The organism is Rhizobium leguminosarum (assembly GCF_002953715.1).
GTDB classification, from domain to species: domain Bacteria; phylum Pseudomonadota; class Alphaproteobacteria; order Rhizobiales; family Rhizobiaceae; genus Rhizobium; species Rhizobium leguminosarum_V.
On record NZ_CP025012.1, the window covers coordinates 4632672 to 4690143 of the forward strand.

Consider the following 57472-nt stretch of genomic DNA (forward strand, 5'->3'; position numbering starts at 1 on the left):
TCCGGAATTGCGTAAGAACAAGAGGTTAGAGCGCCGCGCGTCCAACAGGACGCGCCAAGGACGCTCTATCACTTTGAATTTGCGCATGACTCGAAAATCGATTCTGATTTCGGGTCATGCGCTGAGAGCTATTTCTTCGAGATGGTGACGAATTTCGTGCCGCGGACGCGTGCCGTCACGATGCAGGGATCACCTTCAGTGCGGTCGCAGAAGCGCGGATGCATCTTCATCGCCAGCACCATGTTGCCGAAGCGCTGGACGAAATCGTAGCCATAGATCTGCGCCGTCGCGATCATGAAATAACCGCCCTCGGCAACCTGCAGATAGAAATTATAGGTGCAGCCGTCGTCATTGCATTGCGGCCCCTTCTGCCCGTCACAGGTCAGCTGGCCCTCGTTGACCACGGCGTCGATCAGGCCGTCATTGTTGATGTCCTGCCGGATGATGAAGCCGTCGGCAAATTCGGCCGTCTTGCACTGCTCCTGGAAATGTTTCTTCTCGTAGATCTCGGGATCGGAAATCAGCGATTGCTGGCCGAAGGCGACAGCCGGCATGACAAGCAGCAGGACGATATTCAGAACGGCGAGCACCAGCGTTTTCACGGCTTTCCTCTTTTGGATAAAGGCTCTGTGGCCCAATGCATGTCGCCAAAAGTGTGCAGTGGTTCTAGGACAACGACGTGCATCACGTAAAGACCTTCGCTTTATGGCGCCGCCGCCTTGCGCCGCCCTTGCCGCCGTGGTTCTTTCCCGAGAACAGGATGATTTTCGGCCTAATTGGCCTAAAATCTGAATCCTGTTCTCAATTCAAGAGTTAGAGCATGATGTTATCCGAAAACCGCTCACACTTTTCGGCATCATGCTCGGAACGTCTGCCGGTTCCGGGGTTCGCATGTCCTTGCTCGTCTATCTCGATTATGCCGGCATTGCGCTGTTTGCCGCGACAGGCGCGCTCGCCGCCTCGCGCAAGCAGCTGGACCTGATCGGTTTTTTGTTTTTCGCCATGGTGACCGGAACCGGCGGCGGCACCGTGCGCGATATCGTGCTCGGCCGCGTGCCGGTCTTCTGGGTGCTGAACCCCGCCTATATCCTCGTCTGCTGCATCGTGGGCGTCATCGTCTTCTTCACCGCCCATCTGCTCGAATCGCGCTATCGCCTGCTGATCTGGCTGGATGCGATCGGCCTTGCCGCCTATTGCGTGCTCGGCGCCGCCAAGGGCCTCGCCGCCACCGGCTCGCCGACCATCGCGATCGTCACCGGCACGCTGACGGCGACCTTCGGCGGCATCCTGCGCGATCTGATGGCAAACGAGCCTTCGGTATTGTTGAGGCCGGAAATCTACGTGACGGCAGCCCTCATCGGCGCCGGCGTGTTCACGCTCGCCAATGCGCTCGGAATGCAGCTCTATCTGGCGTCTGCCTGCGGCGTCGTGGCGGCCTTTACGGTGCGCGGTGGAGCCCTGTGGTTCGGCTGGACCTTCCCGACCTACAGGCACAAGCCTGGCCGGCATCCTGACGATGTCATGTAGCGCTGCGGCGTCGTCAGCCCTGCTTCGCCCGCAGGCGGATCACCACGTCGACATGGGCGATCTCCATGCCTTCAGGCGGTTCCGGCAGATTGGCGATCGTCAGGTTGCTGACGGGAATGTCGAGAACCTCGTTTTCGCCTTCGACGAAGAAATGGTGATGGTCGGAAACATTGGTGTCAAAATAGGTCTTGGCACTCTCGACGGCGAGAACCCGGATGAGACCGGCTTCCGTGAACTGGTGAAGCGTGTTGTAAACGGTTGCCAACGACACCGGCACGCCAGCGGCAACCGCCTCCTCATGCAGTTCCTCGACGGTCAAATGCCGGTCGCCCTTGGCAAACAGGAGGTCGCCAAGCGCGACACGCTGGCGAGTAGGGCGCAGGCCCGCACCGCGCAGCCTTACCTCTATTGCGATCGGGAGTGCACCCGTCATCAAAACCAACTCCGGTTATTCTGGCATAAAGCAATCATGTTTCTTTAAGGGGTATAACTTTTGCATCGGAGCCTTTCAATAGTTCAATGGGGACAGGAGCCTGATAAACGCGGCAAAAACGGGCTTTTGACGCAAATAGGTCTGGTCCCGGCCCTAGCCTTCCTGTATGCGACCACCAAATAATGGCGCAAGCCTGGTCCGGGGAGATGAATGAAGCTGCCTTGCTTGTGCTTCATTTTCTGAAGAACTTGGACTACACGTTCACATCCATCGGCTTGATGCGGGGGGAAAAGAAACTTTATGACGACCAGACAGTCCAGCTTCTCGTATGAAGAACTCATCGCTTGCGCACATGGCGAGCTGTTCGGCCCCGGCAATGCGCAGCTGCCCCTGCCGCCTATGCTGATGGTTCACCGCATCACGGATATTTCCGAAACAGGCGGCACCTTCGATAAGGGCTACCTCCGGGCCGAATATGACGTTCGCCCCGACGACTGGTATTTTCCCTGCCATTTCGAAGGCAATCCGATCATGCCGGGCTGCCTCGGTCTCGACGGCATGTGGCAGCTGACCGGTTTCTTTCTGGGCTGGCTCGGCGAGGCAGGCCGCGGCATGGCGCTTTCAACAGGCGAAGTGAAATTCAAGGGCATGGTCCGGCCACAGACGAAGCTGATCGAATATGGCATCGACTTCAAGCGTGTCATGCGCGGCCGTCTGGTCCTCGGCACGGCCGACGGCTGGCTAAAGGCGGACGGCGAGACCATATATCAGGCGGCCGACCTTCGCGTCGGTCTATCGAAAGACAAGACGGCCTGAAACCGCATTTCGAGCGGCTGACGAAAACAACAAAGGTTTGATCAGATGAGACGGGTAGTTGTCACGGGTCTGGGTGTCGTGTCCTCGATCGGAAACGACGCGGCCGAAGTCACCGAATCCTTGCGGCAGGCAAAGTCGGGTATCTCCTTTTCGAGCGATTTCGCCGAACATGGGTTCAAGTGCCAGGTCTGGGGCAGTCCGAAGCTCGGTTCGGCGGAACTTGCCGAACTGGTCGACCGCCGCGCCATGCGATTCCTGTCGCAGGGCGGCGCCTGGAATCATGTGGCCATGAAACAGGCACTTGCCGATTCCGGCCTCGAAGAGAAAGACTACGCTCAGAACGAGCGCACCGGCATCATCATGGGCTCCGGCGGTCCGTCCACCCGCACCCTGATCGAAGCTGCCGAAATCACCGTGAAGAACAACAGCCCGAAGCGCATCGGCCCCTTCGCCGTGCCGAAGGCGATGTCCTCGACCGCATCGGCCACGCTCGCCACCTGGTTCAAGATCCACGGCGTCAATTATTCGATCTCGTCGGCTTGCTCGACGTCGGCGCATTGCATCGGTAACGCCGCCGAGATGATCCAGTGGGGCAAGCAGGACGTGATGTTCGCCGGCGGCCACGAGGATCTCGACTGGACGATGTCCAACCTCTTCGACGCCATGGGCGCCATGTCCTCCAAGTACAACGACACGCCGGACAGCGCCTCGCGCGCCTATGACGTCAACCGCGACGGTTTCGTCATCGCCGGCGGCGCCGGCGTGCTGGTGCTCGAGGAGCTGGAGCGCGCCAAGGCCCGCGGTGCTAAGATCTACGCCGAAATCGTCGGCTATGGCGCAACCTCGGACGGCTACGACATGGTCGCCCCCTCGGGCGAGGGCGCCATCCGCTGCATGCGCCAGGCGCTCGCCACCGTCAAAGGTGACGTCGACTACGTCAACACCCACGGCACCTCGACGCCAGTCGGCGACAGCAAGGAAATCGGCGCCATCCGCGAGGTATTCGGCTCGAAGATTCCGCATATCCAGTCGACCAAATCGCTGACCGGCCATTCGCTTGGCGCTGCCGGCGTGCAGGAATCGATCTATTCCCTGCTGATGATGCAGCAGGGCTTCATCGGCGAAAGCGCTCATATCACCGAGCTCGATCCCGAATTCGAAGGTGTCCCGATCGTCCGCAAGCGTATCGACGACGCCAAGATCGACATTGCCCTCTCCAATTCCTTCGGCTTCGGCGGCACCAACGCCACGCTCGTCTTCCAGCGCTATAACGGATAATAATATGACGGGAATTATGCAGGGTAAGCGCGGGCTCATCATGGGCGTCGCCAACAACCACTCGATCGCCTGGGGGATTTCAAAAGCTCTCGCCGCACAGGGTGCGGAACTCGCCTTCACCTATCAGGGCGATGCGCTCGGCAAGCGTGTCAAGCCGCTTGCTGCCGAGGTCAGCTCGGATTTCGTGCTGCCCTGCGACGTCGAGGACACCGCCTCGGTCGATGCCGTGGTCGACGCGATCAAGGAGCGCTGGGGCAAGCTCGATTTTATCGTCCATGCCATTGGCTTTTCCGACAAGAATGAGCTCAAGGGTCTCTACGCCGATACGACGCGTGAGAATTTCAGCCGCACAATGGTCATTTCCTGTTTCTCCTTCACCGAGATCGCCAAGCGCTGCGCTCCGTTGATGGAAGATGGCGGTGCGATGCTGACGCTGACCTATAATGGCTCGACGCGCGTCATCCCGAATTACAACGTCATGGGGGTTGCCAAGGCCGCGCTCGAGGCTTCGGTGCGTTATCTCGCCGCCGACTACGGCCCGCGCGGCATCCGCGTCAATGCCATTTCCGCCGGCCCGATCCGCACGCTTGCCGGCGCCGGCATCTCCGATGCGCGCGCGATCCTCTCCTGGAACCAGCGCAATGCGCCGCTGCGCAAGACCGTAAGCATCGATCAGGTCGGCAACTCGGCTCTCTACTTGCTCTCCGACCTTTCCTCCGGCGTCACCGGCGAAATCCATTTCGTCGACGCCGGCTTCAACGTCACCTCCATGCCGACGCTGGAAACGCTGCGCAAAGCGGACGTCGAATAAACACTATTCGATCGAAACTCAAAGGCCGTGCGCAGATGATGCGCACGGCCTTTTCTATCGATAAGAATAATCGTATCGGGCCGCTTGAGCCCTATTTCTTCGCCCAGAGAACCTTGAAGCGGGCGTTGCGGCAGGTTTCGCCGCTTTCCCTGAAATTCGCCGCCAGAACCGGCTCGTAAGGCAGCCCGCGATTGGCCACGAGCATCAGGCGGCCGCCGCCGCGAAGGGCGGATGCGGCAGTCTTGATCATTGCCTGGCCGAGCGCCGGCTCGGCTGCGTGCCCCTCATGGAAGGGCGGGTTCATGATGACGAGATCGTATTTGTCCTTGACCGGTTCACCCGCCAGATCGTGCCAGAAGAAGCGCGCAGGCGCGTTCGGGCAATTCTCCGCCAGATTATCCCTGGCAGCCTCCAGAGCCGCGTGATCGGCCTCGTAGAGGTCGAGGCGCGTCAGTCCACGCGACTTCTGGGCCAGCTCGACGGAGAGATAGCCCCATCCGGCGCCAAAATCCGCAACATCGCCGGTGAAATCCTGCGGCAGGCGTGAGGCCAGCAGTTCCGATCCGGCATCGATCCGGTCATGCGAGAACATGCCGGCGGTTGCATTGAAACGGCCGTCGACACGCACCGGCGCCTTTGCCAGCTTGGAGATGATCTCGTCGGCATCCGCCGGCCGGCCGAACCAGAAGGCGACGCCGTGATATTTCGGCATATAGTCGACTGCGAGATTGAAACCTTCCATCCGCTTGCGCAGCGGCTGGATGCCGTCTTCCTTCGCACCGGCAACGACGATCAGGCCGCCGAGCCGCGTGCGGGCAATCGCCGCAGCGAGATTGGCCTCGTTCTCGCCCTTGTGCTTGGTGCAGAGCACCAGAGCCGCATCGTAGTCCTCGCCGTCGATCTCCGGCTTCGCTTCGATCCGCTGCGCCAGCAGCTGCCGATAGAGCGGCCGGAAGCTCTGGACGGCGCTGAGCGAGGCGGCAAAGCCTTCCGGCAGCGCAAAGCCTGCCTCGGCGCCGAGGAAGAGCACGCGCTCGTCGTCGCCGGGCGCCTCGACTGTGCCGCTGGCAAAGGGATGGAACAGGGTCTTCAGCGTCTCGCTGCTCATGGTCTCGTCTCGTCTTAAAGCATGTCGCGCAAAAGTGTTCAGCGGTTTTGCGAGCACGACATGCACAAAACCAAAGACCTGAAGTGCGGCAAGCGATCTGAAAGATCGCGCCGCGCTTTAGGATACAAAAAAGGGCGCGGAAGCATTCCCGCGCCCGATATCAAATTTGGAAGGCGGCTTATTCGGCCGCTTCTTCCTTCTTCTTCTCGTTCGGGATTTCCTGGCCGGTGGCCTGGTCAACGACCTTCATTGACAGGCGAACCTTGCCGCGTTCGTCGAAGCCGAGCAGCTTGACCCAGACCTTGTCGCCTTCCTTGACGACGTCCTGCGTCTTGGCAACACGCTCGGAAGCAAGCTGCGAGATGTGGACGAGACCGTCGCGGGCGCCGAAGAAGTTGACGAAGGCGCCGAAGTCGGCGGTCTTGACGACCGTGCCTTCGTAGACCTGGCCGATCTCAGGCTCGGCGACGATCGAGTGGATCCACTTGCGGGCCGCTTCGATCTCCTTGCCGGAGGACGAAGCGATCTTGACGGTGCCGTCGTCCTCGATGTTGATCTTCGCGCCGGTCTTTTCGACGATTTCGCGAATGACCTTGCCGCCGGAGCCGATGACTTCGCGGATCTTGTCGACCGGGATGTTCATGACTTCGATGCGCGGAGCGAATTCACCGAGCTGGCCGCGGCTTTCGGTAATGGCCTTGGACATTTCGCCGAGGATGTGAGCACGACCGCCTTGGGCCTGGCCAAGGGCGACCTTCATGATCTCTTCGGTGATACCGGCGATCTTGATGTCCATCTGCAGCGAGGTGATGCCGTCGGCGGTACCGGCGACCTTGAAGTCCATGTCGCCGAGGTGGTCTTCGTCACCGAGAATGTCGGAGAGGACAGCGAAGCGATCGCCTTCCAGGATCAGACCCATGGCGATACCGGCCACCGGCTTTGCCAGCGGAACGCCGGCGTCCATCAGAGCGAGCGAGGTACCGCAGACAGTCGCCATCGAGGACGAGCCATTCGACTCGGTGATCTCGGAGACGACGCGCAGCGTGTAGGGGAACTGCTCGACGGTCGGCAGCATCGGACGGATCGCGCGCCATGCGAGCTTGCCGTGGCCGATTTCGCGGCGACCCGGGGAGCCCATGCGGCCGGTCTCGCCAACCGAGTAGGGAGGGAAGTTGTAATGGAGCAGGAAGCGCTCCTTGTACATGCCCGTCAGGCTGTCGACATATTGCTCATCTTCGCCGGTGCCGAGGGTGGCAACGACGATCGCCTGCGTTTCACCGCGGGTGAACAGCGCCGAACCGTGCGTGCGCGGCAGAAGACCGACTTCCGAAACGATCGGACGAACGGTTGCGAGGTCGCGGCCGTCGATACGGCTCTTGGTGTCGAGGATGTTCCAGCGGACGATCTTTGCCTGCAGGTGCTTGAAGATCGCGCCGACTTCTTCGGCCGTGTACTTGGCTTCGCCTTCCTCGGGGAGGAAGTGGGCCTTCACCTTCGCCTTGACGGCGTCGACGGCGGCGTAGCGATCGGCCTTCTGGGTGATCTTGTAGGCTTCGCGAAGTTCCCCTTCGGCAAGGCCGAGCATCTCGGTTTCGAGAGCGGAGTAGTCTGCCGGCTGGAAGTCGCGCGGCTCCTTGGCGGCCACTTCGGCGAGCTTGATGATCGCGTCGAGAACCGGCTGGAAGCCCTTGTGGCCGAACATGACGGCACCGAGCATGACGTCTTCGTTGAGTTCCTTGGCTTCGGATTCCACCATCAGCACGGCGTCATAGGTGCCGGCGACGACGAGATCGAGGCTCGATTCGTCCATCTCGTCGAGATGCGGGTTGAGAACGTATTCGCCGTTGATGTAGCCGACGCGCGCACCGCCGACCGGGCCCATGAAGGGAACGCCGGACAGCGTCAGCGCTGCGGAGGTAGCGACCATCGACAAGATGTCCGGATCGTTTTCGAGGTCATGCTGGATAACGGTAACGACAACCTGCGTGTCGTTCTTGTAGCCCTCAGGGAAGAGCGGGCGGATCGGGCGGTCGATCAGGCGGGAAACCAGGGTTTCCTTTTCGCTCGGACGGCCTTCGCGCTTGAAATAGCCGCCGGGGATCTTGCCGGCCGCGTAGGTCTTTTCCTGGTAGTTGACGGTGAGCGGAAAGAAGTCCTGGCCGGGCTTCGGCGACTTGGCCGAGACGACGGTGGCGAGAACGACGGTTTCGCCGTAGGTGGCGAGAACCGCGCCGTCGGCCTGACGGGCGATCTTGCCGGTTTCGAGCTTCAGCGGGCGGCCGGCCCACTCGATTTCCACTGTGTGTGTATCAAACATCTCTTGTCCTTCAATGCGGGAGCACGCGCCATCGCCGATATCAAGGCGCAGCGCACAGTCAACCGCAATCAATGTGACGTATCACGGGCAAGACAACGGGAGGCTTTTCATCCTCGGTTTCCTCGGGCGTTCCTGAGAAACCGGGCCAAAGCTCATTGACAAGCCTTGGCCGAAAGCATCCGGCAATCCTGCCCCATGACAGGTCAACGGTTGGTTTGGCAGATCCGGCCCATCCGGGTCTGCCGGTCGTTCCACCGCTAAAAGATAGGGCGCGGCTGGAACATTTCATCGGGAGCCTTGTCCCGAAACAGATCCGGCGGGCGCTCGGAAAGCGCCCGCCGGACAATCTTAGCGGCGGATACCCAGGCTGGTGATCAGCTTGGAATAGCGGCCTTCATCCTTCTTCTTGAGATAATCAAGAAGCGAGCGGCGGCTCGAAACCATCGTCAGCAGGCCACGGCGGGAATGGTTATCCTTCTTGTGGTCCTTGAAGTGTTCGGTCAGGTTGTTGATGCGTTCGGTCAGGATCGCGACCTGGACTTCCGGAGAACCGGTATCGCCTTCAACGGTCGCATATTCCTTGATCAGCGCAGACTTGCGCTCAGCAGTGATCGACATCGGGGGATCCTTTCTAAGAGGAGGAGATAGAGTCGCCAAAAGCCGGGATGTCGTCCAGCTTTGGCCGTGAATGCGAGCAGGCGAACCTGACGCTGGCGCTGCCTATAAACCAAATATGGATCGATGGAAAGAGGGGTCGTCCTTGGCGGCTTCAACGGCCCGCCATGGCGCCCCGGATCATCCCGTCATAGGCTGCAGGATCCTGCAGCATGGCGAAATGGCTCACATCTTTCAGGATGACGAGTTTGGCGCCCGGAATCTGTTTTGCCATCATTTCCGTATGGTCGAGCTTTACGGCTTCATCATGATCGCCGATGGCAAGTGTGACCGGCACCGAGATCTTGCCAAGATCGGCGGCCGTCCAGGCCGGCTGGGTTGCCCACATTTCGGAGATCTGCTTGACGAAGGCGTCGTATTCGTTCGGCGTCGGCGAAAGCTTCCGGTACTGCTCGCCGGCGACGTTGATGTAGTCGTTGAAGGTCTTATTGTCCATGACGTCAGCCTTGACGCCGTCTGTTGTGACGTTGGCTGCCTGGGCAATGACGCGGGTCAATTTTTCCGGGTGTTTCATCGCCATGTCGATGCCGATGATGCCGCCGTCCGACCATCCCACCAGCGTCACCTTGTCGATCTTCAGATAGTCGAGAAGCGCGGCGTAGTCAGATGTCATCAGGTCGTAACCGAAGGGCTGCTGGCTGCGCGTCGAGCGTCCATGTCCGCGGCTGTCGGCAACGATGACCAGATGGTCCTTGGCAAAATCGGCGACCTGATGACCCCAGACCTCGGCATTTCCCAGTCCGCCATGGATGAAGAGGATCGGGTCGCCTTCGCCGTATTCGGCGTAATACATCTTGATGTCGTTCACATCGGCCATGCCGCTCTTCTTCGCCACCGGCATCGAAGGAAAGGCTGGAAGCTCGGCCCAGCGCTCGGCAGATTGAGCGTTGGCCACGGTCAGGAACATCGAAAAGAACGTCAGTATTCCGATAGCAGTTACGCGCATATTCTTTCCCCTGTCGGGCCACCATGGCCCCTCGGGCCGCTATGGCGGCCCGACAGGGAAGATATCGCATCGTTACCGGCTGACAATCGCCGTCGTTGTGGGCTCAGGCGAAAACACGCTTCGGGCGAAACTCGCCCTGGCCGATCTCGCCGATCGCGATCAGCCTGCCACGGGCGGTCGCATAGGCTTCGCTTTCGGCAACCGGCGCATCGCGGCCTCGCACCAGGATCGGGTTGCCCATCTTCAGCCGGTGCGCCTGGTCGTCATTGATGACGAGATGGGGCAGGGCCGATAGCGCTTCGCAGGTGTTGATCAGGAGCGCGTCGAGCGCCGCCAGCCGCTCGTCCATATCCTCGATCGCCTCCAGTGCGACGAGATTTGCGAGCGGCACCATGGCCTCTTCCGCGAACGGCGCAACGAAGGTGCGCCGCAGCCCGGACACATGGCCGTAGCAGCCGAGCTCGCGCCCGAAATCGCGCGCCAGCGCCCTGACATAGGTGCCCTTGCCGCATTCCACTTCGAAATGCGCGCTATTGGCGTCCGGGCAGGCGAGTAGGGTCAGCCGGAAGATATCGACCTCACGCGAGGGGATTTCGACGGTTTCGCCTTCGCGCGCCAGATCATAGGCGCGTTCACCGGATATCTTGATAGCGGAAAACTGCGGCGGCACCTGGCTGATGGTGCCGATATATCCGGGCAGGATATCACGGATCTGCTGCTCACTCGGGCGTTTATCCGAACTCTCAGTCACCTCGCCCTCGAGATCGTCGGTCGCCCGCTCCTCGCCCCAGCTCACCGTGAATTCATAGATCTTGCGGCCGTCCATCACGTAGGGAACGGTCTTCGTCGCATCGCCGAGCGCGATCGGCAGCATGCCGGAGGCGAGCGGATCGAGCGTGCCGGCATGCCCGGCCTTCTGCGCCTTGTAGAGCCACTTGATCTTGGAAACGGCTTCCGTCGAGCCGAAATCCACCGGCTTGTCGAGGATCAGCCAGCCGGAAATCGGCCGGCCCTTGGGTTTGCGTGGTTTGGACATGCGTCTCTTCTGTTTATCGTTCGTCATTATCACCGTCGAGGTCGCGGCTCACCTCGGGCGAACGCAGCAGCTCGTCGATCTTCTTGTAGTTGTCGAAGCTGGTATCGTCGCGGAAGCGCACCTCCGGCATGTATTTCATCTGCCGAAGCTGCGGCCCGAGCCGGCCGCGGATGAACCTTGCATGACGATTCAACGCCTCGATGACGATGCTGTGGTCGGAAACGCCGAGCGGTGTCACATAGGCGGTGGCGATCTTGAGATCCGGCGACATGCGCACTTCCGAGATCGAGATCACGGTCGCCTCGATGACGTCGTCACGCACTTCGCCGCGCTGCAGCACCTGAGTGATAGCGGCGCGAACCTGTTCGCCAATGCGCAGCATGCGCTGCGAAGGCGCGGAAGAAGTTGGTCTGGTCATTGTTATCTCTATTTGCCGATGCGGCTGGGAATCGAACCCGTCAAAGGAGAGCGTCCATGACTCTTTTGGTCGAAAAGGTCAAGTCGGCAGATGCCCGAAAGCCATCCGCCGGCTGGCGGATGGCTTTCGGAAAAGTTCAGGCGCAGTTGTTTAGAGCGTGCGCGTGATATGCTCGACGCGGAAGCACTCGATGACGTCGCCGGCGCGCATGTCTTCGTAGTTTTCGAAGGCCATGCCGCATTCCTGACCCATCGGCACTTCGGACACTTCGTCCTTGAAGCGCTTGAGCGTCTTGAGCTTGCCTTCGTGAACGACGACGTCGTTGCGGATGAGGCGGACGCCCGCACCACGTTCGACCTTGCCTTCGACGACACGGCAGCCTGCGACCTTGCCGACCTTGGTGATGTTGAACACCTCGAGAATCTCGGCATTGCCGATGAAGGTTTCGCGCCGCTCCGGAGACAGGAGGCCCGACATCGCTGCCTTCACGTCATCCACGAGGTCGTAGATGATGTTGTAGTAGCGGATTTCGATGCCTTCGCGCTCGGCGAACTGGCGTGCCTGCGTATTCGCACGAACATTGAAGCCGATAATGGCCGCGTTCGAGGCTTCGGCGAGCGAGATATCCGACTCGGTGATGCCGCCGGCGCCCGAATGGACGATGCGGGCGCGGACTTCGTCGGTGCCGAGCTTCTCCAGCGCGCCGGCAATCGCTTCGATCGAGCCCTGCACGTCACCCTTGATGACCAGCGGGAACTCCTTGATGCCGACGCTCTGGCGCTGCATCATCATCTGTTCCAGCGAACCGCGCTGTCCCGACTGGCGGGCAGCCGCCTTGTCGCGGGCCAGACGCTGACGATATTCCGAGATTTCGCGGGCGCGGCTTTCGCTTTCGACGACGGCGAACTTGTCGCCGGCCTGCGGCGTGCCGGAAAGACCGAGAACCTCGACCGGCGTAGCCGGACCGGCTTCCTTCACATGGTCGCCCTTGTCGGTGACGAGAGCACGCACGCGGCCCCAGACGTCGCCGGCGACGATGATCTGGCCCGGACGCAGCGTGCCCTTCTGGACGAGCACGGTCGCGACCGAACCACGGCCACGATCGAGCTGGGCTTCGATAACCGTTCCTTCCGCGGTCCGGTTCGCATTGGCCTTCAGATCGAGAATTTCCGCCTGCAGCAGGATCGCCTCGAGCAGCTTGTCGAGGTTCTTGCCGGTCTTGGCCGAAACCTCGACGTCAAGCACTTCACCGCCCATGGATTCCACGAAGACTTCGTGCTGCAGCAGCTGGTTACGGACCTTCTGCGGATCAGCCTCGTGCTTGTCGACCTTGTTGATCGCCACGATGATCGGAACACCGGCCGCCTTGGCGTGGTTGATCGATTCGATCGTCTGCGGCATCACGCTGTCGTCGGCTGCGACGACCAGGATCGCGATATCGGTCGCCTGCGCACCGCGGGCACGCATTGCCGTGAAGGCAGCGTGGCCGGGCGTATCGATGAAGGTGATCTTCTGACCGTTCTGCTCCACCTGATAGGCGCCGATATGCTGCGTGATGCCACCGGCTTCGCCGGAGACCACGTTGGCATGGCGGATGGCGTCGAGCAGCGAGGTCTTGCCGTGGTCGACATGGCCCATGATGGTAACGACCGGCGGACGCGAAACCAGTTCGCCATCATCGTCGGAGACGTTGAAGATGCCGAGTTCGACGTCGGATTCAGACACGCGCCTGACCGTATGGCCGAATTCGCCAGCGATGAGTTCGGCAAGGTCGGCGTCGATGACGTCGCCCGGCTTCATCATCTGGCCTTCCTTCATCAGGTACTTGATGACGTCGACGGCACGTTCGGACATGCGCTGCGACAGTTCCTGAATGGTGATGGTCTCGGGCAGAACCACCTCGCGGGAGATCTTCTCGCGGGTTTCCTGCATCTGACCGCGGCGGAACTTCTCCTGCCGGCGACGCATCGCCGAAAGCGAACGACCGCGGGCATTGTCCTCGCCGTCTACGTTGGCAGTGGTGATCGTCAACTTGCCGCGACGACGCTCTTCATCGGTCTTCGGACGCGTGGTGACCGGCTTTGCGGGTTCCGGGCGAACGACGCGGCCACGGACCGGACCGCCGCGCGCTGCGCCACGATCGTCGTCTTCCTTTTCCTCGCGACGGCCGCGAACGGCGCCGGGGACGGCAGCGCCGGGTGCCGGACGGGCAGCAGGTGCTCCAGCCGCATCGGCCCGGCGCGCGGCCGGTGCCGGCGATGCAGGCTGCGGCGGCCGTGGCGCGTCGGAGCGTGCTTCGGTCGGAGCCGGTTCTGCGACTGCGGGTTCTGCGACAGCGGGTGCCTCAGCCTGCCGGATAGCCTCTTCAGCGGCCCTGCGGGCAGCTTCTTCAGCTTCGGCGGCCTTGCGGATCACCTCTTCGGCGGCACGGCGCTTTTCTTCCTCGGCGCGGCGGATCGCATCCTGGGCGTCACGCGCCTGGGAGTCGGCAAGCGCGCGGCGGCGGGCGTCCATCTCTTCCGGCGACAGATGGTTCAGCACCACCGGGCGCGGACGATCATTCTGGCGCGGCGGCTGGTGAGACTGCTGCGGCGGACGCTGGTTCGTCTGGTTGTTGTTGCCCTGCTGAACCCGCGGAGCCGGCGTCGGCTGCTGCGGACGCGCCTGCACGGGTGCGGGCGCCGGTTCGGCTGCGCGGACGGGGGCCGCCGGAGCGACGGGCGTGATCGGCTTTTCATCTTCCGGGCGCATCGGGCGCCGCTTACGGGTCTCGACGACGACCGCCTTGGTGCGACCTCGACCCATATCCTGGCGAACGGTGCCCTGGCTCATCCCCGATGGTTTCAGGGTGAGTGTCTTTTTGCCCGCTACGCTGATTGTCTTGTCGTCGTTACTATCGGTCATTCGTTCCCGTTCCTTCGGACAGGGAGCGATGACTAGATCAGACCCTGTCGTTCAATACTGTCGATCAATGAGTATGGACCGGCCGATGCCGGTGACCGCCTCATTGTTTTTGCCGGCCAGCGCCGCCCGCTGCCCGGGACTGACCGCCAATACGGTACTGTTCGAGCATCTTTGCGCGCTTCACTACACCTTCACCCGCCTGCCCTGCAAGCACTGCGGCATGGATAAAAGCATTCTGGCCCATCAGGCCTTCCATTTCGCTCTCCGAGAAGAGACGGAAGGAAGGTATCTCCTCCTCGGTCTCCATTCCGAGGTGCCAGGCCTTGCGGGCCTGGTCGATTTTCCGGACGCCGTCGTCCGCTGCACCAGTCGCGTGGAACACCGCAAGGGCTGCTCCGCTTCTGACCGCCGCATCCACTTTCGAGGAGCCGCTGACGAACTGGCCGGCTTTCCGCGCCATGTTCATCATCTGCATCAGTTGCGCCGCGAGCAGCCGATCGACACTCGCGCCGAGATCGTCCGCCGCCTTTACATCTGTCTTCAGCGCGCGGGCGAAGAGCTTCTTCGCCACCGCCCTGTCGACCAGCGACCGGTCGATTTTCACCCAGCATCCGCGTCCCGGAAGCTCGCGCTTCAGATCGGCGACAACTGTTCCATCGGGAGCGGCGACGAAGCGGATCAGCTCTTCCGGCGATCCGCTTTCGCGCGTCACGATGCACATGCGTTCGTTCACGTCATAACCTGCAAGATCGTCGTCCTCGAGAGGAGCGTCCGGTTCATGCGCGGTCATCATGCTTCTTGTTCGGCTTCGGTGACCTCTTCTTCGGTCCCCTTATCCAGGTCCTCTTGCGTGATCCAGCCGGCCGAAAGGCGGGCCTGGACGATCATCTGTTCTGCTTCGACGCGCGAGACGTCGAACTTCGAGAACAGACCCTCGAACTTCTTCGTTTCGCCGTTCTTGCGCTCCGACCAGCCGACGAGATCGTCGGCAGCGCAGCCGGCAAAGTCCTCGATCGTCTTGATGCCGTCTTCGCCGAGCGCCACCATCATCTGGGCGGTCATGCCGTTGATTTCACGCAGTTCGTCCTGGACACCGAGCGCCTTGCGCTTCTCGTCCATCTCGGCTTCGAGACGCTCGAGGAATTCGCGGGCGCGCTGCTGGATTTCCTGCGCTGTCTCCTCGTCGAAACCGTCGATCGAAGAGATTTCGTCGAGATCGACATAAGCCAGTTCTTCAACCGCGGCAAAACCTTCCGAAGCCAGAACCTGGCCGACCATCTCGTCGACATCGAGCGAATCCATGAACAGGTTGGTGCGCTCGTTGAATTCCTTCTGGCGGCGTTCCGATTCCTCGGCCTCCGTCATGATGTCGATATCCCAGCCGGTCAGCTGCGAGGCGAGGCGCACGTTCTGGCCGCGGCGGCCGATCGCAAGCGACAGCTGCTCGTCGGGAACGACGACTTCGATACGCTCGGCATCCTCATCGAGAACGACCTTGGCGACTTCGGCCGGCTGCAGGGCGTTGACGACGAACGTCGCCGGGTCCTGCGACCACGGAATGATGTCGATCTTCTCGCCCTGGAGCTCGCCGACGACGGCCTGAACGCGCGAGCCGCGCATACCGACGCAGGCGCCGACCGGATCGATCGAGCTGTCGTTCGAGATCACCGCAATCTTGGCGCGCGAACCCGGATCGCGGGCGACAGACTTTACCTGGATGATGCCGTCGTAAATCTCCGGCACTTCCATGGTGAAGAGCTTCACCATGAACTGCGGATGCGTGCGCGACAGGAAGATCTGCGGACCGCGCTGCTCGCGACGGACATCATAGACATAGGCACGGACGCGGTCGCCATAGCGGACGTTTTCGCGCGGGATCATTTCGTCGCGGCGGATGATGCCTTCGCCACGGCCGAGATCGACGATGACGTTGCCGTATTCGACGCGCTTGACGGTACCGTTGACGATTTCGCCGACGCGATCCTTGAATTCGTCGAACTGGCGGTCGCGCTCGGCTTCGCGCACCTTCTGCACGATCACCTGCTTGGCCGACTGTGCGGCGATGCGGCCGAAATCCATCGGCGGCAGCGGATCGGCGATGAAGTCGCCGAGTGCGGCATCCGGGTTGCGGTCGCGGGCAAGCTCCAGCGGGATCTGCGTCGAATAATCCTCGGCCTTCTCGACGACTTCAAGCAGGCGCTGCAGACGGATTTCGCCGGTCTTCGGATTGATGTCGGCCCGGATGTTGGACTCGGTGCCGTAACGGGAGCGTGCCGCCTTCTGGATGGCATCGGCCATTGCGGCCAGCACGATCTCGCGGTCGATGACTTTTTCGCGCGCCACTGCATCTGCGATCTGCAGAAGTTCGAGCCGGTTCGCACTGACTGCCATTGTCTTGTTTCTCCGTCTTTACTCGCCGGGTTCCCGTCCCTAGAGCGGTCTGTTGATCGGTTATTCTTCGTCTTCTGCTTCGTTCTGGTTGGCGGCCTGGGCTTTCGCCAGCTTGTCGGCGCGCAACGCATCGCGGATCAGGTCGTCGGTCAGAATGAGCTTCGCATCGCTAAGCGCCGTGAAGGGAATGGTGACCTTCTGCTCTTCCCCATAGGCAACCTGGTCACGCTCGAGCGTGAAACCATCTGCGCCTGCTTCGACGATCTTGCCGCGGAAGCGCTTGCGATTGTCGATCAAGATCGACGTCTCGCATTTCACAAGGTGGCCCTGCCAGCGGACGAAATCGGATTTCCGCACCATCGGACGGTCGATGCCGGGCGAAGACACTTCCAGATGATACTCTTTATCGATCGGATCTTCCACATCGAGGACGGGAGAAATCGCCATCGAGACTTCTTCGCAATCCTGAACCGACATCGTGCCGTTGTTGCGTTCGGCCATAACCTGCATCGTCGCGCCGTTCTGGTTCAGCATACGGACGCGGATAAGCCTAAAGCCGATGCCGACGAGAACGGGTTCGATGATATCGGCAAGACGCTGGTCGAGCCCGGTTTCAGTAATCAGCCGCGGCTCAAGTTCGTTGTCTGCGTTTGTCATGTCCGACAAGCGGTGCGCTCCTCGCAATTTCATGCTGTTTAAGCGATCGCGGTAATAAAAAAGAGCGGGTCCTTGCGGCCCACTCTTCATCAAGCGATCAAGAATTTGAGAGGCATATAGTCGGGTTTTTCCGAAATTGCAAGGTCTGCGACCGATTCGGCCAATTCGCTTCCGGCGACGTGAACAGGCCTATGGCCGGCGCCGGTCTTGCGCATATATTGCCATTGGCGCGCAATAACAAAAGCGGGAGAAATCGTGGCCTACACTTCGTCGACATTGGCGCCTTTGCGGCACGATACCTACCGCACCATCTGGTTTGCGAGCCTTTCTTCGAATTTCGGCGGCCTGATTCAGGCGGTCGGCGCCGCCTGGATGATGACGACGATCACCGCCTCGGAGGACATGGTCGCGCTGGTGCAGACCTCGACGGCGCTGCCGATCATGCTGTTTTCGCTGATATCGGGCGCTCTGGCCGACAATTATGACCGCCGCCGGGTCATGCTGACGGCGCAGTGCATGATGCTCACCGTCTCGGCGCTGCTGACGGCCTCCGCCCTTCTCGGCTGGATCACGCCCTGGCTGCTGCTCTTCTTCACCTTCCTGATCGGTTGCGGCACCGCGCTCAACAATCCCTCCTGGCAGGCCTCGGTCGGCGACATGGTGCCGCGCGCCGATCTGCCGGCCGCGGTCACGCTGAACAGCATGGGTTTCAACATCACCCGCAGCGTCGGCCCGGCAATCGGTGGCGTCATCGTCGCCGCTGCCGGCGCGGCCGCGGCCTTCGCAGTGAACACGCTGAGTTACCTCGCCTTGATCTATGCCCTGCTGCGCTGGCGGCCAGCCGCGCCCGTCTCGACCCTGCCGCGCGAGGCGCTCGGCAGCGCCATCTTCGCCGGCCTGCGTTATGTCTCGATGTCGCCCAATCTCGAAAAGGTCCTCGTCAGAGGGCTGCTCTTCGGCATCGGCGCCAGCTCGATCCTGGCGCTGCTGCCGATCGTTGCCCTCGATCTCGTTGCCGGCGGGCCGCTGACCTATGGTTTCATGCTCGGCGCCTTCGGCATCGGCGCGATCGGCGGCGCGGTGCTGAATGCGAGGCTTCGCCAGGTGCTTTCCAGCGAGATGATCATCCGCCTCTCCTTTGCCGGCTTTGCACTGAGTGCTGTTATCGCCGCCTTCAGCCCGAGTGCCGTCCTCACCTCTGCCGGGCTGCTCGTCTCCGGCGCCTGCTGGGTCTCTGCACTTTCGCTCTTCAACACCATCGTCCAGCTTTCGACACCGCGCTGGGTGGTCGGCCGTGCGCTGTCGCTTTATCAGACCGTCACCTTCGGCGGCATCGCCGGCGGCAGCTGGCTGTGGGGCGTCGCCGCCGATCGCTATGGCGTTGCCGATGCGCTGCTGATGTCATCTGTCGTCATGCTGCTCGGCATCGCCATCGGCCTGCGTTTTTCGATGCCGGCCTTCGCCTCGCTCAATCTCGACCCGCTGAACCGCTTCACCGAGCCGGCCCTCAGTCTCGACATCACGCCGCGCAGCGGGCCGATCGTCATCCAGGTCGACTACGAGATTGCCGATGAGGACCTTGCCGAGTTCATGGAATTGATGGGCGAGCGCCGCCGTATCCGCATCCGCGACGGCGCCCGCAACTGGGCGCTGATGCGTGATCTCGAAAATCCCAGCCTCTGGACGGAAACCTACCATACGCCGACCTGGGTCGAATATATAAGACACAACCAGCGGCGCACGCAGGCCGATGCCGAAAACACCGACAGGCTTCGTGCGCTTCACCGCGGCGAAGGTCCGCTGCACGTCCACCGCATGATCGAACGCCAGGCCATTCCGCCGGGTGACGACGTCTTCCACAAGGCGCCGATCGACCTGCATCATTGAGACCAGCTATGCAGAGGTCAGGCATGTATAGATTCAGGCTCGCCCGTCCGTCCGATCTTGCCGCCATCGTCCGGCTTCTGGCCGATGACGATCTCGGCGGCACCAGGGAGATCGTTTCGGATCCCGTCGACGCGCGTTATCTCTCGGCCTTCGCGGCGATCGAGGCGGACGCCAATCAGCTTCTGGCCGTCGCAACCGATGCGGCCGATCGGGTCGTCGGCTGTCTGCAGCTGAGTTTTGTTCCCGGTCTTTCGAGGACGGGCATGTGGCGCGGCCAGATCGAAAGCGTGCGTGTCGCAACCGATCTTCGCGGCTCGGGCCTCGGCTCGCACTTCATCGAATGGGCGATCGCCCAATGCGCCGAGCGTGGCTGCGGCCTCGTGCAGCTGACATCGGACAAGACGCGGGGGGATGCGATCCGCTTCTACGAGAAGCTCGGTTTCGTCGCCAGCCATGAAGGTTTGAAACGCAATCTCTGAAGCCGCCTACTTCAGCTTGCCCTTCATCGTCGCCTCGGGAAAGCATGTCGGCTTCATGCCGTTCTTTGCCTGCCACTGGCCGATCGAACGCCGCGTCTTGTAGCCCGGCAGACCGTCGGAACCGCCGACATCGTAGCCCTGCCGTTCCAACGCCTTCTGCATGGCGGCGACATCCGAGCGCAGCATCTTGCCGACATCGCCCCATCTGCCCTGGAAGGCGCCGCCGTTATAGGCGATCCGGTCGGCAAGATTGCCGATATAGAGCGCGTAGAGATCGGAATTATTGTATTCCTTGATGATGTAGAAATTCGGGGTGACGATGAATTCCGGTCCGTCGCGGCCGGCCGGCACCAGCATCATGCCCTCAGCCTTCATCTCGCCGGAGGGAAAGCCCTTGCCGGAGATGCGGTCGATGCCGAGCGAGGCCCAGTGCGACAGCGGCTTTGCCAGATCGGGTCCCTCCTGTGCGCAGGAGACCGCCGCCGGTATCGACACCTCGAAGCCCCAGTCGCGGTCGCGCTGCCAGCCTTTCTTGACCAGGTAATTGGCGATCGAGGCGAGCGTATCGGGCACCGAGGTCCAGATATTGCGGTGACCGTCGCCATCGAAATCCACGGCATATTTTAGATAGCTGGTCGGCATGAATTGCGGCTGGCCGAGTGCGCCCGCCCACGAACCCTTGAAGTTGGCAGGTGTGACGTCGCCGCCGTCGAGAATATGGAGTGCGGCCACCAGCTCGGTGCGGAACATCTCCTTGCGCGTCGACATGAAGGCCTTGGTCGCCAGCACCTCGATCGCCGAATTCGGGATCTTCGCGGCGCCGAAGCCCGTCTCCCGGCCCCAGATGGCAAGCACGATCGAGCCCGGTACGCCATAGGTCTTTTCGATCCGCTTCAGCGTCGAGCCATATTGGGCGGCAAAGCCGCGTCCCGTCGCGGCAAGCTTTTTCAGCTGATCCTCGTTGAAATAGGGAGCGGGCGAGGAAAATTCGGCCTGCGTCTGCTTCTGCTCCTTCGGCGGCGGGAAACCGGGCGGGGCAAGATCGGGCAAGTTCCAGTTCAGCGTGATGCCGGAGAAAGCGGCTTGAAAGACCTTCTCCGAAATGCCGTTCGCCTTCGCCTCCGGCCAGAGGTCGCTCTGCACCCATTTTTCGAACTGCGCCTCGACATCGGCTTTCGAAGGGGCCGCGTAACAGGAGAGGGGCAGGAGAGCTGCCGCCAATGCGAGTGCGAATATCCCCGTGCTCTTCGGCATAGACAAACCCCTCATATCACCGTCCGCGCCCGAAGTGCTGCCGCAAGCGTGCCCTCGTCGAGATAGTCGAGCTCGCCGCCAACAGGCACGCCGTGCGCCAGGCGCGTGATCTTCACGTCGAGCCCCTGCAGCTGGTCGGTGATATAATGCGCCGTCGTCTGTCCTTCGACGGTGGCGTTGACCGCGATGATCAGTTCCCGGATGCCGCCTTCGCCGACCCGGTCGATCAACCCGCGAATATTGAGATCGTCGGGACCGACCCCGTCGAGCGGCGACAGCGTGCCGCCGAGCACGTGATAGGCGGCGTTCATCGCGCCCGCCCGCTCCAGCGCCCAGAGATCCGAGACGTCCTCGACGACGATGATGACGGATTGATCGCGTTGCGTGTCGGTGCAGACAATGCAGGGATCGACCGTATCGACATTGCCGCAGCGCGAGCAGATCTTCACCTTGTCATAGGCCTCGCCCATCGCATTCGACAGCGGGCCGAGCAGCTGGTCCTTCTTCTTGATCAGATGCAGTGCCGCCCGGCGCGCCGAGCGCGGCCCAAGACCCGGCACCTTTGCCAGAAGCTGGATGAGTTTTTCGATTTCGGGGCCGGTGACTCGTTTTGCCATGCGCCGTTCTTAACTGATATGGAACGGAAACGGAATCGCGGAAGGATTGGCCATCCCATGAAAATCCTGGCCTTGTGCACCGGCAATCCCGAAAGACTGCCGGGCAAGAGCTACAAGACCGGCATCTTCAAACATGCCGTCAACGGCGCGGTGATGATCGATGCCGAAGGTCTGGTCGGCGATGGGATCTGCAACCGCAAACACCATGGTGGCGTCGACCAGGCTGTTTATGTCGAGGGATCGCTGACGCTTGATTGGTGGGCCACGGAACTCGGCCGGCCGCACGAGCCTGGCACCTTCGGCGAAAACATGGTGATATCGGATCTCGACAATCGCGACGTCGCCGTCGGCGACCGCTTCGTCGTCGAAAATCTCATCCTCGAAGTCACCGCATGCCGTATCCCTTGCGCGACCTTCGCCGCTAGGATGGCCGATCCGAAATTCGTCAAGCGCTATACCGTCGCCGCCCGTCCCGGCATCTATTGTCGCGTTATCCGGGGCGGTGTGGTCAAGACGGGAATGCCGGTGAGCCATCAACCCTTTGCGGGAGAGAAGGTGACGATGCCGGAGCTGATGGAAACTTTCGGCCGGCGGCTTTCGGAGACGGATCGGGCGCGATATCTTGCCGCTCCAATTCACTACAAGCTGCGGGCCTTGCTGGAAGCGTAACGCTAAGAGCGGTTTCTACCGCAGCGCCATCATGTCGGCGTGGGCGCGCCAGTTATTTCAAGCACGGAACCCGCCGTACGAAAGGCGGCAACACGAACATGCCGTTACGTTCGTCTTCGACCAGCAATGCCTTCCGCTCGACGTGGATATCCAAGTGCTTTCTGCACGCTAAGGAAAGAGCAGTCAATAAGCCGAATGCGATATGCGACGTTTCATGCTTTGTGGAAATCTCGGTGACGGGGATCACAAAGGCTATCTTTGTTGTCGGCGTATCCTGCTGCTGCTCCAACTCCTTGAGGCAGTCGTTAATCGCGGAACCAGGGGCACTTTTATTGGAGGAGGCCAAGGTCAAATCGCACATCGGAATGACATCGCTGCATATTACGGAGCCATCGATAGACCAGACCAACTTAGATTTTCGCCAGGTTTCAAATCTTATCAGCTGGGCATAGAAGGGGTGTTCACCATCACGCACCTTGTAGAAAACCTTGGTGTCGTCGCCTGAATCAAACTGGTCAAAGATATAAACAGGCTTGCTGGGATCGCACTGGCCTGCATTGACAGCCGTCGGCGCGGCCAGAGCAGCGGCGAGGCAAAGGCGAAAAACGCCGGCGATCTTCATGAAAAACCTTATGAGATCTATGAAATTAGTTGCCGAAAAATATGAGAGCAATTCCAGCAAAAGTATAGCGCGGTTTTGCGCCGGGAATTGCTTGAAAACAAAGAGATAGAGCATTTCTGTCCGAAGAAAACGGAAATGCTCGAAGGATCGAGCTATTCGCCCCTCAGAATGGCAGCTTGAAGCCGGGTGGGATCGGCAGGCCGGCCGTCAGCGCCTTGGTCTTTTCGGCGGCCAGCGCCTCGGCCTTGTCCTTGGCGTCCTTGTGGGCGGCGACGATCAGGTCTTCGAGGATCTCGACATCGTCTTCCTTGAACAGTGACGGATCGATCTTCAGGCTCTTCAGCTCGCCCTTGCCCGATATGACGACGGCGACGAGGCCGCCACCTGCCTTACCTTCAGCCGTGAGCTCGGCGATCTCCGCCTGCATCTGCTCCATCTTGGCCTGCATTTCCTTGACTTTGCCCATCATACCCATGATGTCGCGCATCGTCTCGCTCCTTGTTGAAACCTAGAATTCTATATCGTCGCCGGGCAGGATGTCACCTTCCTCGGATTCAGCGGCGGCCGGCGGCGTCGCCTCGCCTTCCTCCTCCGGTTCGGGCGCCCGTACGCGCACGTCGATGATCTTGGCACCCGGAAAATGCGCAAGGATTGCCGCCACGTCAGGGTCCTGGCGCGCGTCGATCACATGCTGTTCCCGGGTCCTGGCCTCCGCTTCGACAAGCGTCGGCTGGCCCTCGTCGCGGCTGAGGCTGACGATCCAGTGGATGCCGGTCCATTCCTTCAGCTTGACGGCAAGCTCGTTGAGCAGCGTCGTCGGCGCACCGGGAGCCAGGCTGACGTCGAGCCGGCCGGCTTCAATCCGGACGGGGCGCAGGAAGGTGCGCACCATCGCCTTCAGCTTCGGATCGCGTTTCTCGGTGGCGAGGTTGACGATATCATTGACCGAATTGACCGGGACGAGCGGCTTCAGGGCTTCCGCCGGCTTTGGCTCGATCCGCCCGACAGACATGGTCTCGGGCTGGCTGCTCGGCACGGCACGCAGCATCGCCACCGGCGCGGAAGGCTGTGGCGGGCTCGGTGCGGTTTCCGCGGCACGCGCCACGACACTGTTCTGATAGGAAACCCGTGTCCCGTTGCCGCCGCCATTGCCGGACGGCGGAGCCGCGGGCCGGGGGCCGGCATTGTCGCCGGTAAATTCGGCAAGCCGCCGCGCTGCGTCTTCGGGCGCCGGCAGATGCGCGGCATGTGCAAGCCGGATCAGCACCATCTCGGCTGCCCCTGCCGTCCGCGACGAGCCTTCCGTTTCCGGAATGCCCTTGAGCAGCATCTGCCAGATGCGCGACAGCGTCGTCACCGCAACGCCCTTGGCGAATTCCGCCGCCTTGGTGCGCTCGACCTCGCTGAGCGAAGGGTCGTTGGCCGCATCAGGCACATATTTCAGCCGCGTCACCAGATGGGTGAAATCGGCAAGATCGGTCAGCACCACCACCGGATTGGCGCCGGCTTCGTATTGGTTCTGGAATTCGCCGAGTGCGGCGGCCACATCGCCTTTGACGATATGCTGGAAGAGATCGACGATCCGGGCGCGGTCGGCAAGGCCGAGCATGCCGCGCACGGCTTCCGCCTGCACGACGCCCGCGCCATGGGCGATCGCCTGGTCGAGCAGCGACAGGCCGTCGCGCGCCGAGCCTTCGGCAGCACGCGCGATCATCGCCAGCGCGTCGGCTTCCGCCTCGATGCCTTCCTTTGCCGCGATCGTCGTGAACAGCCCGACGAGATCGGAGGCGCTGATGCGGCGCAGGTCGAAACGCTGGCAGCGCGACAGCACGGTGATCGGCACCTTGCGGATCTCGGTGGTGGCGAAGATGAACTTCACATGCTCCGGCGGCTCTTCCAGCGTCTTCAACAGGCCGTTGAAGGCCTGCGTCGACAGCATATGCACTTCGTCGATGATATAGACCTTGTAGCGCGCCGAAACCGGCCGGTAGCGCACCTGCTCGATGATCTCGCGGATATCGTCGATACCGGTGTGGGAGGCGGCATCCATCTCGATCACGTCGACATGGCGGCCTTCCATGATCGCCTGGCAATGCTCGCCTGGCGTGCGAAGGTCGATCGTCGGCTTGTCGATTTCCGATGTCTTGTAGTTCAACGCCCGCGCCAGGATGCGCGCCGTCGTCGTCTTGCCGACACCGCGCACACCGGTCAGCATATAGGCCTGCGCGATGCGGCCGGTTTCGAAGGCGTTGGTGAGGGTGCGGACCATCGGCTCCTGGCCGACCATCAAGTCCGTGAAATCCTTGGGGCGGTATTTGCGAGCCAGCACCCGGTATCCGGTGCCCGTCGAGGCGGCATCTTTTGATTGTCGCTCGGTGTCGCTCATCGCCCTGCTTGTCGCCCGGATCGTCGGGCACTTCGTGGAGAGAAGGTGGGAGGCTGGCACGATGACCCGTGCCGGGCTCGTTAGGGCTGCTTCCTTCCGGACCTGACCCGGTTGGCGAGTGGCTCGTCCACCACCAACCTCCCGGATGCACATATCGGCAATATCGTCATCAAAAGCAAGCCAACATGCAAAAAAACTGCTAGTCGTTGGAAAACATGAGGAGAATGCCCTTTGAAAGGTTTCGCGCTCGACCCTCGGCTGGAAAACGACAGCGTCAGCATCATGGTCACCGGTCTCTGCGATCTGAGATTGTCGAGGGATGGCCGCTGGCCCTGGCTCATTCTCGTGCCGCGCCGGGCTGGGATCACGGAAATCTTCGAGCTGACGCCGCTCGACCAGGTGCTGCTTGCCTTCGAGACGGAGCTGGTCGCTAAGGCGCTGAAGGAGATCACCGGCGCGACAAAAATCAATGTCGGGGCTCTTGGCAATATCGTCCGCCAGCTTCATGTTCATGTCATTGCCCGCTTCGAAGGCGATGCGAACTGGCCGGGTCCCGTCTGGGGCTTTGGGCGCGCGGAGCCCTACGAGGACGGAAAGAGAGACGAACTTATAGCGAAGCTGCGGGAAGCCCTTTCATCATGAGTCATTCGCTTTTCGATTCGGATGTGCCGCATCCGGAACCCAGCAATCTCACGGCCTTTGCCGCCAACGACCTCAATCGCGATTCCGAACATCGCGATGAACAATCCGTCGAAAAGGCGCTGGCTAAGGAAGGCACCCATATCTTCGCCTTCGCGGGGGATAAGCTGGTGCTGAAGCATGACGGCCAGGTGCTCGACCCGCTCTTTGCCCGCTATGAGCTGCAGGGATTGCAGCCGGATTGGGATGAAACGGTGCTTCTCGGCTACCGCAAGACCGGCGAGCCGCGCCTTGCCGTTCCCGTCGGCATCGATGTCGACGACCTTACCAGCCAGTACAAGCCTGCCGACGGCCGCACGCTGTTTCGCGAAATGCTGATCGACGAAGTGTTGCTCGGCGAATTCGCCCAGGCCGCAAGCCTCATCCGCTGGAACGGCGACAACCGCTTCTGCGGCCGCTGCGGCTCGGCAATGGAGATCCATATCGGCGGCTACAAGCGTGTCTGCGCCGCCTGCGAGCACATGATCTTCCCCCGCACCGATCCCGTCGTCATCATGCTGACGGTCGATGAGCAGCGCGACCTCTGCCTGCTCGGCCGCAGCCCGCATTTCGCGCCGGGCATGTATTCCTGTCTTGCCGGCTTCCTCGAACCCGGCGAGACCATCGAGAACGCCGTGCGTCGCGAAACGCTGGAGGAATCGGGCATCCGCACCGGCCGCATCCGCTACCACGCCTCGCAGCCCTGGCCGATGCCGCATTCCCTGATGATCGGTTGTTACGCCGAGGCGAAATCCACCGAAATCAGCCGCGACGAGACGGAACTGGAGGATTGTCGCTGGTTCACCCGCGAGGAAACGATCGAGATGCTGGAACGCCCGAGCGCGACAGGCAAGGCCTCGCCGCCGAAAGGGGCGATCGCCCATCGCCTGATGCGCGACTGGGTGGAGTGGAAGCGGTAGCGTCATGCCGGTCGCCCGCTCAGAACGGCTGCTGACGCTGCTCCAGACGCTCCGGCGTTACCGGCGGCCGGTGACTGGCACGGTGCTGGCACAAGAGACCGGGGTGAGCCTGCGCACGCTCTATCGCGATATTGCCAGCCTGCAGGCCCAGGGCGCGATGATCGAAGGCGAAGCCGGCATCGGTTATGTGCTGAAGCCCGGCTTCATGCTGCCGCCGATGATGTTTTCCGAAGAAGAGCTGGAGGCATTGGTGCTCGGCTCGCGCTGGGTGGCCCGCGCCGCCGAGCCGCGCCTTGCCGGCGCCGGCGCCGACGCGCTGGCCAAGATTGCCGCCGTGCTGCCGGCCGATATGCGAGAGATGATCGATTCGGCAGCACTTTTCGTCGGTCCCAAACGCAGGGACGAGGACAAGGCTGACGTCTCGGCCATCCGCAGGGCGATCCGCCTGGAGCGTATCCTCGAACTGCATTATGGCGACGAGCAGGGCCGTATCTCGCGCCGCCGCGTCTGGCCTTTCGGGCTCGGCTATTACGAGCATGTGCGGGTCCTCATGGCCTGGTGCGAACTGCGCCAGGATTTTCGCCATTTCCGCACCGATCGCATCATCGACATGGCCTTGCACGAGGTGCGTTATCCGCGCCGCCGCACGGTGCTCCTCAAGGAATGGCGCGAGACGCAGGACGTGCCGATGGAGAACTGAACGCTGCTGCCATAAACTGTCAGCAGGAGGGGTTATTATCAGTACCAATCCAACAGGAAAGGAGAACTGATCATGGTAATGCCTCCAGCCATTCATTTCGCGAACGACCGTTTTGCTGCCGAGTCCTTTGCCGATGTCATTTCGGCCGAGACTTTTGCCGATGTCCGCCAGTCAGCGCGCTCCGGCCTGCTGGACTTGTTGATGAACTTTTTCCGATTTCGCAGGGGAGACCGCACCAGCCTCGACCTTGAAACAACCCCGGACTACCTGAAGCGCGACCTTGGCTTCATGGATGGACGCGACCCGCATTGCGAGGACCGTTTCCCGCGCTAAAGCATGTCGCGCAAAAGTGTGCCGCGTTTTTGCGACAACGACATGCGTAAAAACAAAGACCTAAAGCGCCAGGAGCGAATCTGAAGATCGCGACCGCTTTAGGCCACCCTGGCCTTATCAACATTCCACCCGACGAGAACGGGGCGTTGCGATCGCTGCGCCCTCTGCACTCTGCTGCCATTTATTGTCAGCAGGTGATTCTGGCGGCCCCATTCTACAACAACGGGAGAACCGAAATGACCAGCCCTAATCTCATTATTCTTTACGTCAAGGACCCAGGTGAAAGCGCGAGCTTCTACCGGAACCTGCTCAATCGCGAACCGGCCGTGGAAGCGCCGAATTTCGTCGCTTTTCCGCTTGAGGGCGGCTTCACACTCGGCCTTTGGCGGCGCAGCAAGGTCGAGCCGCAGCCCTCCGCCATCGGCAATCGAGGCGAAGTGGCCTTCATGGTCGAAGGAGAAAATGCCGTCGCCAGGCATTATGAAGACTGGCGCCAGCGCGGTCTGCCGATCGCCCAGGAACTGACCGAACTGGATTTCGGCCCGACCTTCGTCGTGCTCGATCCGGATGGGCATCGGCTGCGTGTCTGTGAGCCGGATAAATAATTCAGGCGACTTGCGGGGCTTGCCTTACAGCAGGCCTCGCATCGCATGCCCCTTGTAGACGCCGAGGATGCGGACTTTCTCGGAAAAGAACCGCAGTTCCTCCAACGCCCGGCGCACGTTCGGATCGTTCGGATGGCCTTCGATATCGGCGTAAAACTGCGTCGCCACGAATTTTCCGCCGAGCTGATAGCTTTCGAGCTTCGTCATGTTGATGTTGTTGGTGGCAAAGCCGCCGAGCGCCTTGTAGAGCGCGGCCGGAATGTTGCGGACGTTGAAGACGAAGGTAGTGACGACCTTTTCTTCCGCCGAATTCCGCTGCGCCCATTCCTCGTCGCGGGACAGGACGACGAAACGGGTCACATTGTTTTCGGTATCCTCGACATTTTCGGCAATGATCTCGAGCCCATAGAGATCGGCGGCAAGGCGTGGTGCCAAGGCGGCCATCGAGCGGTCGCCGGTTTCCTTGACGAGCTTTGCCGCCCCTGCCGTATCGCCGGCGATCACCGGCTTCCAGCCATTGGCGCGAACGATCTTCCGGCACTGGCCGAGCGCGTGGATATGGCTGTGCACCGTGCGGATTTCGTCCTTGGTGACACCGGGCAGCACCATCAGCTGGAAGCGGATCGGCATGAAATATTCGCCGATAATGTGCAGCCGCGACTCCGGCAGCAGATGGTGGATATCGGCGACGCGCCCGGCGATCGTGTTCTCGATCGGGATCATCGCGATATCGGCGTCGCCGTTGTCGACCGCCGTGAACGCATCCTCGAAGGTCTGGCAGGGCAGCGGCTCCATGGTCGGAAACATGTCGCGGCTGGCCATATCGGAATTGGCGCCGAATTCGCCCTGGAAGGCGATCCTGTTGGTCTTGATGTTCATGATGGTTCCGTCAGTTCGACTTTGCGGAGAGGATGCGCCGCGCTTTTTCGAGGTCGGCGGGAGTATCGACACCGAGCGGAACCGTGTCAACGATCTCGGCGTCGATGCGCATCCCGGCTTCCAGCGCCCGTAGCTGCTCCAGCGATTCGCGCTTTTCGAGCGTCGAAGGACCGAGCGAGACGAACCGTTCGAGCGCCGTGCGCCGATAAGCATAAAGGCCGATATGGTGGTAGAGCGGCCCTTGGCCGTAAGGGGCGGTTGCCCGCGTGAAGTAGAGCGCGTGCAGCCGGGCGTCGGAAATCGGCGAGCCGACGATCTTGACGATGTGCGGCGCGGTCTTATCCTCCTCATTGTCGATTTCGGTCGTCAGCGTCCCGATATCGACCGCCTCGTTCTCGAGAGGGCGCAACGCCGCGCGCACCGTTTCCGGATCGATCGTCGGCAGATCGCCCTGGACGTTGACGATGATCTTCGCCTTTCCGTCCGGATCGACTTTCGTCAGCGCCTCAAAGATCCGATCAGAACCCGATTGGTGATCCGTGCGGGTCATGACGACTTCGAAGCCGGCGGCGGCCACCGCATCGAATACCTGGCTGTCGTCGACGGCGACGACGACGCGGCCGATGGCCGCCTCCCTGGCCCGCAGCGCCACCTGGACGATCATCGGCAGGCCGCAAATATCGGCCAGCGGCTTGCCCGGAAGCCTAGTGGAGGCCATGCGCGCCGGGATCAATACGAGCACGCCGTCTAAATTTGAATCACTCATTGTTCGGGCCTTCTATTCCGGGCTGAAAAGTGTCAAAAAGTCTCACGCACAAGACCATTTAGACAGTTGCAACGATCAACCAAAAGACATAGGTTCCGCGCGATTTCAAGATGGTCCGGTTTATGGTCTGCCGGCTGCAAGGGGAGCATTGCAGATGAATTCATACGTCAATACGGCCGTGGGGGCGCTGCTCGGAACGATTTTCGTTCTGATGTCGGTCTCCATCGCGTCCGAAGGGATCTTCCATTCCGAAGCACCGGAAAAGGAAGGTTTCGCGATCGTTGCCGAAGAGGCGCCCGCCGCTGGCGGTGAGGCTGCGCCTGCCGTTGCTGTTCCGATCGCGCAATTGCTCGCTTCTGCAGATGCCAAGGCCGGTGAAACGGTCTTCAAGAAGTGTCAGGCCTGTCATGACGGCACCAAAGGGGGGCCGAACAAGGTCGGTCCCAACCTCTTTGGTGTCGTAGATCGCCCGATCGCCTCGCATGCAGGCTTCGCCTATTCCGCTGCCATGAAGGACTTCTCCAAGGGCAGCAGCGAGAAGTGGACTTTCGAATTTCTCAACAAGTTCCTGCTGGCGCCGAAAAAGGACGTTCCGGGCACCGCCATGGGCTTCGCCGGTCTGGCGAAGGATCAGGACCGCGCTAACGTAATCCTCTACCTGCACACGCTCGCCGATTCGCCGGTGCCGCTGCCAGATCCGAACGCCGCGACGCAGTGACGCGGCAGACAATCGCGTGACATCGAAGCCCGGCCCGCAAGCCGGGCTTTTCGTTATGCGCGGAGCCGCTTAAAGCACGCCGCGCAAAACTGTGCAGCGGTTTTGCGCTAACGACATGCGTAAAACAAAGACCTCAAGCGCGAGGAGCGAATCTGAAAGATTACGACGCGCTTTAGAGCAATTCCAGGAAAAGTGCGAAGCGGTTTTCCGTCCGGAATTGCGTAGAAACAAAAGGCTAGAGCGGTTCTGCGTTTCCATGAAAAGCGGAAGCGTTCTAGGCGCCGAGGAAATAGGCCCAGAGCGAGACCGTGATGGCGCCGAGCGCCGTCGTCACCGTGATCGTCGAGGCGGCGAGGCTGTGACCGACGCCGAAGCGATTGGCGATCAGCCAGGCGTTGACGCCTGTCGGGACGGAGGAAGTCAGCACGATCGCTGCCGTCCATTCGGGACTGAGACCGAGGAGATGGCTCGCCGCCCACACGCAGCCGGGCAGCAGCAGCAGCTTCAAGGTCGAGGTGACGCTGGCGATGCCGAGATTGCCGGAGATGCCGTATCTCTCCAGAGCCATGCCGAGCGATATCAGCGCCGCCGGACCGGCAATGCCGGCGATCTGCCCGACGACCGTGGCCACCGTCGTCGGCATGGTGAGACCGGAAAGGTGCATGGCCATACCGGCCGCAAGCCCGATCACCAGCGGGTTGCGCACGAGATTGACCGCGATCTGGCGAAGCACGAGCACCATGCTGCGATCGCTTTTGCCGGCGATCTTGCGCTCGGCATGCTCCATCAGGACGGTTCCGGCGACCATCATCACGGGTAGATGTACGGCAAGCAGGATCGACAGCGCCACCAACCCTTCGTCGCCGACGGTCCGCTCGACCAGCGGCAGACCGATGAAGATATTGTTGGCGAAGGCCGAGGAAACGCCGGCCAGCACGCCGATCCGTTCGTCGCGGCCGAAGAGGCGTGTGGCGGCGATATGGCCCGCCGTCCAGGTAATGGCGACGCCGGAAAAATAGACGATCCAGAGACGAAAAGGCGAGGCGCCATGAAAATCCGCCTCGGCGATGGTGCGGAAGAGCAGAAGCGGTACGGCGATCTTGAAGACGAATTCGCTGAGCGCTTCGCCGACATTCGACGCCATCAACCCGCTGCGGACGATCACCCAGCCGATGAGAATCAGAATGAAGATGGGAAGGACGTCGAGAATGATGGCTGACATAGGGGAGGCTGCTCTGCGCGGGGGAGTATTCGACGTCTACAGCGCCGCGCGTCTTTTCAGGCGCGCAAAGGACGCTGTAGCACTTTGAATTGCTGCATAATTCCTTAAATCGATTCCGATTTAAGGAATTATGCAGTAGCAGCAAACTGTTTGGATTGAAAAGGCAATCACCGTCCAATCAGGCGCATAGGCAAAACAAAAAAAGCGGGCATAGCCCGCTTTTCCGCTCCGGTCTTGCCGGAAACCCGGATCACGAAGCTGCCAGTTCATCCGTGGTCAGCATCGCGCCGGTAAGATCGAAGGGATCATCCCTCGTGCGCCCGGCTGCAACTGAAGCTGCTCATGCCGGTCTTCTTGCGAGTATTTCTAGATTTGGAAAATGACAGGGACATGACGAATAGGCGGCACTTTTGCGAAGAAATAGATGCGCCATCCACCATTTATCCTTCCAAACCGCGGAAATTTCGCTAAGACCAAACCCCGGCTATCACAAAATCCGGGACCCCCCATTTCATGACAAGATTCGATGTTCTGACAGTCGGCAACGCAATCGTGGATATCATTGCCCGTTGCGACGACCAGTTCCTCATTGACAACCAGATCACCAAGGCGGCGATGAACCTCATCGATGCCGAACGTGCCGAACTCTTGTATTCGCGCATGGGACCGGCGCTCGAAGCCTCCGGCGGCAGCGCCGGCAACACGGCGGCGGGCGTGGCTAACCTCGGCGGCAAGGCTGCCTATTTCGGCAATGTCGCCCAAGATCAGCTTGGTGACATTTTCACGCACGATATCCGCGCCCAGGGCGTCCACTACCAGACCCAGCCCAAGGGCACCTTCCCGCCGACGGCACGTTCGATGATCTTCGTCACCGAGGATGGCGAGCGCTCGATGAACACCTATCTCGGGGCTTGCGTCGAGCTCGGCCCGGAAGACGTCGAGGTCGACGTCGTGGCTGACGCCAAGGTCACTTATTTCGAAGGTTATCTCTGGGATCCGCCGCGCGCCAAGGAAGCCATCCTCGATTGTGCCCGCATCGCCCATGAAAACGGCCGTGAGATGTCGATGACGTTGTCCGACAGCTTCTGCGTCGACCGCTATCGCGGCGAATTCCTCGATCTGATGCGCTCCGGCAAGGTCGATATCGTCTTCGCCAATCGCCAGGAAGCGCTGTCGCTCTACGAGACCGACGATTTCGAGGAGGCGCTGAACAGGATCGCCGCCGATTGCAAGATCGCCGCCGTGACGATGAGCGAGAATGGTGCCGTCATCCTGAAGGGCCGTGAGCGTTTTTACGTCGATGCGATCCGGATCAAGGAAGTCGTGGATACGACGGGTGCCGGCGATCTGTTCGCCTCCGGCTTCCTCTATGGCTACACGCAGGGACGTTCTTTGGAGGATTGCGGCAAGCTCGGTTGCCTGGCTGCCGGCATCGTCATCCAGCAGATCGGCCCGCGCCCGATGACCTCGCTTTCCGAGGCCGCCAAACGGGCAGGGCTTATTTGAACGCTTCGCCGGGATAGGCGCCCCAGATCTCCGACTGCGCCACCCAGCCTGAGGCGCCGTCGGTTTCGGCGCGGCACCAGTCGCCGTTGCATTCGCCGATGGTGATCATCACGCCGGGTTCCAGCTTGGCAACGATCGAGGCGGAGGGCTGCGCCTCGCGGCGCAGATTGACATAGACGCCTTTGCCCTTGGTCTTCATCCACGGGGCGGCAATCGCCGCGCGTTGGCCGGACAGCAGCGACTGGTTGACCCAGCCTTCGGTGCCGTCGGCATCGCGGATGCGGCGCCAGTTGTCGTATTCCTGAATGATCTCCACCGGCAGACCGGATTTCAGGTACATCCACGAAACGGCGTAATCCGTTCCCGGACCGATGCGCAGGTTGACGCGCTTGGATTTCAGCGTGACGAAACGCGGCAATGGCAGTCCGCTTGGTCCCTTGGCCGCCTGCGCATGGGCGAGCTCGACGCTTCCCACGGATGCAGCCAGAGCGATGGCAAGGGCGAGGCAGGACTTCAGGACTTTGCTGCGCATGGAAGTTTCCGTTTGCTCGAATTCGCGGGCAGGCCCGGCCTGCTCGCGGTCCGGGCTTTGACATTCCCCGGCTGCACCGCGAGTTTTGTTTGTCTTCGCGTGCGGGTCTGGTAGAAAATGCCCGGAATGGGAAAATTATCACCCCTCTTGGTTAAAGACCTCTGAACAAGGCACCACAGGCAGCCATGACAGCGAAGAAAAAACCGAAGGTCTACATCACCCGCAAGCTGCCGGATGCCGTCGAAACCCGCATGCGCGAACTCTTCGACGCCGAGCTGAATATCGACGACGCGCCGCGTTCCGTTCCCGAGCTTATCGCCGCGGTCAAGACCGCCGACGTGCTGGTGCCGACCGTCACCGATCGCATCGACGCGGCGCTGATCGAGCAGGCGGGACCGCAGATGAAGCTGATTGCGAGCTTCTCCAACGGCACCGATCACATCGACGTCGAGGCGGCTGCGCGCAAGGGCATCACCGTCACCAACACGCCGAACGTCCTGACCGAAGACACCGCCGATATGACCGTGGCGCTGATTCTCGCGGTCCCGAGAAGGCTCGGCGAAGGTGCGCGCGTGCTGACCGACAAGCCGGGCGAATGGGCAGGCTGGTCTCCCACCTGGATGCTCGGCCGGCGCATTCACGGCAAGCGCATCGGCATCGTCGGCATGGGCCGCATCGGCACGGCGGTGGCCCGCCGCGCCAAGGCTTTCGGCCTGTCGATCCACTACCACAACCGCAAGCGCGTCAATCCGGCCGTCGAGGACGAGCTGGAGGCGACCTATTGGGAAAGCCTCGACCAGATGCTCGCCCGCGTCGACATCGTTTCGATCAATTGTCCGTCGACGCCGGCGACCTTCCACCTGATCTCGGCCCGCCGTCTGGCGCTGCTGCAGCCGACAGCCTATCTCGTCAACACCGCGCGCGGCGACGTGGTCGATGAAGCTGCGCTGATCAAGTGCCTGAGGGAGGGCCGGATTGCCGGCGCCGGCCTCGACGTCTTCGAAAACGAGCCTGCGGTCAATCCGAAGCTCATCAAGCTCGCCAATGAGGGCAAGGTCGTGCTGCTGCCGCATATGAGTTCGGCGACGATCGAAGGCCGGATCGACATGGGCGACAAGGTCATCATCAATATCCGCACCTTCATCGACGGCCACAGGCCGCCGAATCGCGTGCTGCCGGGGCGTTGAAGAACGCTGTAAATCAGGTGACGCGGATCGGAGCCGCAAGGACCTTGCGCATCTCGACAAATGTCGTCCTGGCAAAACCGGGATGCGCCTTTTCGGCGGTTCTGGAAAATCCCCAGGCGGCGAAGACGGCGTGATTGTCGGTGAGTTCAATCCGCGTTTCCAGCCGCAAAGCGGAAAGACCGAGCGCCGCAGCCGTCTCCTCGGCAATCGCCAGCAGCCGCTTGCCGAGGCCCTTGCCCTGCATCTCAGGCAGGACGGCGAGCTTGCCGACATAGAGACAATCGGCCTCCGGCCGCAGGAAGAGGCAGCCGATCAGCTTTTCGCCGTCGATGGCGACATGGCCGATCTCGGCCCTGGCCTTTTCGGCCAGTGACTCGGTTGTCAGCTTGAGCGCCGAAGATGGCGGGTCGATCCTGCCATTCATCGAGGCGAAGGCAGAAAGGATCAGTGCCAACAATTCGTCCCAGCGCGTGAAGCTATGATCAAGATGAATAATCGTCATCCGGCCGGTCTTTATGTTGTACGGCGTCGTTTGTAGCGAACCGTGTCGAAGCGGGCCGAGAGCGCGTCGTAGAGCAGCAACCGTCCGACCAGCGGTTCGCCGGTGCCGGTGACGAGCTTGATCGCCTCCATCGCCATCATCGTGCCGATGACGCCTGTCAGCGCGCCGATGATGCCGGCCTCGGCGCAGGCGGGAATCAGCCCCGGCGGCGGCGCTTCCGGAAATAGGTCGCGATATCTAGGGTTGGACGTTCCGTCCTCAGCCGTCTCATAGGGCTTGAGAACCGTCAGCGAGCCGTCGAAACGCCCAACGGCGCCGGTGACGAGCGGGATGCGCGCTTCTTCCGCTGCATCGGCGGCGGCATAACGCGTGTCGAAATTGTCGGAGCCGTCGATCAGCAGATCGAAGCCGGAGAGCTGACGGCGGCCTGCCTCCGGGGAAAAGCGTTCCTCGAAGCGGATCAGTCGGACATGCGGATTGAGCCTGGCGATGGCGAAGGCGGCACTCTCCGTCTTCAGCTCGCCGATCGTGCCGGAATCATGGATCACCTGGCGCTGCAGGTTCGATAACGACACCCGGTCGTCGTCGACGATACCGAGCGTGCCGACGCCGGCTGCGGCCAGATATTGCAGGACCGGTGCACCGAGGCCGCCGGCGCCGATCACCAGCACGCGGGCGGCTTTCAGTTTCTGCTGGCCGGCGCCGCCGATCTCGGGGAGCAGGATGTGGCGGTGATACCGCGCTATTTCTTCCGGGCTGAGCGGTTCCATGGCGCCGATGTTATCATGATGCCGGACGCCGGGAAAAGCCGCCTCGGTCATTCGAACACCCTTCCGTCGGCAACCGTGAAGAACTGCGCCCTGTCGCCGAGCGCTGAAAACATCGCGCGATCCGTTCCGGTCATGAAGGCCTGGCCGCCGAGCCCGTCGATAAGGTCGAACAGCGCGGCGCGGCGGCCCTCGTCGAGATGCGCTGCGATCTCGTCGAGCAGCAGGATCGGCGCATGGCCGGTGAGATTGCCGACGAGCCGCGCATGCGCAAGCACCAGGCCGACAAGCAGCGCTTTCTGCTCGCCGGTGGAGCAACGTTCCGCCTCCATCGCCTTTTCGCGGTGATGCACGATGAGATCGGCCCGGTGCGGCCCCTCGAGCGTGCGCCCCGCGCCGGCATCGCGGTAGCGGCTCTCTGCCAGCATCGCCGCGTAGTCATCTTCGAGGTCGACCGAGGGGCGCGAGAACTGACCGTCCATGAAGCCCGAGAGCTGCAGCGATGCCGAGGGGAAGGGCGAGCTCTCCCGTGTTTCCTCGATCAGCCGGGTCAGTAGGCCGAGCATCTCCTGCCGGGCGAGCGCCATGGCGATGCCGAGGCTTGCCATCTGTTCCTCGATGCCGGCAAGCCAGGAGGGGTCGAAGCGGCCTTCGTCCAGCAATTTGTTGCGGCTGCGCATGGCGCGCTCGAAATCGCTGGCGCGGCGGCCATGGGCGGGATCGAGTGACAGCACCAGCCGGTCGAGAAAGCGGCGCCGGTCGGAAGAGGCGCCGGTAAAGAGGCCGTCCATCGCCGGTGTCAGCCAGAGAAGGCGCAGATGGTCGGTCAGTTCGTCGGCAGTCTTTGCCGTCGTGCCATTGATGCGCAGCCTACGGGCGGTGGTCTCCTCGCTCGTTTCGATGCCGGTGCCGATCTCGACGTCGCCCTCCATGCCGTCGAGCGCGGCAAAGATCGAAAAGCCGCCGGCCGCGCCGACGCGGGTAATATCGCCATAGGCCGCACGGCGCAGGCCGCGGCCGGGCGAAAGCAGAGAGACTGCCTCCATGAGATTGGTCTTGCCGGCGCCGTTATCTCCCGTCAGCACGGCATGCCGACCATCAAGGGTAAGGGCCGCCGCCGCATAGTTGCGGAAGTCTGTCAGCTTCAGGCGGGAAAGAGAAACCTTGTGCGGCATCGAATGTCCGGAATCGTAAAGCGTGACAGCTAAGCCGAAGCGGCGCTGATGGCAAGGCTGGCAGCTTTCTGGCCGTGGATCGTCTACCGTCGGTGCTGCCGGAAGTCAGGGACGCGGGAGCTGGCACCACACAGGACATATATTCCAGATGATCCGTGACCGAGGTCCTGGTATCCGACATCCTCCCGGTGTAACTGCAGCCATGACACTTTCGAAATTCTGCTAAAAATACAACCATCGGAGACGGTCTGACATCGCCAGGCCGATACCGCCGACAGGCACTGTCAATGCCTCCAAGCTCCGGATATTCAGGGTTTGCTGCCATCCTTTAAGGCTATTGACGTAACGTAAAGCCCAAAAAAAGTCGGTTGAATTTTGCAACTGCAGGATTGAGTTATCCGGTGCAAACGATATGGTAAACGGAACGTTTATGTATAAGAGAGTGATGAAGTGCCAGATCCGGTTGATATTATCGTCGGTCGCAACGTCAGACAGTTTCGCGCCCTTCGCCGTGTTTCCCAACTTGAGCTTGGCGAAGCACTCGGACTGACTTTCCAGCAGATCCAGAAATACGAAAAGGGAACGAACCGCGTTTCCGCCAGCAAGCTGCATCAGATCGCGGTTTTTCTCGACGTTGAGATCTCTGCTCTTTTCGAGGGTGCCGGCATGTCACCATTCGGCAGCCGTGTCGAACTCAGCCCCGACGCCTATGCGCTTGCGCTGAGCTACGACAAGCTGAACTCACCGGCGGGCAAGGAAGCGGTCAAGACCATCGTCACCCTCATGACTGGCGAAGTGTCCGAAACCGCCGCCTGATTCCACGACAGCGCCACGCGTTCGAGCGCCGCAAGGACGCTGTAGGACTTTGAATTGCTGCATGATTTTGTCCCTAAATCGGTTCCGATTTAAGAATGTATGCAGCGGGCAATCAGGATTCCCACGGAAAAGCACGACCTGTTCGAGGTCTGGATGATCTCGGACCAATGCGGGCAGCGGTTTTGGGAGGACGGTGTGCATCAAGACAAGACCAGGAAACAGGTCGCCTGGCTCAGGTTCGATGCGACGCGCTTTAGTGAATCTCTCGGTCGTGCAGCGCCATCAGCAGATCGTCCTGCGTCTGGTGGCCGGCATGATAGAGGTCGATCGCGATGTTGGCGATTGAAAGGCCCTGCTGGCTGCGAAGCTTGATGTTGCGCTCGGCGCACCAAGTATAGATGGCGCCGGCGAGAACGTCGACGTCTTCGGACTGAGAGGAAAAGGCTGGCGCCATGGTCGATACCCTTGGTTTGGTTGTCCCCCGCTAGAGCGCTAAGGACGCTCTACGCTTTGATTTGGCGCATAACCCCAAAAACCGATTCCGATCTTCGGGGTTATGCGCTGACCGCAGAGACTGAATTCATTTGGAAAACTTGCAAGCGGCATTATCTGGCTGCGTTAACGCAAGTCGTCTTCCCGTCCGCCGCCGTGTCGATCCGGGACAGATTGGCCGGCGCGGGCGGCGAATGTCGCAAATCGGGATTCCGGGAACAAAAAAACCGGAGACATTTCCGTCCCCGGCTTTCGAAATGGGCGTGTCGATCGCGGCTCAGCCTTCGAAGAATTCCTTCATCCGGGCAAAGAAGCCCGTCGATTCCGGATTGTTCTCCTTGGAGGAAAGCTGCTCGAATTCCTGAAGCAGTTCGCGTTGGCGCTTGGTGAGCTTTTGCGGCGTCTCGATCTGAATCTGGATGTAGAGGTCGCCCGTCTGCACCGAACGCAGCACCGGCATGCCCTTGCCCTTGAGGCGGAACTGTTTGCCGACCTGCGTGCCCTCAGGCACGGTCACGCGCGACTTGGTGCCGTCGAGCGTCGCCACGTCGAAGGTGCCGCCGAGCGCGGCCGTCGTCATCGAGATCGGAACGGCGCAATAAAGATCGGCTCCGTCGCGCTGGTAGAATTCATGCGGTTTGACGGACAGGAAGATATAGAGGTCGCCCGCCGGTCCGCCGCGAGCGCCGGCTTCGCCTTCGCCCTGCAGCCGGATGCGGGTGCCGTCCTCGATGCCGGCAGGAATATTGACCGAGAGCGAACGCTCTTCCGTCACCCGGCCCTGGCCGTGGCACTTCGGGCAGGGATCGGGAATGATCTGGCCGCGGCCGTGGCAGGTCGGGCAAGTCCGCTCGATCGAGAAAAATCCCTGTGCCGCGCGCACGCGCCCCGTTCCCTGGCAGGTGCCGCAGTTCTTCGGCTGTGTGCCGGGCTTGGCGCCCGAACCCGAACAGACGTCGCACGTGATCGAGGTGGGAACGCGGATCTGCGCCGTCTTGCCGGAGAAAGATTCTTCCAGCGTTATTTCCATGTTGTAGCGAAGATCGGCGCCACGCTCGCGACCACCCGACGAGCGCTGGCGCGCGCGCCCGCCACCCATCATTTCGCCGAAGATATCTTCGAAGATGTCGGAGAAACCGCCGCCGGCAAATCCGCCGCCACCGCCGCCGCCCATGCCGCCATGTTCGAAGGCCGCATGGCCATAGCGATCATAGGCCGCCCGCTTCTGCGGGTCCTTGAGCATCTCGTAGGCTTCGTTGATTTCCTTGAACTTCCGCTCGGCGTCCTTGTCATCCGGGTTTTTGTCCGGATGAAATTTCATCGCCAGTTTGCGGAAGGCGCTTTTCAGCTCTTTTTCGTCCGCCGACTTGGCTACACCCAGAGTTTCGTAAAAGTCCGCTTTTGCCATTAAGGATTAAACCCCGGAAATGGATTTTCCGGCTGCCATGGTGAGCAGCCGGATCAGGTGTTGAAGCATAACCACGCCGTCGCGGATTACGCGGACTTCTTGCGGTCGTCGTCCTTGATTTCCTCGTAGTCGGCATCGACGACATTGTCGCCGCCTTCCGCGGAGGCATCGCCAGCAGCGCCGCCTTCGGCCTGCTGTGCTTCATAGATCGCCTGGCCGAGCTTCATCGACACTTCCATCAGCGTCTGGGTCTTGGCCTTAATGTCGTCGGCATCGGGCTCCGACGCTTCCGACGCCGTCTTCAGCGCGGCAATCGCATCCGAGATCGCGGTGCGGTCGGCCTCGGAAACCTTGTCACCGTAATCCTTCAGCGACTTTTCCGAGGAATGGATCAGGCTTTCAGCCTGGTTCCGGGCTTCGACCGCCTCGCGGCGCTTCTTGTCTTCGGTGGCATGGGCTTCGGCATCCTTTACCATCTTCTCGATGTCGGCGTCGGAAAGACCGCCGGAAGCCTGGATGCGGATCTGCTGTTCCTTGCCGGTGCCCTTGTCCTTGGCCGAAACCTGCACGATGCCGTTGGCGTCGATGTCGAAGGTGACCTCGATCTGCGGCATGCCGCGTGGCGACGGCGGCAGACCGACGAGGTCGAACTGGCCGAGCAGCTTGTTGTCGGCAGCCATTTCACGCTCGCCCTGCGAAACGCGGATGGTCACGGCCTGCTGGTTGTCTTCGGCGGTCGAGAAGGTCTGGCTCTTCTTCGTCGGGATCGTCGTGTTGCGTTCGATCAGGCGGGTGAAGACACCACCGAGGGTCTCGATGCCGAGCGACAGCGGCGTCACGTCGAGGAGCAGGACGTCCTTGACGTCGCCCTGCAGAACGCCGGCCTGGATGGCAGCACCAAGCGCCACCACTTCATCCGGGTTGACGCCCTTGTGCGGCTCCTTGCCGAACAGCTGCTTGACGACTTCCTGTACCTTCGGCATGCGGCTCATGCCGCCGACGAGAACCACTTCGTCGATTTCGGCAGCGGTGACACCGGCATCCTTGAGCGCTGCCTTGCACGGCGCGATCGTGCGCTGGACGAGATCGTCGACCAGGCTCTCGAGCTTGGCGCGGGTCAGCTTCAGCGTCAGATGCTTCGGGCCGGAGGCGTCGGCGGTGATGAACGGCAGGTTGATTTCGGTCTGCTGCGAGGACGAAAGCTCGATCTTTGCCTTTTCCGCAGCTTCCTTGAGGCGCTGCAGGGCAAGCTTGTCGTTCTTCAGGTCGATGCCGTTGTCCCTCTTGAATTCGCCAACGAGATATTCGACGAGGCGCATGTCGAAGTCTTCACCGCCGAGGAACGTATCGCCGTTGGTGGACTTCACTTCGAAGACGCCGTCGCCGATCTCGAGGATCGAAATATCGAAGGTGCCGCCGCCAAGGTCGTAGACGGCAATCGTCTTGCCTTCTTTCTTGTCGAGGCCGTAGGCGAGGGCTGCTGCGGTCGGCTCGTTGATGATGCGCAGAACTTCAAGACCGGCGATGCGGCCGGCATCCTTGGTTGCCTGGCGCTGCGCGTCGTTGAAATAGGCGGGAACGGTGATGACGGCCTTCTCGACCTTTTCGCCGAGATAGGATTCGGCGGTTTCCTTCATCTTCTGAAGGATCATCGCGGAAATCTGTGCGGGCGAGTAGCCCTTGCCATTGGCTTCGACCCAGGCGTCGCCATTGTCGCCCTTGACGATGGTGAAGGGAACGAGGTGCTTGTCCTTCTCGACGGTCGGATCTTCGTAGCGGCGGCCGATCAGGCGCTTGACCGCAAAGAGCGTGTTCGTCGGGTTGGTGACTGCCTGGCGCTTGGCCGGCTGGCCGACGAGGCGTTCGCCATCTTCGGAAAATGCCACCATGGAAGGGGTCGTGCGTGCACCTTCCGCATTCTCGATAACCTTCGCGTCCTTGCCGTCCATGACTGCGACGCAGGAATTCGTCGTTCCAAGGTCGATACCAATTACTTTTGCCATGTCATTCTCTCCTTGAAGCAAGCTGTCGGAACCCCGAGAAGGCATTTCCCTGACAGCCCCTTACGGGATGGGTCTACTTGAGATTACGCAATCGTGATTGCGGTGATGCGGCGTATATAAGGAGCGGTTTTCTGGACTGCAAGGCGAGAAATGCCCCGGAATCCAGCAAAACGAATGTGTTGCGTTCAATTTTTACAGTAGCCGGGAAAGAGGTCGCCCCATGTCCGGAAAGCGGCCGATTTTTAGAGCATGTCGCGCAAAACTGTGAAGCGGTCTTGCGACGACGACATGCGTAAAACGAAGACCTGAAGCGCGAGGAGCGACTCTGAAAGATCACGATGCGCTTTAGAGCATCGGGCTTGTGTTGGACATGCAGCAAAGTCTCACTGGCCCATGATCAGATCGAGCAGCGTCGTTCGCCGCGGCTGGACGGAAGAGGTTGTCTGCGCCCCCCCGACATCCCCGGGCGGCACCACGCCCTCATAGCCCGAACCGCCGCCTTCGGCAATGTCTGCGGGCGGAACCGGGCCATTGCCGGAGCTTGCCGCCTGCTGCCGGACAGGCGCTTGCGGATAGCGGTTTGCATTGTCGCCGCCGCCGAAGACGCCGGAAATGATACCGCCGATCGTCGAAGGCGGCGCCTCGGCCGTCATCGGTTGCCCGCTGCCCAACTGGCCATCGCCCGGTGCCTGCGCCATCGGCTGACCATTGTTCGGATCGGCGATCAACTGGCCGTTGCCGAAGAGCGGTGCCGGCGAAAGACCCTTGTGGGCGGCGATCATGAATTCCTTCCAGGCCTTGGCGGGCAAGCCGCCGCCGGTCACCTTCTTCATCGGCTTGCCGTCGTCATTGCCGAACCAGACCCCCGTGGTGAGGTTGCTGGTGAAGCCGACGAAGAGCGCGTCGCGCGAATTCTGCGTCGTGCCGGTCTTTCCCGCCGCCTGCCAGCCGGGGATCTTGGCGCTCTTGCCGGTGCCGTTGTCGATGACGCCCATCATCATTGCATCCATCTCGGCGACGATCTGCTCGGACAGCACGCGCGGCGGGCTGTCATAGGTATTTTCGTAGAGAACCTTGCCCTCGGCCGTCGTCACCCGGCGGATGACGTGCGGCGTCGCCTTGTAGCCGCCGTTCATGAAGGCGGCATAGGAGGCGGTAAGTTCCATCAGCGACACCTCGGACGTACCGAGCGCGATCGAGGCGTTCGGCTGCAGCTCGCTTTCGATGCCGAGCCGGTGGGCAAGCTTGATCACCTGATCCGGCCCGTCATACATCACCAGCTGGGCGGCCACCGTGTTCAGCGACTTGGCCAGCGCGGTCGCCAGCGTCACTTCGCCATTGTATTTCTTCTCGTAATTTTCGGGCGTCCAGTCGCCGATCCGGATCGGCGCGTCGTTGAACACGGAATAGGGCGTCAGCCCCTTCTCGAGCGCTGCCGCATAGACGAAGGGCTTGAACGAGGAACCCGGCTGGCGTTTGGCCTTGACGGCGCGGTTGAACTGGCTCGTCGCATAGTCTCTGCCGCCGACCAGCGCCCGAATCGCGCCGGTGCCGTCGATCGAGACGAGGGCCGCCTGCGAGGCGTCGAGCTTCCCGCCCTCCTTGTCGAGCACGTCGACCAGCGATTGCTCGGCTTTCTTTTCCAGCGACTTGTCGATGGTCGTATCGACGATGACGTCTTCCTTGACGTCGCCGATCAGACCCGGCAGCTCGTCCATCACCATGTCGGCGACATAGTGCCCGGCGCCCGACCAGTAGCTCTTGGCCGAGGCCGGGGTCTGTGACATCGCGGTCTTGACCTCGGAATCGGTGATGAAGCCCTGTTCGCGCATGGCTGCGAGCACGAGTTGGGCGCGGGCATTCGCCGCATCGGCATCGCGGGCCGGCGAAAGCCGCGACGGCGCCTTGAGCAGGCCGGCCAGCACCGCGGCCTCGCCGAGGTTCACGTCACGCGCCGATTTGTTGAAGTAGCGGCGTGATGCCGCCTCGACGCCATAGGCGTTCGATCCGAAGAACACCCGGTTGAGATACATGGCAAGGATCTGGTCCTTGGTGTATTTCTGCTCCAGCCAGAGCGAGAGCAGCACCTCCTGGACCTTACGTTCCAGCGTCCTCTCCGGGGAGAGGAAGAGGTTCTTGGCAAGCTGCTGCGTCAGCGTCGAGCCACCCTGCACCATGTGGCCAGCCGTGAGGTTGGTCACAACAGCCCGGCCGAGGCCGAGCGGATCAACGCCGAAATGCGAATAGAAACGCCGATCCTCGATGGCGATGACGGCTTCCGGAACATAGGGCGACATGTTTTCGAGCGACAACGCCTCGCCGCCGGTGGCGCCACGATTGGCGATGACGCTGCCGTCGACAGCGGTGATCTTCACATTCGGCGGCCGCTCCGGGATCGCCCATGTGCTGGCGCTCGGCATGCGCGAGCCATAATAGACCACAAGCCCGGCAACGCCGATGCCGGCCCAGATGAAAAGCACGACGCACCAGTAGATCACGCGGCGCAGGAAGCCGAAAAAGCCGCCGCCTTCGCGCTCCCGTGGCTCGCGCCGTCGCCGGGGGGCGGCACGTTGCGGCGGGGGTTTCGAGCCGCCGCGGCGCTGGGATCGCCCTCCGGCAATGCGATCGTCGGCATCGAGCGAGAATTCGTCATCGTCGCGTGCCGGGCGGCCGCTGAAGGACGGTTCTATTCTGTCGCCTGATCTGCCTCTGCCTGCCATCGCGGACCGGTCACACCCCATGTTCGATCGCGAAGCCAGCTTCGCATAACGGTGCTCTTCTCCAGCGCCGCGCGTCTTTTCAGACGCGCAAAGGACGCTGGAACACTTTGAGTGCCGCCGTGATCATCCGACTGAACTGTAAATGCGGCGATTTAACGGGGTATTAATAATGGAAAGTAAAGCAGATCGCGCCGGGCGACAGCATTGGCTTTCAGAACTGCCGGGCCTCGTAATCGTCGAGCGTTTCCGGGTCCTGCTTATATTCCCACTCGCCCAGATGAAAGCGGCGCCAGATCTGGCCGGAAGGGTTGAGGCTCGCCCCATCGGTGAGGCGCACAGGCAGAACAGGGTTGTGTTTATGCCAAACGGTAACATCTGTGGCGGCTGCCCGAGGGGCGAAAAGCCCGAAGAAAGCCAGGTAGTCTTGCGTCATCAGGGTCCAGCCTCGAACGGATTAAAATCAATCCGCAACGCCACAAAACTGCAACAAAGAATCTCGCAAAACAAGAGCCTCGCGATGCTCTCACATCAAATTGTCGGTGACCGCATTCGAGGGTCGATGCTTCCCCCGCGGCTCCTGTCTTGCGCTTTCCGGCGAAGCGGCGCGCGTCGTGAAAACAAAGGCCCGAAGTGCGTGGGGTGAATTACACGCGAGACGACGTAGATTACCGCGCCGCGCGTCTTTTCGAGAGGCGCAAGGGACGCCGTAACACTTTGAACTGTTGCATATTTTATCCTTAAATTCGATTCCGATTTAAGGAATTAATGCAGGAGGCGGAACCAATAGGCGTCGCGATTGTTTATGGAGAAGCGGGACAACCCCTCACGTCCCGCGCATGATCGGCCGTCTCCCCTCAACACGCGCCGATCGACATCAGGCCCGGTGCATCCCTCATGGGAGCGCCGGGCTTTTTCTTGGGTGTTTGCCCCCGGCTTCAAGCCTCGGAGAGGACGGCGCTGCCGTCCCCTTTCTGTTTCATTCGTCGCAGGAGGGATCGCCGGGGCGGCAATCAAAGTCCCTGCGGTCCGGCCTGCGATCATCGCCTCTCCGGTCGTCCCTCTGCCGTTCACCTCTTTGCCGATCGTCCCTTTGCCGATCGTCCCTTTGATTGTCGTCGCGCCAGTCACGATCGCGGTCGCGCCCATCTCGGTCGCGATCCCGCTCGCGCCAGTTGCGGTCGCGATCCCGGTTATCCCGATCTCCATCGCGATCCCGATTGTCGCGGTCGCGGTAGTAATAATCCGGGCCGCGGTTCCAGCGGTCACGGTCGCGATAGAAATCGCGGTTGCGGTAGTAGCGGTCCCAATAATTGTCGACGCTGAAGCGAATCATCGGAATGCCGAGCGGACGGTAATATTGCGGGCCGACATAGACGCGGCGCTGTTGGTAGAGGGCCTGGACGTACTGGCCGGAAACCCAGCCGCGGCCGCCATAGAATTCGACGTCGCACCAGTTGACGTCGGAAAGGCATCCGCGGATCTCGACGGAAGAACCGGCCGGGATGACCGCGACGGCAGGATAACGGGTGCTCGGACCCGCACGCATGTTGACGTTCGCCGTCGAGTAGCCCTCGGCAGCCTGCGCTATGGCAGGCGCCAGCATAAGCAGGCCGACCGCTGCGATTTTAACAAAGAGTTTTTTCACGCTTCCCAGTCCTTGTTGGCACGTTTTTCAGGCAGCGCTTGGCCGCGTTTCCCTGGCATATGCCACTGAAACAAAAGATAGAAGGATCGCCCGCAGGTGTTTAGGGCGTCATCATTCGCGTTATCTTTCAATGGCTTATATGTCGCTGACGATGAACGTAGCTTGAACGGCGAAATGTCTGTCAGCGCCCTTGGAGCCGCGAGTGGTGCCTCCGACAACGGCCGGTACTGTTAACGGTCCGTTAACCTTTCGGCGGCAGTCTCACTGCAATACCCGCTTGCTCTTTGACCACGGATGAACTGGCACTGAGGTGAGCGGATGACGAAAGGCCGGGTCGAACCGGCCTTTTTGTTTGTCGCGATCTTGCGTGGCGCATCTTGATGGAAGGTGCGCCTTTTCCTTCAGGCAGCGAGCGCCTGAAGAATCCGCACCCAGGAGCGGATGCCCTTGTGGTAGGAGATAAGCTCGTATTTCTCGTTCGGCGAGTGGATGCGATCATCGCTGAGGCCAAAGCCGACGAGCAGCGATTCCATGCCGAGCATCTTCTGGAAATCGCCGACGATCGGGATCGACCCGCCCATGCCGATGACGATGGCGGGTTTCGGCCACTCGTCGGAAAGCGCGTTCTTCGCCTTTGTCAGAACAGGGGAATCATAGGAGAGATGAATTGCCGGCGAGCCGCCATGCGGATGGAACTCCACCGAGCAATCGGCGGGAATCTTCGCGCTGATATAGCTGCGGAAAGCTTCGCGGATGGCGGTTGGATCCTGCGTGCCGACAAGTCGGAACGAAACCTTGGCCGAAGCCTTGGCGGCGATCACCGTCTTGAAGCCTTCGCCGGTATATCCGCCCCAGATGCCGTTGATTTCGGCGGTCGGCCGCGCCCAGGTGAGTTCCAGCACCGAACGGCCCTTCTCGCCGGATGGAATCGAAAGGCCGACCTCGCCGAGGAAGCTCTCCGCGGTCTTGCCGAGCGTCTCCCATGACGCCTTGATGTTGTCAGGCGTCTCCTCGACGCCGTCATAGAAGCCGTCAAGCGTGATGCGGCCGGTCTCGTCATGCAGGCCGGCAAGAGCCTCGACGAGAATATGGATCGGATTGGCCGCCGCGCCGCCGAAGAGACCGGAATGCAGGTCGCGGTCGGCGGCCGTCACGATCACTTCCTCGCCGACGAGGCCGCGCAGCGCTGCGGCGATCGCCGGCGTGTCGCGGTCCCACATGCCGGTATCGCAGACCAGCGCATAATCGGCCTTGAGCTCTGCGGCATTGGCTTCGAGGAAGGGCTTCAGGGACGGCGAGCCGGATTCCTCCTCGCCCTCGAAGAGAATGGTGACGCGGCAGGGAAGCGCGCCGTTGATCTCCTTATAGGCGCGGCAAGCCTCGACGAAGGTCATCAACTGGCCCTTGTCGTCGGAGGTGCCGCGGCCGGTCAGGATCTTGCGGCCCTCGCCGACATCCTTGATCGACGGCTCGAACGGGTCGTTTTCCCAGAGCTCGATCGGGTCGACCGGCTGAACATCGTAATGGCCGTAGAAGAGAACATGCGGCGCATCGGCGGAAGCGCCGGCATGGTGGGCGACCACCATCGGATGGCCTGGCGTATCGCGCACCGAGGCCGTAAAGCCGAGCGTCCCGAGATAGGCGACGAGCCATTCCGCAGCCTTTCGGCATTCGGCTTTGTAAGCGGGATCGGTGGAAATCGACTGGATGCGCAGAAGCTCGAACAGCTTGTCGAGGCTCGATGGAAGGTTCTGGTCCGCGCGCGCAAGCACCTGGCTTACATCGGTCATTTTCGACTCCTTTTTTGAAATTCGGCCGGACGATAGACCAAACCAGAAAGGCAGGCGAGGCGGAAAAACAAAAAATCGGCGGCGCGAAAGACCGGTGGGGCATGGATTAATATCAGGAAGATTTGCTGGATAACATAGAAGAGAGTTCTAATTCAATTTACAGTTATTTAGCATAACCTAAATAACCTGACCGAATTCAGCTGTGGGAGGGGCAGATGTTTTCGGTCATTACATGTATTCGGGACAACCACGATTGGCGGCTGGTGCTTGCGGCGGCCGTGGTCTGCCTGGTCGGCGCTATGGCGGCTATGCTGCTGCTTTCCCGCGCTCAGGAATGCGATGCCGGGCGGCGCAAGCTCTGGATCGGCGCCTCGGCTTTCGCTTTCGGCACCGGCGTATGGGCAACGCACTTCATCGCAATGCTGGCCTATGACGGCGGCATGCCGATCGGCTACCAACTGGGCCTGACGGCGCTTTCTTTCCTCCTGTCGGTTGCCGGTTCGTGGGCGGCGATCCTCGTCGCTTCGGAAAGCCGCGGCAGGTTTTCTCGCATCCGCGGCGGCGTCCTGATGGCGCTCGGCATCGCCTCCATGCACCTGACCGGCATGCAGGCGATCGAAACGCAGGCGGCAATTCTTTATGATCCCTTGATGACGCTGAGTGCGGTTCTCGCAGGAGCACTGTTGTCGAGCGCCGCCTTCCACGCCTTTTTCCAATTGAAGGGACCGAGGCGGCTCCTCGCCTCGTCAATCACTTTCGTCCTCGCGATCTGCACGCTCCATTTCATCTCGATGGCTAGCATCACGCTCGTGCCGGATCCCGGCAAACAAGTTCCGGCAACGGTGCTCGACGCCAGCCTGCTTGCTGCGATCGTCGTTGTGGCGGCGACGGCGCTCATTCTGATCGCGCTGGCGGTAGTCTTTATCGAAAGCCACCTGACGGATCTGAGGGGGCTCGCGAATGCCTCACAGGAAGGGCTGCTGATCCTGCGGAAAGGCCGAATCATCGATGCCAATGAACGCTTCCAGGGGCTTTCCGGCTGGAAGCTTGCCGGTCTTGCCGGCAAGGCGCCCTCGGCTGTTTTGACCGCTATTCAGGGGACTGGGCAGAACAGACCCAGCGAGACGCTGCTCAACACCAGGGACGGCAGGGAGATCGCCGTCGAAGTGACCGCGAGCAGGATCGTCTATCGCGGGCACAATTGCGAGGTGCTGGCGGTGCGGGATCTCACCGAGCGCAGGCAGGCCGAGGAGATGATCGAGCATCTCGCTCACCACGATGTGCTCACCGATCTGCCGAACAGGTCGCTGTTCGATACCCGCATCCGGCAGGCGCTGCAGATGGCCGAACGAAAGAACGGCGAGGTTGCCCTCTTCTATCTCGACCTCGATCGCTTCAAGGCCGTCAACGATATCTTCGGTCATGCCGAAGGCGACCGCATTCTCCGCAAGGTCGCCTCGATCCTGCGCCGCGTGGCCGATGAAAGCGATACGATTGCCCGCCTCGGCGGCGATGAATTCGCCATCATTCAGCCCGCCGGGCAGCAGCCGGCGGCGGCGCAAAAGCTTGCGGCTGATATCCTCGCCGAATTCGCCGCCGAGATGGACACGGCGCGCGACCCGACCGCCGTCGGCGTCAGCGTCGGCATCGCACTCTATCCCGCGGATGGCGCTGCTGCTGAAGAACTCTGCAACAATGCCGATACTGCACTCTACCGCGTCAAGCATGACGGTCGCGGCAAGGTTTGTTTCTTCGACGCGGAAATGGATAAGGCGGCACGGAACCGCCGCCAGATCGAAAGCGAACTGCGCCATGCGATCATCCGCAACCAGATCCATGTCAGCTATCAGCCGATCCTCGATGCGCTGAGCGGCGAGATCGGCGGCTACGAGGCCCTGATGCGCTGGAACCGGCCAGGTCACGGCTTGACCGAGCCCGATATCTTCATCCCGATCGCCGAGGAAAGCGGCTCGATCGTCCAACTCGGCGAATGGGTGTTGCAGCAGGCCTGCAGGGAGGCTGTGCGCTGGCCGCTGCCGTTGATGATCGCCGTCAATCTCTCGCCGGTGCAATTCATGCTGCCGAACCTCTGCGAGCGGATCGAGGCGATCCTCGCCGAAACCGGGCTTGCGCCCGGCCGGCTGGAGCTCGAGATCACCGAGGCGGCCCTCATTCGCGATCGCGACCGGGTGATGACGACGCTGCTGCGGCTGCACAAGCTCGGCGTGCACATCGTCATGGATGATTTCGGCACCGGTTTTTCCTCGCTTTCCAACCTGCGTTCATTCCCTTTCGACAAGATCAAGGTCGACCGCAGTTTCACCGGCGTGCTGGAACATGATGCGGGGGCGCGCTCGATCGTGCGCGCCATCATCGGCCTTGGTCATAGCCTCGGCATGCCTGTCGTCACGGAGGGCGTGGAAACCGAGATACAGCGCCGGATCGTCGTCGAGGAAGGCTGTGCGCAAGTGCAGGGCCTTTTACTCGGCAAGCCGGATATCGAGCCGAGCATCAAGCTTGCCGCCCACGAAAACGTCCTGACCGCGCAGATCGAAACCGGCGTGTCCTCATTGCGACGCGCTCAGCGTGTCGGCGAGTGATCTTACAGCGCCGCGCGTCTTTTCGGACGCGCAAAGGACGCTGTAACACTCTTGGACTGCTGCATAATTTTATCCTTAAATCGATTCCGATTTAAGGAATTATGCAGTGGTCAGAGCGCCTTGGCGTTTTCCAGAAGCCGGCGGATATATTCAAGCGTCAGCTCGCGCTCGAAAACCCGAAAACCTTTGAACAGCGCAAGGTCGGCCTCCCGCGCCGTCTCAATCGCCTCGGCCTCCATGGCGCGCGCCCTCGGCGTCAGGAAGAGCAGTTGCGCCCGCTTGTCGGACGGATGCGGCCGGCGTTCGATCAGCCCGTCGCGGACCATGCGCGAAAGCGTATTGGCCATGGTCGCCTGCTCGATATCGACCCGCTCGAGAAGCTGTTTCTGGGTCAGCCCGTCCTCGGCCCAGAGTTCCAGCAGAATGGGGAACTGGCCCGGAGAAAAACCAAGCCCGACCGCGCGCTGGTGCAGCGAGCGGGCAAAACCCTTCGCCAGCTGGCTGGCAAGGTAGGCTCCCGAATCCATGCGGTTAAATCCCATGATTGCAAGTTAGGCTCAAAACCATGCCGGAGACAATGCAGCAAATCGCATACGATGCTCCTAAACATGCAAGCCGTGATGATAATTGCGAGGGCCTGGAAAAAACAAAAGTCGCCATGGCCTGGAGGTTGGCCATGGCGACTTTAAAGTGGGGACAAAGGCCCGGAGAGGGGGATAAGGCCTTTGTCCAAGCCTGACGCGGCGGGGGACAAGCCGGTAACCAGACCCGCGGCGCGATCAAGCGCCGGTGACATGGATTTGTGCCTCAGAATGTGGTTTTTCAAGGGAGGGCCATCGTTACAAATCGGTAACAGTTTGGTGAGCCGGAATCCCGGCTGCACGATTCCCGGAATCGGAATCGATTGAAGGATAAAATTATGCAGCAACGCCAAGTGCTCAGCGTCCTTTGCGCGTCCGAAAAGACGCGCGGCGCTGTGTGACGCTCCGAACGCCATAATCCTTTTTACGCGCCGAACTTTATGCCGATCTCTATATGGACCTCGTCCCATGCCCGCGCTATCCATGCACGCATGAAAAAAGGCGATCACCTCTTCCTAGTCGATGGTTCCGGATTCATCTTCCGGGCGTTTCATGCATTGCCGCCGCTGACCCGCAAGACCGACGGCCTGCCGATCGGCGCCGTTTCCGGTTTCTGCAACATGCTGTGGAAGCTGCTGAGGGATGCGCGCAATACCGATGTCGGCGCGACGCCGACACATCTTGCCGTCATCTTCGATTATTCCGCCAGGACGTTTCGCAAGGATCTCTACGACGCCTACAAGGCGAACCGCTCCGCCCCGCCGGAAGAGCTCATCCCGCAATTCGGCCTTATAAGACAGGCGACCCGCGCCTTCAATCTGCCCTGCATCGAGACGGAAGGCTTCGAGGCCGACGACATCATCGCCACCTATGCCCGCCAGGCCGAAGCGACCGGCGCCGATGTCACCATCGTCTCCTCCGACAAGGATCTGATGCAGCTCGTCAGCCCCAATGTCCATATGTATGACAGCATGAAGGACAAGCAGATCGGCATTCCCGATGTCATCGAGAAATGGGGTGTGCCGCCGGAAAAGATGATCGACCTGCAGGCGATGACCGGTGATTCTGTCGACAACGTTCCCGGCATTCCGGGCATCGGCCCGAAAACCGCCGCCCAGCTGCTCGAGGAATACGGCGATCTCGACACGTTGCTCGAACGCGCCACCGAGATCAAGCAGGTCAAACGCCGCGAGACGATCCTCGCCAATATCGACATGGCCAGGCTCTCGCGCGACCTCGTGCGGCTGCGCACCGATGTGCCGCTCGATCTCGATCTCGACGCGCTGGTGCTGGAACCGCAGAACGGTCCGAAGCTGATCGGCTTCCTGAAGACGATGGAATTCACCACGCTGACGCGCCGCGTCGCCGAAGCCTGCGATTGTGATGCCGGCGCCATCGAACCGGCGATCGTCCGCATCGAATGGGGTGAGACGGCCCGCGGCCCGGATCTCGATGCGGCGGAGCCCGAGCCTGTTGCCGGCGGCATCCCTGACGTCTCGGGCGAATCCGTGCCGGTGCCGCCGCGTGCGAAAGCGAAGAGCGCGGTCGAAGGCGCCTTTTCGCCCGCCGATCTTGCCAAGGCACGGGCCGAGGCCTTTGCGACGCTGCCCTTCGATCATTCGGCCTATGTCACGATCCGCGATCTGGCGACACTCGACCGCTGGATCGCCGAGGCGCGCGCGACCGGCCTCGTTGCTTTCGATACCGAGACCACGTCGCTGGATGCGATGCAGGCCGAGCTTGTCGGCTTTTCGCTGGCGATCGCCGACAATACGGCCGATCCCACCGGCACGAAGATCCGCGCCGCCTATGTGCCGCTCGTCCACAAGAACGGCGTCGGCGATCTGCTCGGCGGCGGCCTTGCCGAAAACCAGATCCCTATGGGCGATGCCCTGCCACGGCTGAAGGCATTGCTGGAAGACGAATCGGTTCTCAAGGTCGCCCAGAACCTGAAATACGACTACCTGCTAATGAAGCGCTATGGCATCGAGACCAGGAGTTTCGACGACACGATGCTGATCTCCTACGTGCTCGACGCCGGCACCGGCGCGCATGGCATGGACCCGCTCTCGGAAAAATTTCTCGGCCATACCCCGATTCCCTACAAGGACGTGGCGGGTAGCGGCAAGGCGAACGTCACCTTCGATCTGGTTGATATCGACCGCGCCACCCACTATGCCGCCGAAGATGCCGACGTCACGCTGCGCCTCTGGCTGGTGCTGAAGCCACGGCTGGCGGCGGCAGGGCTGACCAGCGTCTATGAACGGCTGGAGCGGCCGCTATTGCCCGTACTGGCGCGCATGGAAGCGCGCGGCATCACCGTCGACCGGCAGATCCTGTCGCGGCTCTCCGGCGAGCTGGCCCAGAGTGCAGCAAGGCTGGAGGACGAGATCTACGTGCTGGCCGGCGAACGTTTCAACATCGGCTCGCCGAAGCAGCTGGGCGATATCCTGTTCGGCAAGATGGGCCTTTCCGGCGGCAGCAAGACGAAGACAGGGCAATGGTCCACCTCCGCCCAGGTGCTCGAGGATCTGGCCGCCGCCGGTTTCGAATTGCCGCGCAAGATTGTCGACTGGCGCCAGGTCACCAAGCTGAAATCCACCTATACCGACGCGCTTCCGGGTTACGTTCACCCCGAGACAAAGCGGGTCCACACCTCCTACTCGCTGGCATCGACCACCACGGGGCGCCTGTCCTCGTCCGAGCCGAACCTGCAGAACATTCCGGTACGCACCGCAGAAGGCCGCAAGATCCGCACCGCCTTCATCTCGACGCCTGGCCACAAGCTGATCTCTGCCGACTACAGCCAGATCGAACTGCGCGTGCTTGCCCATGTGGCCGAGATCCCGCAACTGACCAAGGCCTTCGAAGATGGCGTCGACATCCACGCCATGACGGCATCGGAAATGTTCGGCGTGCCGGTGGAAGGCATGCCGGGCGAGGTGCGCCGCCGCGCCAAGGCGATCAATTTCGGCATCATCTACGGCATCTCGGCCTTCGGCCTCGCCAATCAGCTTTCGATCGAGCGTTCGGAAGCCGGTGACTACATCAAGAAGTATTTCGAGCGTTTCCCCGGCATCCGCGACTATATGGAAAGCCGAAAGGCCATGGCGCGCGACAAGGGTTATGTCGAAACGATCTTCGGTCGCCGCATTAACTATCCCGAAATCCGCTCGTCCAATCCATCCGTGCGCGCCTTCAACGAGCGTGCGGCGATCAATGCGCCGATCCAGGGTTCGGCTGCCGACGTCATCCGCCGGGCGATGATCAAGATAGAGCCGGCGCTTGTTGAAGTCGGCCTTGCCGATCGCGTCCGCATGCTGCTGCAGGTGCACGACGAACTCATCTTCGAAGTCGAGGACCAGGATGTCGAAAAGGCGATGCCGGTCATCGTCTCGGTCATGGAAAACGCCACCATGCCGGCGCTGGAAATGCGCGTGCCGCTGAGGGTCGACGCACGCGCCGCCACCAATTGGGACGAGGCGCACTAAAGCATGTCGCGCAAAACTGTGCAGCGGTTTTGCGACAACGACCTGCGTGGAAATAAAGCCTAAGGCGCGGGGAGCGAATCGAAAAGATTGCGACGCGCTTCAGAGCGCCTCCCCAAAATTGGCAAAGATTTTTCTCACTGCCAGAACTCATTGAAAGTGCAGCGATTTATCCCAAGGGATCGTATCGGAACGATACGGCAGGAAGGAACTTATTAACCTTCCTTTTCTATCCCGGTAGGGTCGTAATTTGCAAAGCATGAGTGAGTAGCGGACGCATGCGTTTTCCCAGAACCAATTTGACGGATGCCGGAGATTTTTCCAGCGAGATTGAAACGGACCTTCCGGCGGAAAACCCAGGGGAGAAGCCGGCGCCACCCATCTGGCAGAGCAACTTTTCCCTCGCGCCGAATGTCCGTTTCACTCGCACGCCGGAAACGCTGATCAGCAGGCGGCGCGCGCCGGATGAGCCCGTTCGCGATGATTCGCAGATTGGACAGCAGGCGATACGGATTGAGCCGGTCGCCGTCGACGTGCCGTTCGATATCTATCTGCCAGAGCCGGACGAAATTTCCCCAGCACCGCAGAGGGTCGAACGGCAGCAGTCACCGTTGCCTGACGAGCCCGGCGCGCCGGCTTTCCGTGCCGCAGCCGAGCTTTCCTCCATTTCGGATTTCGCCTTCTGGGAAGTCATGGCCTTCGAAGAGGCGCCGGTTCGCGCGCCCGCCTTGATCTCGTTCCCGAAGACCGAGACCTCGCCCGAGTCGATCACGTCGCTGTTCCGGGTCATGGAATGGCGTCCTGGCCGGCCGGCTCCCGCTCCCGTCATATCCCGCCCAGTCGCGCAGCCCGCTGCGATGATCTCCGCAAAGGTCGCCGTGCGCCCTGCGGCCGCCCCGTCCCTGGAAAGGCCCAGGCGCATCGCTGTCGAGGCACCGGTCATGCCAGCCCCTCAGGCGGCGCCAACCTCTCGGGTCGCGCCAGCCCCTCAAATTGCATCAGCACCTCAGGCAGCACCAGTGCCGCAGCGCACACCGCCGGTCGCCGCGGTTCTGCCGTCTCCGCGCTTGGCCGCGAGGCCTGAAAGGATCGACGCATCCGGCTATGAATTCCCACCGCGTGCCCTGCTGCAGGAACCGCCGGAACGCCTCGGCGAGATCATGTCGCAGGAGACGCTGGAGCAGAATGCCGGGCTTTTGGAAAGCGTCCTGGAAGATTTCGGCATCAAGGGCGAAATCATCCATGTCCGTCCCGGTCCTGTCGTCACCCTCTATGAATTCGAGCCGGCGCCGGGCGTGAAATCGTCGCGCGTCATCGGCCTTGCCGATGATATCGCCCGCTCGATGTCGGCGCTTTCGGCCCGTGTTGCCGTCGTCCCCGGCCGCAACGTCATCGGCATCGAATTGCCGAATGTCACGCGTGAAACCGTCTATTTCCGCGAGATGATCGAAAGCCAGGATTTCGAGAAGAGTGGTTACAAGCTGGCGCTCGGCCTCGGCAAGACCATCGGCGGCGAGCCTGTCATTGCCGAACTCGCCAAGATGCCGCATCTGCTCGTTGCCGGCACCACCGGCTCCGGCAAATCGGTCGCGATCAACACAATGATCCTGTCGCTGCTCTACCGCATGACACCGGAACAGTGCCGGCTGATCATGGTCGACCCGAAGATGCTCGAACTTTCCGTCTATGACGGCATCCCGCATCTGCTGACGCCCGTCGTCACCGATCCGAAGAAGGCAGTGATGGCGCTGAAATGGGCCGTGCGCGAAATGGAGGAGCGCTATCGCAAGATGTCGCGCCTCGGCGTGCGCAATATCGATGGCTATAACGACCGCATGGCACAGGCCCGCGAAAAGGGCGAGACCATCCATGTCATGGTCCAGGTCGGCTTCGACAAGGGCACCGGCACTCCGATCGAGGAAAGCCAGGCGCTGGACCTGACGCCGATGCCTTATATCGTTGTCATCGTCGACGAGATGGCCGACCTGATGATGGTCGCCGGCAAGGACATCGAAGGGGCAATCCAGCGCCTCGCCCAGATGGCCCGCGCCGCCGGCATCCATCTGATCATGGCGACACAGCGTCCGTCGGTCGACGTCATCACCGGCACCATCAAGGCAAACTTCCCGACACGCATCTCCTTCCAGGTGACCTCGAAGATCGACAGCCGCACCATTCTCGGCGAACAGGGCGCCGAGCAGTTGCTCG

At 61.4% G+C, this 57472-nt stretch carries 51 protein-coding genes and 1 other RNA gene (1 of these 52 running past the window's edge); 19 read left to right on the forward strand and 33 right to left on the reverse strand.

What is annotated here, in order from left to right; all coding sequences use genetic code 11:
- Positions 1–128: 128 nt before the first annotated feature.
- Positions 129–602: a hypothetical protein gene (locus tag CUJ84_RS22885; RefSeq protein ID WP_018448035.1), complete on the reverse strand. Its 474-nt coding sequence runs from the start codon at positions 600–602 to the stop codon at positions 129–131.
- Positions 603–891: 289 nt separating this feature from the next.
- Here CUJ84_RS22885 and CUJ84_RS22895 point away from each other — a divergent pair, with 289 nt between their 5' ends.
- Entirely contained in the window at positions 892–1527 is a 636-nt protein-coding gene (locus CUJ84_RS22895) for a trimeric intracellular cation channel family protein (RefSeq protein ID WP_105007834.1), read from the forward strand.
- Positions 1528–1540: 13 nt separating this feature from the next.
- Here CUJ84_RS22895 and irrA read toward each other — a convergent pair whose 3' ends face one another.
- Positions 1541–1960, reverse strand: coding sequence for an iron response transcriptional regulator IrrA (gene irrA / locus CUJ84_RS22900; RefSeq protein WP_003555773.1), 420 nt, complete (start codon positions 1958–1960; stop codon positions 1541–1543).
- 300 nt (positions 1961–2260) lie between these two features.
- On the opposite strand from irrA, the gene fabA reads away from it, so the two are divergent.
- The 3 genes from fabA to fabI are packed head-to-tail and all read left to right on the forward strand — an operon-like array spanning position 2261 to position 4865.
- Positions 2261–2776 (forward strand): 3-hydroxyacyl-[acyl-carrier-protein] dehydratase FabA, encoded by a 516-nt coding sequence (fabA, locus tag CUJ84_RS22905; protein WP_027682244.1) that lies wholly within the window; start codon positions 2261–2263, stop codon positions 2774–2776.
- A 45-nt stretch (positions 2777–2821) separates the two neighbouring features.
- Positions 2822–4054 (forward strand): beta-ketoacyl-ACP synthase I, encoded by a 1233-nt coding sequence (fabB, locus tag CUJ84_RS22910; RefSeq protein WP_017962727.1) that lies wholly within the window; start codon positions 2822–2824, stop codon positions 4052–4054.
- Between the two features lie 4 nt (positions 4055–4058).
- Complete coding sequence (gene fabI, locus CUJ84_RS22915; protein WP_105007835.1) at positions 4059–4865, forward strand: enoyl-ACP reductase FabI; 807 nt, start codon at positions 4059–4061, stop codon at positions 4863–4865.
- A 91-nt stretch (positions 4866–4956) separates the two neighbouring features.
- Here fabI and CUJ84_RS22920 read toward each other — a convergent pair whose 3' ends face one another.
- The 10 genes from CUJ84_RS22920 to rimP all read right to left on the reverse strand — a co-directional run bounded on the left by CUJ84_RS22920 (position 4957) and on the right by rimP (position 17326).
- Complete coding sequence (locus tag CUJ84_RS22920) at positions 4957–5973, reverse strand: class I SAM-dependent methyltransferase (protein WP_105007836.1); 1017 nt, start codon at positions 5971–5973, stop codon at positions 4957–4959.
- Positions 5974–6151: 178 nt separating this feature from the next.
- Entirely contained in the window at positions 6152–8290 is a 2139-nt protein-coding gene (gene pnp / locus CUJ84_RS22925; protein ID WP_027682241.1) for a polyribonucleotide nucleotidyltransferase, read from the reverse strand.
- A 348-nt stretch (positions 8291–8638) separates the two neighbouring features.
- On the reverse strand, positions 8639–8908 hold the full coding sequence (gene rpsO / locus CUJ84_RS22930) for a 30S ribosomal protein S15 (protein ID WP_003544317.1): 270 nt from the start codon (positions 8906–8908) through the stop codon (positions 8639–8641).
- A 151-nt stretch (positions 8909–9059) separates the two neighbouring features.
- Positions 9060–9911 carry an alpha/beta fold hydrolase gene (locus CUJ84_RS22935; protein WP_105007837.1) on the reverse strand — a complete coding sequence of 284 codons (852 nt, stop codon included), beginning with the start codon at positions 9909–9911 and terminating at the stop codon, positions 9060–9062.
- Between the two features lie 103 nt (positions 9912–10014).
- Positions 10015–10947, reverse strand: a complete 933-nt coding sequence (gene truB, locus CUJ84_RS22940) for a tRNA pseudouridine(55) synthase TruB (protein WP_105007838.1) — start codon at positions 10945–10947, stop codon at positions 10015–10017.
- Between the two features lie 13 nt (positions 10948–10960).
- Positions 10961–11365, reverse strand: coding sequence for a 30S ribosome-binding factor RbfA (gene rbfA / locus CUJ84_RS22945; protein WP_027682238.1), 405 nt, complete (start codon positions 11363–11365; stop codon positions 10961–10963).
- A gap of 150 nt (positions 11366–11515) precedes the next feature.
- Complete coding sequence (gene infB, locus CUJ84_RS22950) at positions 11516–14269, reverse strand: translation initiation factor IF-2 (RefSeq protein ID WP_105007839.1); 2754 nt, start codon at positions 14267–14269, stop codon at positions 11516–11518.
- A gap of 100 nt (positions 14270–14369) precedes the next feature.
- Positions 14370–15062: an RNA-binding protein gene (locus CUJ84_RS22955; protein ID WP_197728658.1), complete on the reverse strand. Its 693-nt coding sequence runs from the start codon at positions 15060–15062 to the stop codon at positions 14370–14372.
- On the reverse strand, positions 15059–16660 hold the full coding sequence (nusA, locus tag CUJ84_RS22960) for a transcription termination factor NusA (protein ID WP_027682237.1): 1602 nt from the start codon (positions 16658–16660) through the stop codon (positions 15059–15061). The genes CUJ84_RS22955 and nusA overlap by 4 nt, the downstream gene beginning before the upstream one ends.
- Positions 16661–16720: 60 nt before the next feature.
- Complete coding sequence (gene rimP, locus CUJ84_RS22965) at positions 16721–17326, reverse strand: ribosome maturation factor RimP (protein WP_105007841.1); 606 nt, start codon at positions 17324–17326, stop codon at positions 16721–16723.
- 198 nt (positions 17327–17524) lie between these two features.
- On the opposite strand from rimP, the gene CUJ84_RS22970 reads away from it, so the two are divergent.
- Together CUJ84_RS22970 and CUJ84_RS22975 are read left to right on the forward strand one after the other, a co-directional pair.
- Positions 17525–19204, forward strand: coding sequence for an MFS transporter (locus CUJ84_RS22970; protein WP_197728659.1), 1680 nt, complete (start codon positions 17525–17527; stop codon positions 19202–19204).
- A gap of 23 nt (positions 19205–19227) precedes the next feature.
- Positions 19228–19683 (forward strand): GNAT family N-acetyltransferase, encoded by a 456-nt coding sequence (locus tag CUJ84_RS22975; protein WP_105007843.1) that lies wholly within the window; start codon positions 19228–19230, stop codon positions 19681–19683.
- Between the two features lie 6 nt (positions 19684–19689).
- Here the strand turns inward: CUJ84_RS22975 and CUJ84_RS22980 are convergent, their stop codons facing one another.
- Together CUJ84_RS22980 and recR are read right to left on the reverse strand one after the other, a co-directional pair.
- Entirely contained in the window at positions 19690–20937 is a 1248-nt protein-coding gene (locus tag CUJ84_RS22980; protein ID WP_105007844.1) for a lytic murein transglycosylase, read from the reverse strand.
- Positions 20938–20948: 11 nt separating this feature from the next.
- Positions 20949–21554: a recombination mediator RecR gene (gene recR, locus CUJ84_RS22985; RefSeq protein ID WP_003555792.1), complete on the reverse strand. Its 606-nt coding sequence runs from the start codon at positions 21552–21554 to the stop codon at positions 20949–20951.
- 57 nt (positions 21555–21611) lie between these two features.
- Here recR and CUJ84_RS22990 point away from each other — a divergent pair, with 57 nt between their 5' ends.
- Complete coding sequence (locus tag CUJ84_RS22990; protein WP_197728660.1) at positions 21612–22223, forward strand: MOSC domain-containing protein; 612 nt, start codon at positions 21612–21614, stop codon at positions 22221–22223.
- A 52-nt stretch (positions 22224–22275) separates the two neighbouring features.
- Here the strand turns inward: CUJ84_RS22990 and CUJ84_RS22995 are convergent, their stop codons facing one another.
- The 4 genes from CUJ84_RS22995 to ffs all read right to left on the reverse strand — a co-directional run bounded on the left by CUJ84_RS22995 (position 22276) and on the right by ffs (position 25373).
- Positions 22276–22959: a hypothetical protein gene (locus CUJ84_RS22995; protein ID WP_245457503.1), complete on the reverse strand. Its 684-nt coding sequence runs from the start codon at positions 22957–22959 to the stop codon at positions 22276–22278.
- Positions 22960–23008: 49 nt separating this feature from the next.
- Positions 23009–23332, reverse strand: coding sequence for a YbaB/EbfC family nucleoid-associated protein (locus CUJ84_RS23000; RefSeq protein WP_003555794.1), 324 nt, complete (start codon positions 23330–23332; stop codon positions 23009–23011).
- A gap of 21 nt (positions 23333–23353) precedes the next feature.
- Positions 23354–25231 carry a DNA polymerase III subunit gamma/tau gene (locus CUJ84_RS23005; RefSeq protein ID WP_105007846.1) on the reverse strand — a complete coding sequence of 626 codons (1878 nt, stop codon included), beginning with the start codon at positions 25229–25231 and terminating at the stop codon, positions 23354–23356.
- A 45-nt stretch (positions 25232–25276) separates the two neighbouring features.
- Positions 25277–25373: signal recognition particle sRNA small type (ffs, locus tag CUJ84_RS23010), an RNA gene on the reverse strand.
- Between the two features lie 89 nt (positions 25374–25462).
- On the opposite strand from ffs, the gene CUJ84_RS23015 reads away from it, so the two are divergent.
- From CUJ84_RS23015 to CUJ84_RS23035, 5 genes are all read left to right on the forward strand, one after another.
- Positions 25463–25873: an HIT domain-containing protein gene (locus CUJ84_RS23015; protein WP_105007847.1), complete on the forward strand. Its 411-nt coding sequence runs from the start codon at positions 25463–25465 to the stop codon at positions 25871–25873.
- The gene (gene nudC, locus CUJ84_RS23020) at positions 25870–26829 is read left to right on the forward strand and encodes an NAD(+) diphosphatase (RefSeq protein ID WP_018244271.1); all 960 of its coding nucleotides are present in this window, start codon (positions 25870–25872) and stop codon (positions 26827–26829) included. Before CUJ84_RS23015 ends, nudC begins: the two co-directional genes overlap by 4 nt.
- A 4-nt stretch (positions 26830–26833) precedes the next feature.
- The gene (locus CUJ84_RS23025) at positions 26834–27529 is read left to right on the forward strand and encodes a helix-turn-helix transcriptional regulator (protein WP_011649958.1); all 696 of its coding nucleotides are present in this window, start codon (positions 26834–26836) and stop codon (positions 27527–27529) included.
- Between the two features lie 72 nt (positions 27530–27601).
- Positions 27602–27862, forward strand: coding sequence for a hypothetical protein (locus CUJ84_RS23030; protein ID WP_105007848.1), 261 nt, complete (start codon positions 27602–27604; stop codon positions 27860–27862).
- A gap of 236 nt (positions 27863–28098) precedes the next feature.
- The gene (locus tag CUJ84_RS23035) at positions 28099–28467 is read left to right on the forward strand and encodes a VOC family protein (RefSeq protein ID WP_003555800.1); all 369 of its coding nucleotides are present in this window, start codon (positions 28099–28101) and stop codon (positions 28465–28467) included.
- Positions 28468–28491: 24 nt separating this feature from the next.
- Here the strand turns inward: CUJ84_RS23035 and CUJ84_RS23040 are convergent, their stop codons facing one another.
- Together CUJ84_RS23040 and CUJ84_RS23045 are read right to left on the reverse strand one after the other, a co-directional pair.
- Positions 28492–29346 (reverse strand): prephenate dehydratase, encoded by an 855-nt coding sequence (locus CUJ84_RS23040; protein WP_018070385.1) that lies wholly within the window; start codon positions 29344–29346, stop codon positions 28492–28494.
- A gap of 10 nt (positions 29347–29356) precedes the next feature.
- Positions 29357–30112 carry a 3-deoxy-manno-octulosonate cytidylyltransferase gene (locus CUJ84_RS23045; protein WP_105007849.1) on the reverse strand — a complete coding sequence of 252 codons (756 nt, stop codon included), beginning with the start codon at positions 30110–30112 and terminating at the stop codon, positions 29357–29359.
- 154 nt (positions 30113–30266) lie between these two features.
- On the opposite strand from CUJ84_RS23045, the gene CUJ84_RS23050 reads away from it, so the two are divergent.
- Positions 30267–30830 carry a c-type cytochrome gene (locus CUJ84_RS23050; protein WP_105007850.1) on the forward strand — a complete coding sequence of 188 codons (564 nt, stop codon included), beginning with the start codon at positions 30267–30269 and terminating at the stop codon, positions 30828–30830.
- Positions 30831–31104: 274 nt separating this feature from the next.
- Here CUJ84_RS23050 and CUJ84_RS23055 read toward each other — a convergent pair whose 3' ends face one another.
- Positions 31105–32052, reverse strand: coding sequence for an AEC family transporter (locus tag CUJ84_RS23055; protein ID WP_105007851.1), 948 nt, complete (start codon positions 32050–32052; stop codon positions 31105–31107).
- A gap of 513 nt (positions 32053–32565) precedes the next feature.
- Here CUJ84_RS23055 and CUJ84_RS23060 point away from each other — a divergent pair.
- Complete coding sequence (locus CUJ84_RS23060; protein WP_027682224.1) at positions 32566–33558, forward strand: adenosine kinase; 993 nt, start codon at positions 32566–32568, stop codon at positions 33556–33558.
- Here the strand turns inward: CUJ84_RS23060 and CUJ84_RS23065 are convergent.
- Positions 33551–34090: an SH3 domain-containing protein gene (locus CUJ84_RS23065; protein ID WP_105007852.1), complete on the reverse strand. Its 540-nt coding sequence runs from the start codon at positions 34088–34090 to the stop codon at positions 33551–33553. The genes CUJ84_RS23060 and CUJ84_RS23065 overlap by 8 nt on opposite strands.
- A gap of 185 nt (positions 34091–34275) precedes the next feature.
- On the opposite strand from CUJ84_RS23065, the gene CUJ84_RS23070 reads away from it, so the two are divergent.
- Complete coding sequence (locus CUJ84_RS23070; protein ID WP_105007853.1) at positions 34276–35277, forward strand: 2-hydroxyacid dehydrogenase; 1002 nt, start codon at positions 34276–34278, stop codon at positions 35275–35277.
- A 13-nt stretch (positions 35278–35290) separates the two neighbouring features.
- Here CUJ84_RS23070 and CUJ84_RS23075 read toward each other — a convergent pair whose 3' ends face one another.
- The 3 genes from CUJ84_RS23075 to recF are packed head-to-tail and all read right to left on the reverse strand — an operon-like array spanning position 35291 to position 37721.
- Complete coding sequence (locus CUJ84_RS23075; RefSeq protein WP_105007854.1) at positions 35291–35779, reverse strand: GNAT family N-acetyltransferase; 489 nt, start codon at positions 35777–35779, stop codon at positions 35291–35293.
- An 11-nt stretch (positions 35780–35790) separates the two neighbouring features.
- On the reverse strand, positions 35791–36600 hold the full coding sequence (locus tag CUJ84_RS23080) for a molybdopterin-synthase adenylyltransferase MoeB (protein ID WP_105007855.1): 810 nt from the start codon (positions 36598–36600) through the stop codon (positions 35791–35793).
- Complete coding sequence (recF, locus tag CUJ84_RS23085) at positions 36597–37721, reverse strand: DNA replication/repair protein RecF (protein ID WP_105007856.1); 1125 nt, start codon at positions 37719–37721, stop codon at positions 36597–36599. The genes CUJ84_RS23080 and recF overlap by 4 nt, the downstream gene beginning before the upstream one ends.
- Before the next feature lie 450 nt (positions 37722–38171).
- Here recF and CUJ84_RS23090 point away from each other — a divergent pair, with 450 nt between their 5' ends.
- Positions 38172–38537, forward strand: coding sequence for a helix-turn-helix domain-containing protein (locus tag CUJ84_RS23090; RefSeq protein ID WP_027682220.1), 366 nt, complete (start codon positions 38172–38174; stop codon positions 38535–38537).
- 253 nt (positions 38538–38790) lie between these two features.
- Here the strand turns inward: CUJ84_RS23090 and CUJ84_RS23095 are convergent, their stop codons facing one another.
- The 7 genes from CUJ84_RS23095 to CUJ84_RS23125 form a co-directional block, all read right to left on the reverse strand.
- Positions 38791–38991, reverse strand: a complete 201-nt coding sequence (locus tag CUJ84_RS23095) for a hypothetical protein (RefSeq protein WP_027682219.1) — start codon at positions 38989–38991, stop codon at positions 38791–38793.
- A 315-nt stretch (positions 38992–39306) separates the two neighbouring features.
- Positions 39307–40437, reverse strand: a complete 1131-nt coding sequence (gene dnaJ, locus CUJ84_RS23100; protein WP_027682218.1) for a molecular chaperone DnaJ — start codon at positions 40435–40437, stop codon at positions 39307–39309.
- An 86-nt stretch (positions 40438–40523) separates the two neighbouring features.
- Positions 40524–42440, reverse strand: coding sequence for a molecular chaperone DnaK (dnaK, locus tag CUJ84_RS23105; protein WP_003555813.1), 1917 nt, complete (start codon positions 42438–42440; stop codon positions 40524–40526).
- A 383-nt stretch (positions 42441–42823) separates the two neighbouring features.
- A complete protein-coding gene (locus CUJ84_RS23110) occupies positions 42824–45160 on the reverse strand; it encodes a transglycosylase domain-containing protein (protein WP_105007857.1) in 2337 nt (778 codons plus the stop codon).
- Between the two features lie 211 nt (positions 45161–45371).
- Positions 45372–45593 (reverse strand): hypothetical protein, encoded by a 222-nt coding sequence (locus tag CUJ84_RS23115; protein ID WP_105007858.1) that lies wholly within the window; start codon positions 45591–45593, stop codon positions 45372–45374.
- 543 nt (positions 45594–46136) lie between these two features.
- Positions 46137–46805, reverse strand: a complete 669-nt coding sequence (locus tag CUJ84_RS23120) for an SH3 domain-containing protein (protein WP_105007859.1) — start codon at positions 46803–46805, stop codon at positions 46137–46139.
- A gap of 401 nt (positions 46806–47206) precedes the next feature.
- Positions 47207–48595, reverse strand: a complete 1389-nt coding sequence (locus CUJ84_RS23125; protein WP_105007860.1) for a dipeptidase — start codon at positions 48593–48595, stop codon at positions 47207–47209.
- A gap of 215 nt (positions 48596–48810) precedes the next feature.
- On the opposite strand from CUJ84_RS23125, the gene CUJ84_RS23130 reads away from it, so the two are divergent.
- Positions 48811–51195: a bifunctional diguanylate cyclase/phosphodiesterase gene (locus tag CUJ84_RS23130; RefSeq protein WP_105007861.1), complete on the forward strand. Its 2385-nt coding sequence runs from the start codon at positions 48811–48813 to the stop codon at positions 51193–51195.
- Positions 51196–51305: 110 nt separating this feature from the next.
- Here the strand turns inward: CUJ84_RS23130 and CUJ84_RS23135 are convergent, their stop codons facing one another.
- On the reverse strand, positions 51306–51722 hold the full coding sequence (locus CUJ84_RS23135) for a MarR family winged helix-turn-helix transcriptional regulator (protein WP_003544385.1): 417 nt from the start codon (positions 51720–51722) through the stop codon (positions 51306–51308).
- A gap of 545 nt (positions 51723–52267) precedes the next feature.
- Here CUJ84_RS23135 and polA point away from each other — a divergent pair.
- Positions 52268–55267, forward strand: a complete 3000-nt coding sequence (gene polA / locus CUJ84_RS23145) for a DNA polymerase I (RefSeq protein WP_105007862.1) — start codon at positions 52268–52270, stop codon at positions 55265–55267.
- Positions 55268–55542: 275 nt separating this feature from the next.
- On the forward strand, positions 55543–57472 hold the 5' portion of the coding sequence (locus tag CUJ84_RS23150) for a DNA translocase FtsK (RefSeq protein ID WP_105007863.1). 416 nt of this gene lie beyond the right edge of the window; only the first 1930 of its 2346 coding nucleotides appear in the window; it begins with the start codon at positions 55543–55545; the stop codon falls past the right edge of the window.

Bases quoted from the DNA above. Each gene is read 5' to 3' on its own strand.
- CUJ84_RS22895 (WP_105007834.1), top strand. From the start codon at position 892: ATGTCCTTGCTCGTCTATCTCGATTATGCCGGCATTGCGCTGTTTGCC.
- irrA (WP_003555773.1), bottom strand. From the start codon at position 1,960: ATGACGGGTGCACTCCCGATCGCAATAGAGGTAAGGCTGCGCGGTGCG.
- fabA (WP_027682244.1), top strand. From the start codon at position 2,261: ATGACGACCAGACAGTCCAGCTTCTCGTATGAAGAACTCATCGCTTGC.
- fabB (WP_017962727.1), top strand. From the start codon at position 2,822: ATGAGACGGGTAGTTGTCACGGGTCTGGGTGTCGTGTCCTCGATCGGA.
- fabI (WP_105007835.1), top strand. From the start codon at position 4,059: ATGACGGGAATTATGCAGGGTAAGCGCGGGCTCATCATGGGCGTCGCC.
- CUJ84_RS22920 (WP_105007836.1), bottom strand. From the start codon at position 5,973: ATGAGCAGCGAGACGCTGAAGACCCTGTTCCATCCCTTTGCCAGCGGC.
- pnp (WP_027682241.1), bottom strand. From the start codon at position 8,290: ATGTTTGATACACACACAGTGGAAATCGAGTGGGCCGGCCGCCCGCTG.
- rpsO (WP_003544317.1), bottom strand. From the start codon at position 8,908: ATGTCGATCACTGCTGAGCGCAAGTCTGCGCTGATCAAGGAATATGCG.
- CUJ84_RS22935 (WP_105007837.1), bottom strand. From the start codon at position 9,911: ATGCGCGTAACTGCTATCGGAATACTGACGTTCTTTTCGATGTTCCTG.
- truB (WP_105007838.1), bottom strand. From the start codon at position 10,947: ATGTCCAAACCACGCAAACCCAAGGGCCGGCCGATTTCCGGCTGGCTG.
- rbfA (WP_027682238.1), bottom strand. From the start codon at position 11,365: ATGACCAGACCAACTTCTTCCGCGCCTTCGCAGCGCATGCTGCGCATT.
- infB (WP_105007839.1), bottom strand. From the start codon at position 14,269: ATGACCGATAGTAACGACGACAAGACAATCAGCGTAGCGGGCAAAAAG.
- CUJ84_RS22955 (WP_197728658.1), bottom strand. From the start codon at position 15,062: ATGATGACCGCGCATGAACCGGACGCTCCTCTCGAGGACGACGATCTT.
- nusA (WP_027682237.1), bottom strand. From the start codon at position 16,660: ATGGCAGTCAGTGCGAACCGGCTCGAACTTCTGCAGATCGCAGATGCA.
- CUJ84_RS22975 (WP_105007843.1), top strand. From the start codon at position 19,228: ATGTATAGATTCAGGCTCGCCCGTCCGTCCGATCTTGCCGCCATCGTC.
- CUJ84_RS22980 (WP_105007844.1), bottom strand. From the start codon at position 20,937: ATGCCGAAGAGCACGGGGATATTCGCACTCGCATTGGCGGCAGCTCTC.
- recR (WP_003555792.1), bottom strand. From the start codon at position 21,554: ATGGCAAAACGAGTCACCGGCCCCGAAATCGAAAAACTCATCCAGCTT.
- CUJ84_RS22990 (WP_197728660.1), top strand. From the start codon at position 21,612: ATGAAAATCCTGGCCTTGTGCACCGGCAATCCCGAAAGACTGCCGGGC.
- CUJ84_RS22995 (WP_245457503.1), bottom strand. From the start codon at position 22,959: ATGCTCTATCTCTTTGTTTTCAAGCAATTCCCGGCGCAAAACCGCGCT.
- CUJ84_RS23000 (WP_003555794.1), bottom strand. From the start codon at position 23,332: ATGCGCGACATCATGGGTATGATGGGCAAAGTCAAGGAAATGCAGGCC.
- CUJ84_RS23005 (WP_105007846.1), bottom strand. From the start codon at position 25,231: ATGAGCGACACCGAGCGACAATCAAAAGATGCCGCCTCGACGGGCACC.
- nudC (WP_018244271.1), top strand. From the start codon at position 25,870: ATGAGTCATTCGCTTTTCGATTCGGATGTGCCGCATCCGGAACCCAGC.
- CUJ84_RS23025 (WP_011649958.1), top strand. From the start codon at position 26,834: ATGCCGGTCGCCCGCTCAGAACGGCTGCTGACGCTGCTCCAGACGCTC.
- CUJ84_RS23030 (WP_105007848.1), top strand. From the start codon at position 27,602: ATGGTAATGCCTCCAGCCATTCATTTCGCGAACGACCGTTTTGCTGCC.
- CUJ84_RS23035 (WP_003555800.1), top strand. From the start codon at position 28,099: ATGACCAGCCCTAATCTCATTATTCTTTACGTCAAGGACCCAGGTGAA.
- CUJ84_RS23040 (WP_018070385.1), bottom strand. From the start codon at position 29,346: ATGAACATCAAGACCAACAGGATCGCCTTCCAGGGCGAATTCGGCGCC.
- CUJ84_RS23045 (WP_105007849.1), bottom strand. From the start codon at position 30,112: ATGAGTGATTCAAATTTAGACGGCGTGCTCGTATTGATCCCGGCGCGC.
- CUJ84_RS23050 (WP_105007850.1), top strand. From the start codon at position 30,267: ATGAATTCATACGTCAATACGGCCGTGGGGGCGCTGCTCGGAACGATT.
- CUJ84_RS23055 (WP_105007851.1), bottom strand. From the start codon at position 32,052: ATGTCAGCCATCATTCTCGACGTCCTTCCCATCTTCATTCTGATTCTC.
- CUJ84_RS23060 (WP_027682224.1), top strand. From the start codon at position 32,566: ATGACAAGATTCGATGTTCTGACAGTCGGCAACGCAATCGTGGATATC.
- CUJ84_RS23065 (WP_105007852.1), bottom strand. From the start codon at position 34,090: ATGCGCAGCAAAGTCCTGAAGTCCTGCCTCGCCCTTGCCATCGCTCTG.
- CUJ84_RS23070 (WP_105007853.1), top strand. From the start codon at position 34,276: ATGACAGCGAAGAAAAAACCGAAGGTCTACATCACCCGCAAGCTGCCG.
- CUJ84_RS23075 (WP_105007854.1), bottom strand. From the start codon at position 35,779: ATGACGATTATTCATCTTGATCATAGCTTCACGCGCTGGGACGAATTG.
- CUJ84_RS23080 (WP_105007855.1), bottom strand. From the start codon at position 36,600: ATGACCGAGGCGGCTTTTCCCGGCGTCCGGCATCATGATAACATCGGC.
- recF (WP_105007856.1), bottom strand. From the start codon at position 37,721: ATGCCGCACAAGGTTTCTCTTTCCCGCCTGAAGCTGACAGACTTCCGC.
- CUJ84_RS23095 (WP_027682219.1), bottom strand. From the start codon at position 38,991: ATGGCGCCAGCCTTTTCCTCTCAGTCCGAAGACGTCGACGTTCTCGCC.
- dnaJ (WP_027682218.1), bottom strand. From the start codon at position 40,437: ATGGCAAAAGCGGACTTTTACGAAACTCTGGGTGTAGCCAAGTCGGCG.
- dnaK (WP_003555813.1), bottom strand. From the start codon at position 42,440: ATGGCAAAAGTAATTGGTATCGACCTTGGAACGACGAATTCCTGCGTC.
- CUJ84_RS23110 (WP_105007857.1), bottom strand. From the start codon at position 45,160: ATGGCAGGCAGAGGCAGATCAGGCGACAGAATAGAACCGTCCTTCAGC.
- CUJ84_RS23115 (WP_105007858.1), bottom strand. From the start codon at position 45,593: ATGACGCAAGACTACCTGGCTTTCTTCGGGCTTTTCGCCCCTCGGGCA.
- CUJ84_RS23125 (WP_105007860.1), bottom strand. From the start codon at position 48,595: ATGACCGATGTAAGCCAGGTGCTTGCGCGCGCGGACCAGAACCTTCCA.
- CUJ84_RS23130 (WP_105007861.1), top strand. From the start codon at position 48,811: ATGTTTTCGGTCATTACATGTATTCGGGACAACCACGATTGGCGGCTG.
- CUJ84_RS23135 (WP_003544385.1), bottom strand. From the start codon at position 51,722: ATGGATTCGGGAGCCTACCTTGCCAGCCAGCTGGCGAAGGGTTTTGCC.
- polA (WP_105007862.1), top strand. From the start codon at position 52,268: ATGAAAAAAGGCGATCACCTCTTCCTAGTCGATGGTTCCGGATTCATC.